This is a genomic window from Nocardia arthritidis NBRC 100137 (genome assembly GCF_001612765.1).
GTDB lineage: Bacteria > Actinomycetota > Actinomycetes > Mycobacteriales > Mycobacteriaceae > Nocardia > Nocardia arthritidis.
Window position 1 is genome coordinate 57,672 of record NZ_BDBB01000034.1, and the last position, 44,943, is coordinate 102,614.

Here is a 44,943-nt window from a genome sequence, read left to right on the forward strand (position 1 = left end):
GCCGAGGTCGACGGAAAGCCGAACGCGGTCACGCCCGCGCACACCAACCTCGGCCTTGCCATCGACCTGCCCGGCAAGGACGGCAGCCGGTCGCTGGTCGTCGCGGCCATCAAGGGCTGCGAGGCGATGACCTTCGGGCAGTTCCACACCGCCTACGAGGACATCGTGCGCCGCGCCCGCGACGGCAAGCTCACCGCCGAGGACTTCTCCGGCGTCACCATCTCGCTGACCAACCCGGGCACCATCGGCACCGTGCACTCGGTGCCCCGCCTGATGAACGGGCAGGGCGCGATCATCGGCGCGGGCGCGATGGAGTACCCCGCCGAGTTCCAGGGCATGAGCGACGAGCGGATCGCCGATCTGGGCGTCGGCAAGCTGATGACGCTCACCTCCACCTACGACCACCGCATCATCCAGGGTGCCGAGTCCGGCGACTTCCTGCGCACCATTCACCGGCTGCTGATCGCCGACGAGTTCTACGATGAGATCTTCCACGGTCTCGGCGTGCCATACGAGCCGATCCGCTGGCGCAAGGACATCCGCGAACGCGGCGTCGACAAGAGCGCGCGCGTGCTGGAGATGATCGCGGCCTACCGCAACCGCGGCCATCTGATGGCCGACACCGATCCGCTGCGGCTGGTCAAGGAGAAGTTCCGCAGTCACCCGGACCTGGACGTCACCCAGCACGGCCTCACGCTGTGGGACCTGGACCGCACGTTCAATGTGGCGGGCTTCCACGGCCAGGACCAGATGAAGCTGCGCGACGTGCTGTCCGTCCTGCGCGACGCCTACGTCCGCCACGTCGGTGTGGAGTACACCCATATCCTCGAACCCGAGCAGTTGCAGTGGATCCAGGAGCGGGTCGAGCAGAAGCACGCGAAGCCGACGGTTGCGCAACAGAAGTACATCCTGAACCGGCTGAACGCCGCGGAGGCCTTCGAGACCTTCCTGCAGACCAAGTACGTCGGGCAGAAGCGCTTCTCGCTGGAGGGCGCCGAGGCCGTCATCCCGATGATGGACGCGGTGATCGACCAGTGCGCCGAGCACAGCCTCGACGAGGTCATCATCGGCATGCCGCACCGCGGACGGCTCAACGTGCTGGCCAACATCGTCGGCAAGCCCTACTCGAAGATCTTCACCGAGTTCGAGGGCAACATGAACCCGGCCGCCACGCACGGCTCCGGCGACGTGAAGTACCACCTCGGCGCGCAGGGCACCTACCTGCAGATGTTCGGCGACAACGAGATCGAGGTCTCGCTCACCGCGAACCCCTCGCACCTCGAGGCGGTCGACCCGGTCCTGGAGGGCCTGGTCCGCGCCAAGCAGGACCTGCTGGACAAGGGTGACGGGGCCGAGGGCTTCTCGGTCGTGCCGCTGATGCTGCACGGTGACGCCGCGTTCGCCGGTCAAGGCGTGGTCGCCGAGACGCTGAACCTGTCGGGCCTGCGCGGCTACCGGGTCGGCGGCACCATCCACATCGTGGTGAACAACCAGATCGGCTTCACCACCGCGCCGGAGAACAGCCGCTCCACCGAGTACTCCACCGACATCGCGAAGTTCATCGGCGCGCCGATCTTCCACGTCAACGGCGACGACCCGGAGGCGTGCGACTGGGTGGCGCGCCTGGCGGTCGACTTCCGGCAGAAGTTCCGCAAGGACGTCGTCATCGACATGATCTGCTACCGCCGGCGCGGGCACAACGAGGGCGACGACCCGTCGATGACCCAGCCGTGGATGTACGACGTCATCGACACCAAGCGCTCGGTCCGCAAGGCGTACACCGAGAGCCTGATCGGCCGCGGCGACATCTCGCTGAAAGAGGCCGAGGACGCGCTGCGCGACTACCAGGGCCAGCTGGAGCGGGTGTTCAACGAGGTCCGCGAGCTGGAGAAATACTCCCCCGGGCCGAGCGAGTCGGTCGAAGGCGACCAGCCGGTGCCCGCGAGCGTCGTGACGGCCGTGGACAAATCCATCCTGCAGCGCATCGGCGACGCGTTCCTCAACGTGCCCGACGGCTTCAACGTGCACCCGCGCGTCAAGCCGGTGCTGGAGAAGCGCCGCGAGATGGCCTACGAGGGCAAGGTCGACTGGGCCTTCGCCGAGCTGCTCGCCTTCGGCACTCTGATCGACGAGGGCCGCGCGGTCCGCCTGACCGGTCAGGACTCCCGCCGCGGCACGTTCACCCAGCGGCACGCGGTGATCATCGACCGCAAGACCGCCGAGGAGTACACCCCGCTGCACAACATCGGCAGCGAGAATCCGGGCTGGTTCGCCGTGCACGACTCGGCGCTGAGCGAATTCGCCGCCGTCGGCTTCGAATACGGCTACTCCCTGGGCAACCCCAACGCACTGGTGTTGTGGGAGGCGCAGTTCGGTGACTTCGTCAACGGCGCGCAGTCGATCATCGACGAGTTCATCTCCTCGGGCGAGGCCAAGTGGGGCCAGCTCTCCGATGTCGTGCTGTTGCTGCCGCACGGCCACGAGGGCCAGGGCCCGGACCACACCTCCGGCCGCATCGAGCGCTTCCTGCAGTTGTGCGCGGAAGGCTCGATGACCGTCGCGGTGCCGTCTACTCCGGCGAACTACTTCCACCTGCTGCGCCGCCACGCCCTGGACGGCATCCGCCGCCCGCTGATCGTCTTCACCCCGAAGTCGATGCTGCGCAACAAGGCCGTGGTCTCGGACCTGAAGGACTTCACCGAGAGCAAGTTCCGCTCGGTCTTCGACGAACCCGCCTACGAGCAGGGCATCGGCGACCGCAGCAAGGTCAAGCGCGTCCTGCTCACCAGCGGCAAGCTCTACTACGAGCTGGCCGCCGAAAAGGCCAAGCAGAAGCGCGAAGACGTGGCGATCGTGCGCATCGAGCAGCTCTACCCGCTGCCCGTCCGCCGCCTGAACGAAGCCCTGGAGGGCTACCCCAACGCCACCGATCTGGCATGGGTCCAGGAAGAACCGGCCAACCAGGGCGCCTGGCCCTTCTTCGGCCTCAACCTCCCCGAAACCCTCCCCGCCCGCTTCGCCAACACCAAGCTGCGCCGCATCTCCCGCCGGGCGATGTCGGCCCCCTCCTCGGGGTCGAGCAAGGTGCACGCGGTGGAACAGGCGGAGATCATCGCGGAGTCGTTCGAACCGACCGCGTAATCCCTGACCCGAAGACCGGGCCGGAACGCTCTGTGCCCAGAGTGATTCGGCCCGGTTTCGCGTTTCCGGAGCCTGACCCCTACCACGTCGGCAAACCCTCCCGAAGTCAGCGTCTCAGCGCTTCCCGGGCTTCGACGGTTCCTGGCTTGCTGTTGTACGAATGTGACGGCGGATCAAGGTCGGCTTCCGGGCGGAGCGTGGTCGCCCAAAGTCTGACGAAGAAATTCCATCGCGGCAGCTGCCTCGGGAGCCTCTCTGTACGGACGTGACGTGGCCTCTGCCTGCCGCTGCGCATCCGATTGTGCGCGCTGGATGGTCTCTAGTAGCACTCGCGCGAGCTGGGCTTCGCCGAGCCGGAGCGCCTGAGATGTGAGCCGCAGATCGGTTACCTTGCCGTGCGCGTCCACAGTGACGCCCAACTCACCGTTACGGGAACCGGAGTGGACCGCTATCTGCGCGAGGGCCTGCCGCAAGTCGCGATTCTTACGCCGCCATTCCGCTACAGCACGACGCTGTTCTTCGTTCCATCGGGCCAAGTAATCCACGAAGACTCCTGAAGGTCGGATTGCTCGAGTGCACTGACTGGGCTACTCGCGGTGAAAGCCGACCTGGTAGTCGCATGCGTCGTCTATCGTGAACGGTTCGCTAATATATTGAGCGAGTTCGCCTACCTGTCCGCGGGAAAGGTCGCAGCCATATATCTCGGTATCTTCATCGATATTCAGCAACTGCTTCAGGTCTTCGAGATCGATCGCGCGAAGCGGATACTCGCCAACCAGGAACCCGAACTGGATGTCATAGGCTTCTAGATAGTTCAATCGTCCTCCAAAGTTTTCGTGGCTGATTCTGTGACCCCAGCGGCCCCGGCTCCTCAGTCGGCGTGAAATCCCACGAAATACAACCGGGATTCATCAATACGAAACGACTCTCCGATGAACCTCGCCAACTCGGCCATTTCCGCCGGCTGGACCGGATGCTCGGCCGCCTCGATCGGATACGCGCTGTCATCGAAATCAAGTATTTCCTTCAGCGTTGGAGCATCCATTCCTTTCAACGGATAATCTTGGATGAACTCCTGCGATTCTTTTTCATACTCCTCGAGGTACCACATTCTCTACCGTCCTGGTTTGCGTGCGGGGTCAGGCGGTTTCGTCTGCGCCCCGGTGTCGGGATCGTACTCCCCTAGATGTTTACCATTCTTGCTGTACTTCTCAACTGCACCGTGCTGGTAGTCCCACTCGTACGTATTGCCATCGGGATCTTTCCATCGCTTCCGCCACCTCGGCGCCTGCGGCGGTATCTTCTTCGCGTTGGGAAATCCTGGCAACCCACCTTTTGGTGGTGGGACGTAGTTATGACTTTCTCCACCTGCATGCGTGCTGGCGTTGAACTGGGTCGGGTTGGCATCGAGAAGGGGCTGCAGTTCGGTAGCCACTCCGATGACTGCCGCACCCGCCGCGACGGTCACACCGGTGGCCAGGGCGGCGGCTGCGTCGAACGCGATCAGTACGGTGACGATGGCAGCGCCAGCGGAGCTGCCTGCCGCGGCTGTCGTCCCTACTGCGCCTGTACCCGCTGTGAAGATGCCGACCAGCACCCCGGCAATGATTCCGACGCCGAGCGCGCCCGCGAGGATGGCAAGGATTTTCTGGTGCGCGTCCTCGATCCGCTGCGCCCAGTCGCCACATGCGCTGGCCAGACTCTCGTATTGCGTAGCGACCGTCTCGACGCTCGTGAACACTGCGTCCATCTGAGCAAGCGCCTGTGGCAATTCATCTGAGGCGATCTCCTCCAGGTTCAGCCACGCCTGCCCGGTTCCATCGCTGGCGTTGCGTAACCCTTTGGCCGCGTCTCTCCACGCTTTTCCGAGTCTCCTCAGCTTGTCGGGGTTTCCGTTCGGCCAGGTGTGCCCCTGCAGCCAGCTGCTGACCAGTTCCCACCCGAACGGTGGGTCGGTGTCACCGCCGAATGCGCCCTTGAATGTCGGTGCCGTCGTAGTTTCGAGGACTGCGGGCGATGGGTCCGGCGTCTCAGGAGGCGTCTTGTTGAGCTTTTCGGTATTGACATGGTTGACAGCGGTGAACGCGAGCAGGTCATGGAGCTTGCCGAATGCGTTGACGATATTTGTTCCGGCTGCCACGGCGTTGAATGCGGCCGGGTCGTAACTGCTGGCCCAGGTGCGGCCCGCGCTGTCGCTGCCCGCACAGCCCCAATCTTTGTCCAGTGCCCCAGCGAGCGTTCGCATGACACCGTCGGCGTCGTTACGGGCCGCTTCGTACAGTGACGCTGCGCTGTACAGGACGCTTGGATCCATGGTGATGGGCGCCATCAGGGCCACATTCCCCGGTTGTGAGCAACATTGGCCAGGTATCGGTCCCGGGCGGAGCGGGCGGCGTCTTCGAGTTCCGTGAGAGCCGTCTTCATGTCATTCATCTCGCGGTGCCAGGTGTCATGTTTCGATCGGTGCGCCTCCGCCGCCTTGCCTTCCCATTCGATGTGCAGCGCGGCGACTTCGCGCTCGACATCGGCGATACGTTGCTCGATCTGCTCGCCGATTCGTCGAGCCTTCTCGACTAGGGCCAGAATCCGGTCGGTGTCGGCAGTGTAAGCGGACATCACTGATTGCCCAGATTGAACTGAACGTACGTAAGGTCGCCGGCGTTGCTGGTATCGGTCTTCACGTACCTGTCAGCGGCCTAATGTATCAACGCCGCATCCTCGCTGAGAGCGGCAGCAACCTTCCGTGCCGAATCCACCCACTCAGTCCACAGCGCGGCGTGCGAATCGGCCGCCTCGCCGGTCCAATCGGCGGACATCAGAGCGTCGGCCTCCTTGCGCAACGCCTCGACGTCGTCCCAGAACTCGTTCGCCCTCGCCGATATCCGGTCGGCTGCGGCATGCATCTGTTCGGGATTGCTATGCACCTTGCGACGCTACCACGGAGTCGAGGGAGAACAGCGAAGGGAATTTCGAAGCAGGAGTGAGCCTTCCGCAGTCGATGGAGAGATACCAGTGGATCTCGCCATCAGACTCCTCGCGCTCTGGTGGCCTGTCCCCGGTGAATGAGACCACCTGATCCGGCCCCCAGAGGGGAGACCACCCTTGAGAGAGTTGAGGCAGACTGACCGCCAGGAGGTCATGATGCCGAAATCATATCCGCAGTCCGTGCGCCGGCAGGTGTGTGCGCGACTGCGTGCCGGGGAACGAGTCGCCGAGATCGCCACTGAGACAGTGGATTTCCGCCGCGACTCTGTTCAAGTGGAAAGCACAGGCGTTGGTTGATGCGGGAGTCCGTGAGGGCGTGCCGAGCGTTGAGGCCGACGAGTTGGCCTCAACGCATCGCCGGATTGCCCAGTTGGAGGCCGAGCTGAAACTCACCCGGGATGCGTGTGAATTGTTCGACGAGCAGGTGGTGATCTCCCCAAAAGGAAATATGCGATCGTCGAAAGACTGATCGCGCGTGGGCATTCGGGCCGAGCAGCCTGCCGTATCACCGAATTAAACCGGGCCACCTTTCATCGCTTGCGCAAGCCAGCGGTATCGATTCGGTTCCTGCGGCGAACGATCGTGGCCGACGAGATCGGCAAGATTCACCTGCGTTCTCGCGGAACATACGGGCGGCGGCGAATTCAGGCCGCATTGCTAAGCGAGTGCGACATGGTGGTTAATCATAAGCTGATCCACTCGATCATGGGTGAGTTGCAGCTCTCGGGTCTGCCGCTCCAGAAGGGACGGAAACCGAACCTGCTGGGTGTTCATACGCCATCAGACCTGGTGAACCGCGTGTTCGTCGCGAACCAGCCGAACGAACTCTGGTGCACGGACATCACCGAGCACCCCACTCGTGATGGGAAAGTCTATTGCTGCGCGATTCTCGATTGCTTCAGCAAGAAGGTTGTCGGGAGGTCGTTTTCGATAGTCCCGGACACGGCGTTGGTCAACAACGCGGTGAATATGGCTGTCCGGGAACGGAAAAGATCCCACGGCGCTATACTACATGTCGACCACGGCACTCAGTTCACATCCTGGTCGTTCGGAGAAAATCTCCGCCGACACAGTCTGATTCCCTCGTTCGGAACCGTGTGCGACTGCTTCGACAACGCCGCCATCGAAGCGTTCTGGGGACGAATGCAAACCGAGTTACTGAACACCAGGAAGTGGCCTACAAACCTGGAGCTGACCATAGCCATGGCCGACTGGATCGATAATTTTACAACGCCGAACGCCTCCACAGCTATCTCGGCCACGTCAGCCCCGACGAGTATGAGATGCTGTGGCACGCCACCCAACCAGAGTCTCAACTCTCGTAAGAGCGGCTCGCTCTCCGGGGGCCGGATCAGGTGGTCGCATTCACTGGGGACGGCTCACTTGCCCGAGCATGCCAGGAGAGTGATAGCCACCGAAGGACTTGAGATCATTCGTCAACTGCCAGTTCGCGACTTTCTCCTGGTCGCGAACCTTCTCGATGAAGCCGAGGTAGACACCTTCCACGGCCGAGAAATGATCAGGACCTGTGGATGACGGGAAGGACGCACCTTCCCGAATGATCTATCAGTCCGAAGTCTTGATCATGCCGGCGCGCCAACGCCGGTCGGGAAGGTACGTCCGTGCTTACGGTAGTTCAGAACATCTCCTCCGGCGACGAGCAGGCCGGGTCGGCTCGGTCACTGCTTGATGAGATCGTCCGCGACGGCGCCCGCCAGATGCTCGCCGCCGCGTTGCGGGCTGAGGTTGCTGCCTATGTGGCCCGGTTCGCCGACCAGCTCGACGAGAACGGTCACCGTCTGGTGGTCCGCAACGGCTACCACGCCGAGCGGGAAGTCCTCACCGCGGCGGGCGCGGTGCGGGTCACAGCGCCCCGGGTGAACGACAAGCGGGTGAATCCGGAAACCGATGCCCGGCAGCGGTTTTTCTCCGCGATCCTGCCCGCCTCGGCGCGGAAATCGCCGCAGGTCACCGAAGTGCTGCCGCTGCTGTATCTGCACGGGCTGTCCACCGGCGATTTCGGTCCGGCCCTGGAGCAATTCCTGGGTTCCGGTGCCGGGTTGTCGGCGGCGTCGATCACCCGGCTCACCGCGTCGTGGCAGGACGAGGCGAAAGCCTTCGCTGCCCGCGACCTGTCGGGCACCGACTACGTCTACCTGTGGGTCGATGGCATCCACACCAAAAGCGCCTGGAGCAGGAGAAGTTGTGCCTGCTGGTGATGATCGGCGTCCGGACCGACGGCCGCAAGGAACTGGTCGCGATCAGCGACGGCTACCGCGAGTCCACCGAATCGTGGGCCGATCTGCTGCGCGGCTGCCGCCGCCGCGGCCTGACCGCCCCGGTGCTGGCTGTCGGTGACGGCGCACTCGGATTCTGGCGGGCGTTGCGGGAGGTGTTCCCCGAAACACGGGAGCAACGCTGCTGGTTTCACAGATCGGCGAATGTTCCTTCCGCACTACCGAAATCGGCGCATCCCGGCGCGGTCGCGGCGATGAAGGAATCTACAACGCCGAGGACATCGACCGCGCGCAGCTGGCGGTGAAGGCGCTCGAAATCGATTACGGCGCAAAGTATCCCAAAGCGGTCAAGAAGATCACCGACGATCTCGACGTGCTGCTCGAATTCTACAGGTATCCGGCCCAGCATTGGATCCACCTGCGCACCACCAACCCGATCGAGTCGACCTTCGCCTCGGTGCGGTTACGGACGAAAGTCACCAAGGGGCCGGGTTCCCGCGCCGCGGGAATCGCCATGGCCTACAAGTTGATCGAGTCCGCCCAAACTCGCTGGCGCAAGGTCAACGCCCCCGAGTTGGTCGTGCTCGTCCGAAACGGCGCCCTGTTCCACAAGGGAAAGCTGCTCGAACGACCCCGCGAGATCATTCCACCGCCCTCCACCGACCCCGCCGACACCACCAGAACGGAGGTCGCCTGAAACTCACTCACGCGCAGGCATGAATTCGCCGTCCACGCGTTCAAACGCAGACCCCGGAGGATGGTTGAACAATGGCTCCAATGCCGCTTCAGCGCCGATAAGCTCACGCAACGGGGTAAGCACCGTGTTATCCGCCTCGTCGAGGTACTCCTGCGCCCCGTCCCCGGCGAAGACTCGCCAGCCGCTGTCCCGCTCTCGATCCGCATCCTCCCGGTACAGCCGTCCGACAGGCGCACCATCGCGCACCACCCGCGCGGTCACGATCGCCAACGTCGCGAGATCACCGAACCACAGCTGTTCGAGACGCCGCTGCTGCACGAATGATCTCCGGAGCACCGAGCTGCACCCGCACCCGCAGCACCGTGCCATCCGCCGCGACATCGCGGTACACCGGAAACGCGCCGTCACCCCAACTGATAAAGCAGCCGGTCATCCGCGCACCACCGACGTCGATCGACCCCGACTCGGTCGATGAACTGCGCATCTGCCCAAGCACTCGAAAATGGTCGTCGTGCGGACGCAGATCGACCGCGAAGCGCAACCCTTCCGCCCGCAGCGACTCCAGCTCCCCGTAGCGCGCCCGCAGCTCGTCCAAGGTGAGGTCGGTCCAGGTGAATTCGCTGTCCACGGTGGCCGGTGCGGGCGCGATACGGTCGGCGACGATATTCGCATCACGGCCCCAGAACGCGAGATCGCAGAGACCGTCGATCGGATCGTCGTTGCGCCAGCTATTCAACGCGGCGGCGTCGGCGAACAGCAGACGCGCTTCGTCGACCAGCACATACCCGCACTCGACCGACTCGACCGGGGTTCCCTCAGCGCATTCCACCCACACCGACCGCCACTTGCCCTGGTCCGGCCCTTCCGGATCCATCCGTTCACCCAGCACCCGCAATGGACCGGCAGGCACACCTCGCACCGCCACGCCCCAACAGCCCTGGAACGGAACCTCGACCCCACCTGGCAGGACGTCGAGCAGATTCAACACCCGCTGATAATGCGGCATCCGCGGCACCTGACGGACGGTCGCGTTGAGCCCAGCGTGCTCGACCGCATCGACAAAAGAATGTCCGTCCGGCACGTCGAACGCGTACCTGCCCTTGACTACGGCAAGGTCCAACCGTGCGGCTACGGCATCGGCGTCCGGGCCGACGATTTCGAAGTCCGCCGCAGCGTTGGCCAGCGCCACGATGTCGGGCGGCGCGATCGCCTCATCCAACAGCGGCGGCTGATCACCGGACCACATCCTGAGTAGTCCGAAGTCGATGAGCAACAGATCACCCGACGGGAACGAAGCGGTACCCAGCAGCTCCAGCATTGCGCCATCTTGCCAGCCGCATCGATCCATGGTCTCAACATGGCCGGCATCCCGACGCCGATCACGCCACCCGATCCAGCGAACAGCATTCAGCGCTCACGAGCTCGCGCGACCACCAGCTGGTCAGGGCCACAACTCACACAGATCGCCCCACCAGCAGCGGCGGGCCTGGCGGGTCGCCTGACACTCACCCAATCCACAGGTCTTGACAATTCCCCTCCACGGCCTCGCCATTTCCGACAGCGGACTTATCAACAACATCGCTCACGAAGCGCTGTTCCTGGCACCTCAACCAGATCGGCGACAGCTTCTTACAGCCTTCGGACATGCCTGCTATGACGCGATCTTTTGGTGCGTCCCTACGGATGTTCCTCTAGTGGATGATGGCAATCGGGTCTTAGATAAAACTCTCCGTTGGCGGCTTCACGACGAAGTGGGTAGGATCCTCAGTTCACTCGGATCCGACGATCATGAAGGGCTCCCGAGCCGAGAGACTCTCGCTCGCAAGCAGTCCCGCTGCAAGTCTGCTTAAATCATCTTCGATCCGCGACATCACGCACACAACTCAGGAACATCATGACTCGTATCATCGACAAGCTCGCCTGGATCCAAATCGTTGACGGGCGCATCCTGAGCACCCGGACGCGAGGTAAAGACACCTACTACATTCCGGGCGGGAAGCGGGAAGCAGGGGAGTCCGATTGGGAGGCGCTTCGCCGAGAGATCGAAGAAGAACTCTCGGTCGAACTGATCGGGTCCACCGTGAAGCCGGCTGGTGTCTACGAAGCGCAGGCGCACGGCCAGACCGAAGGCATTGTGGTGCGAATGACCTGTTACACAGCGGAGTACGAGGGCGAGCTTACGCCAGCCAGCGAAATTGAGGAGCTCGTGTGGCTGGATCACTCTGGTCGTGAGCTCTCCTCTCCCGTTGACAAGATCATCTTCGATGCGCTGCACGATCAAGGCCTCCTGAAGTCTGCTATCTCGGATGCCTCCGGTTCGCCCGCCTGACCCCAATTATCTCCGGTACGTCGGAGAGCATCGCCTACCGTTTCCATCTGCTGTCTTTGCGCGGTTCCACTTCACCGCTTCATCCGCAGGTGATCAGGTGGGAGCTCTGTTGGCCTCCGTGTCCTCAGTGTCCGTTCTCGGCCCTCACCAGGCCAAAAGAACTCTAAAACCACGTGGTCGTATTCACGGGGGACGGCTCAACTCCGCTACCGACGCCTTGTCGGAAGAACAATTCGCCGCGGTCACCGGGCTCTTGCAACTGCTTCGTACAGCCGAGCCGAACCCATAGCAGTCGGCATCGGAGCATGGACGACTACCTCCCGAAGGACGACGGCGGTGAATCGAGAAGGGGTGTCGCTGAACCAGCAGGTAGCAAACACGCCTTTCCTCTCTCCCGCGACTGTCGAGTCGCACCGTCGCCATGTTCGGCGTGCCGACGGAGCGTCATCGAGCGGGCATGGCCGCGGAGATCGTGGCCATACCGGCCGTTCTACCGGGCAACCGTATGCGCGAATTCGCCGCCGCGCGCCGCGCGCGGGACCGGCTACAGCAGTGGCGGAAACGTGCACGAATTCAGTCTCCACTGAACCAAAGATACCCATTCCTACGGATAGCGGTTTCGGCAGCATCGCGCAATACGACGAGCATCTGCGCTTCTTTGTCGTTGCTCGGCGACAGATTCGCCAGTTCGTCCAGGAGTATGGCCAGTTGGGTCGTGTTGAACATTGTGTCCGCGTGCGCGTGAAGACCCCGAAGTATCGAGCCTGCCGGAACATTCTCTCGATACTTGACCAGCGTGTCTTCCGCGTCTCCATATACCAGTTCGATCCGCTCGTGGATTCGATTTTGAATAATTATGTCGATTCCCAATTCAACTCCTGGCATCTACGGGATCGGATACATGGTGATAATGCCGCCGAATCGGTCGGTAATGATTTTGTATCGGCTGGTGGCGTGGCCGCCCAACTGCTCCGACACGCTGCCGATGACTTCACCGGCGTCGACCTCGCGTTCGAAGTTGCCGTCGTGGTTGGGTCCTCGTGCCGGTGAGCTTTCGGCTGCCTCGGCCAATTCGTCGAGGTCCTCGCCGGTGATCGTGTCGGGCCAGGTGCCCTTCGAAGGATTATAGTTGGGAGCGCCTTTGACATGCTTGCCGAGGATGTATTTTTCAACTTCATCGGTCATACCGGGGGCCGGGTTGCCCGGAGCCGGCGGCAAGTTCTCGAACTTGTCCTCATCATCGATGTAGACCTTCATGGCGATGATGGCAGCGAGTTTGAGCGCGATATCGGTGAGGCTGGGGACTTTGTCGAACGCAGTGACGGTGAAGGCTGCGGCACCCGCCACCGCGGAGGCAGTGCCGATTATTTTGATGAGTTTGCTGGCGTCGTAGGTGCTTTTGAGCACTCTGGCGGTGTTGCCCGCGATCGCTACGACGCCGACACCGGCGGCGACGTCGCTGAGTGCGGCGGTGATCCAGGACGCGGCGACGCCGATGACGACAGTGGTTCCGGCTGCTATCAAAGCGTTGGTGACCGCGTCCCGGAATTTGTCGCGGGTTTCGGAGGTGGCGGTGCTGTACTCCGCGACAGGTGTGGCGAGGTTGAGGGACGCGGAGGCAAGCTGGGTGGCGCCGCCGTTGAGGGTGGTGAGGTGACCGAGGAGGGGGTCGAGGCCTTTTTTGTCCTGGATGTCGCTGAAGAGATTGCTGATCTCGGTGATCCGGGATGCGGCACCGGTGATGGTCTTATGTTCGGCGAAAGTCTTCCAGGTCGATGCGGCCATGGCGAGCTTGTCTTTGTTGCCGTTGGGCAGCTTGCTTCCGAACTCTTCCTGGACCTTCCCGACCAGGGCGTCGTAGAAGCCCGGGACACTGCCCTCTCCCTCGGTGACACCGTCGCCGTTGTTGCCGACCGAAGTCGGGATGGTCACCTTGTACTCCGACATCGCCGTCACGGCGGGCCGGTCGGGCATCGGGTTGGACTTGTTGGCCAGTGCCCAGTTGTACCCGGCGGCGTAGAGCATGTTGCCGAAGTTGGTGAGGGCGTCGGCCAGGTTCGTGCAGGTCTGCATCGTTTCCCGGGCGACGCGGTCGTAGGTGCTCCCCCATTGTTCGCAGCCCGCGGTGTTCCCGGCCATGCCCGCGCATTCACCCTTGACCACGTCGTGGACCGGTTTGTCGGCGGCACGGAGGTCGGTTGCCAGGGCGTGGCATTTCTTGCCGGCGTCGTAGTAGGTCTGCCAGTCGATTACCAGTACACCCATGTGTCTTACCCCTGGGAGAACATCTTGTAGTTCGTGTCGTGGGCCGTGGTGTAGCGCGCATGGGACGCCCTCGCCGCGTCGCTGACATCCTTCACACCTTCGACGAACTCCCGTGCCCCGGCGATCCATTGAGTGTGGGCATCGGCATACGCCTGGGCCGCAACCCCTTCCCACCCAGTACCGGCCAGGGTCGCGACCCGGTGATCGATCTCATCGAGATGCTCGCCGACGAACCCGGCCAGACCCGACAGACGAACCACGATCTCATCGAGATGGTCCAGGTCGACCGAAAACCGAGTGTTCATGGCAGATCCAAACTCGAAGTGCTCAGGGCAGCGTTGCTTTCATCGCGTGCTCGATAGGTTTCCGCAGTGACGCCGAGCTTTTCCGCCATACCAGTCAGAGCGGTCATGATTCTGGCGCCGCCATCGCGGACCTCGGTCCAGCCCTCGGAGAATTCGTTGGCCGCGTCCCCGGACCAGCCGCCATCGGTCAGCGAAGCGACCTCCTGCGCGGTGGAGTCCAACGCCGCGCGCAGCGCCTCCGCCAACTCGTAGACGTACTTGCCGACCTCGCGCACCTTCTCGGGCACCACCGCGAGGTTCTGGCCAGAGCCTGGTGTCCCCCCATCACTCATGTGCGAATCCTAACCGATACGCGCTTGGGTACCGGTAGAGCGAGGTGGGAGATCTTGGTCGGTTGGCGAGTATGGATTCCGGCGCCGGGGACGGCAGTGGAAGCATCGGCCGACCCGAGCGCACAGTCACCGCCGCTCTGATTGCTGTCGCGCCCGCCCTCACAGTCTGGCGTCGGGTACCGCATCAACAAGAACCCACGGTCCCCTACTCGGGATATGGAGCCAATCCGCTTGCGACGCGGACAAGGTGACGCTCCACGGGCAAGTCATCCGAAGACGATGCGACGCCTTATCGACAGTCCTATGAATCGGACGTCTTCATCCTGTCCAATATCCTGGGCTGCCATTGGTAGAACCAACTGAACTTATAGGACTCCCCATCGGGCGATGAGGTTGCGGCATAGGTGAATCGACGGTCGGTCGTACGGAACGGGACTTTGTCGACGAGTTGCTCGAAGCGCGGATCGATCCGAACCGGTAGCGTTGTCGGATCCGGTGTTATCACCGGGAAACAGAGACGCTCGATCCGGGGCGATTCCCAGCTGATCGTGGCGTAGATATCGAATGCTTTCTCGGTGAGCGAGAGAAATTCATCGCTCGGGTCCGGGAGTCCGGCATCCCGGTGCAGCGACACGATGGCGCGTGGTTCGAAGCACTCGGCCGGCAGTCCGGGGAAGTACACGTTCATCGTCTTGTCGTGGTAGTCGATGCCGAGCAAGCCGACTTTATCCTCCAAGCCGTGACGTGCGAACATGCCGACGTGGTCGGCAAGACCGGGCGGCATGGACGGTAGTTCGGCGAGCTCCGACACCTTCTGCATGCCATCGGCAGGGAAGAACGGCCAGATTTTCTTGAAGCCGCCGACTACACCGATGTCGATCCCGTAGCTGTGGATGGGGCACCGTTCCCGGACCTGGTCCAGCAGTACGCCGACCGGATGATCGGTCTCGGAAATGAGTTCGTTGGAAAGGGCGATGTCGTAAGGGTCGATGCCGCTCGGCAGCGTCAAGAAGCGGTAGTCGAGGTCTCCCGAGCGGCGGGCGTCGGTGACCACTCGGAGGGAGATCACGGAACCCGTGAGCATCGCGCCGTACGCGGTCAGAGTGGGCCGGACAGCTTCTGGAGTGCAGGGCACGTTCCATAGCCGCGCGGATTCCTCGATGGCCGTGTAAAGATCTTCCAGCTCTGATTCGGTAGTGGTGAACACGCGTCCTTCCTGAGATCGGTGCTACGAGCAACATCACGGTTCCGCCAATTCCATTCAACCAGAATGAAACTCAGAGCCGGGTGCCATGTGTGGGAATGCAGGCACCGCATCCTTACCAGGATCACGCGGTTGAGGAACGGAGGTAGCGGGGTGAGGGCATGACCTAGATGCGGGCAACAAGCGGACCGCCCGCCGCAGCAGTTCCGCCGCCCGGCCCGGCTGCGCCGTCGCGGTGAGCTCGGCGGCGCGAGTGTCATGGTGATCCCGCCTGCGTCGTCAGCACTTCGGCGTGCGCGGAGTGCACAAAGGCAGCAGGTTCATGCGGGCCGGGGTTTCCGTGACGGGCGGCGGCGGGGGAACCGCCTCGGTGGTGAGCACAGGAGCTCGGGGAGGTTGCACAGCGCCGCCGGTGGGCGTCGAGCAGGAGGCGGCCAGTATCCAGATCGTGCCGATGACCAGCACGATCAGCGCCACCGCGCCGATCTGTTGCGAGCGGTGGCCGCGTGACTTCGATTTCTCGGAGGTGCGACCGGGGATCCGCGCGGACAGGGCGGTTATCTGCTCGCGAACCGGGACCCGTGGACGGCGCTCGAGCACAGCCGTCGGCGTGGGTCGGCGCAGTGGCTCGGGTGCGGGGGTGGGCGTTGACCATGATGTGGGCCGGCTCGGCGGAGGCGCCTGCACCGGACGTGGGCGCCGGGGCCGGTCGGCGACGGGCTCGATCCACGACGACCAGTTGTCCGTGAAGGACGACGGTGCGGGCGCCGATCGCGCGTCAGGAGCGAATTCCTCATCGTCGGGCGGGAACTCGGAGTCGGTTCGTTCCATCGTGTTGGACTCGGCAGTGGCGGGCCGTGTCGACGGCCCGAATCCGGTGGTGAAACGTCCCGGCGCATCGGCGTACGGCTCGGCGAGTTCCTCCCGCGCGGGCTTCGCCGCGAGTCGGCCTTCGAACCGAGGCGGCTGCGCGTGCTCGTCCGAAAGCACATTGGAATCGAGCGGCGGCGCATCCGAAAGAGACGATGCGGACCGGTGATCGTCTTTCCGAGCGTACAGATCGGCATGAGTTGTCGGGTCCGACGGCGCGGGATGCGATTCGGGCTCCGGCGCGAGGTATTCCGGCGCGAAGGGATCCACTTGGGCGGATTGCGCCTGCGCAGCTATGGGGACAGGTGCCTGCGGGGAATGCGACTCTGACGCGGTCACCTTCTGGCTGCCGCCTGGCACATCCATGTACTCGAGTGACTGCCGAGCCGTCGACGACGCCCCTTGGGCTCGCTGTGCGCTTTCGGCACTGGCCCGCGTCGACGGCACGAACTCCGAGCTCTCGCGCTCCTCGACATCCTGGGCGGGGCGCGCCTGCGCGGCCACGGTTCCCGAGGCGTCGGTCTGCTCCAGCGCAGGCATCGCGGACTGCGACGCAGGCGACTGATCTGCCTCCGGGACTTGCTGATAGACCTCATCTGCCTCGTCACCGTTTTCGGTGGTTCGCGTCGAGCCGGATTCGCTGAGTCGCGCAGTATCCGGATCGACGGCGTGCGGCTCGGGCACGGCATCAACCTGTGGCGCGTTCGAACCAGCCGACACGTCGTCGGTGTCGGAATCTTCGCTGGACGTCCTACCCTCGAGCTCAGGAGTCTTCCGCGTGACGCTCTCCAGCGCCGCCAGCGTCCCGGCCCGCAACTTCTGCTCCGGCGGGAAGCCGTCCGCCGCCAAGTCGTCGACGGTGACTTGGTCGCCCAGATTCAAGTCGGTGAGCAGGGCGTGCGTGCGTTCGGCGGTCCAGATGAGCTTGCGGCTCGCGGTGCGGTGGAACCAGGCGCGCAGGTCGGCCTGCCCGGCTCCGAGCACCACTGCGCACCCGCGCCTGCGTGACTCGATGTTCAGCGTGAGGTTCGAGTCCTTCGGCGGCACCACGACGATCAGGCCGTCGACGAAGGCTTCCGCGTTGTGCTTGCGCACCAGTGCCTTCAAGTTGAAGACGTTGTTCGTCACCTGGTCGAACGGGCTGCTGTCGCGGTCGCGCACGTGGATCGGGTCGCCCGCGTAGCCGGACAGCCGCCAGCGGCCGTTGGCCTGCACCGACAGGACACCGCTCGTCGCCTCCGGGACGGTGCCCTTGACCTCGACGACGACCGCGGCTCTGGGGGTGATCACCACCAGATCGGCTTCTTGCGTTTCGTCTCTGCGCTCGCGGTCGGGTAGGTAACACCCCGAGATCGCGAGTCCCACAATGACGTACTGGCCGGTCCAACTCCGCATCCAGTCGAGCACGCGCTGTTCGGATCGCGGCGCCGTCGTTCGTTCATTGATGACCAACATCGGCGGCCTCCATCGCCGTCCCACACCATCGACCACCCAACGGTATGCGCCGGGCCTTCCGGCACAAAATCGAAAGGCACTGGAACAGCACGGTATTGGCAGCACAAGGGCATGCGGACTGCGGCGTGTGGGCAGCACCACACTCGTGGGCCGTCCGCCGATCTACTCAGGCGCCGATCTACTCGGGCGGCACACGTTCAGACCCCGACCGCCTCTTCGATCTCTTCCTCAGCCGCGCGTTCCGTGACGGGCACCGCCTCCGTGCGGGCCGACGTGCGGAGCCTGCGCTCGTAGCCGCCCGCCACCAGGACCAGTCCCGCGCCGGCCGCCAGCCACAGCACCAAGCTCAACACCCGGTTACCGAACCCCGCACCGCCGTCGAAGTACAGCAGGGTGCGCGCGCCCTCGACGAAACCCGCTCCATTCCAGAAGGAATGCAGCGCGCCGAAGAAATCGTTCTGCAGCCACGGTCCGTACACGCCGCCCGATGTCGTGAAGTTGAGCATCACGAAAAGCACCATCATCGTCAGCGTGGTCCAGCGCCGTAAGAAGGTGTGCAACCCGATGCCCACCGCGAGAATCCCTGCTGAATACAGCCATGACATCGCCCAGACGGCGGCGTAGTCGTGGTCGACCACATGGAAGACCGGCCCGGCGACACCGAGGCCGATAACGCTCACCGCCAGCGATGTGACCAGGCCCAGCAGTGCGCGCAGGCCCATGCTCAGTCCCGCCCCGGCCGCGCCGATCGCCGCGACGCTGCCGTAGGAGCCGATGCTCAATGCCACCAGCAGGAAGAACAGGCCCTGCGCGGTCGGATCGCCGGTACCCGGCGGAGCGATATCGGTGACCTCGACCGGCGCCCCTTGCTGGGCGGCGATTCGGCCGAAGACAGCCTCGGCCGCCATCGCGGTGGTGTCGGAACCGGCTTTCGCGACCAGCGCTTCGTGCGATTCCGGCACATAGGCACCGGCCAGCGTCCGCTCGCGCAACTGCCCTACCGCCTCGACGCGGCCGGGCAGGGTGACAACCTCGAGTGCGTCTCCAGCGCGGTCCTTCAGTGTCTGCGCCAGCACCTTGACCTGCGGCGTATCACCCACGATGGCCACCTTCAGGTGATTGGGCTCGGGCTGGTGGAACGCGCCCAGATACGCCAGTGCCATGCCGAGGCACATCAGCAGTGGGGTGAGCAGATGCGCGGCGACATGTCGAAGTTGATGCATGCGAAGACTTCCCAGAAGGTTGGTAAATACAACTATCGTAGTTGTACTATACAACCATGCGGCAGACTTCAGCATCCCCCACTCGCTCGACCGCGATCCGAACGATCCAGCGCGAACTCACCGCATTCGCCCGCCGGGCCCGCGGCCGGGCCGCCGAGCTACATCCGGAACTGCCGCTGGTGGCGTCGAGCATTCTGGACCTGGTCATCGAGCGTGAGGGCTGCCTGGCCACAGAACTGGCCGGACACTTCCTGCTGGACAAATCCACGGTGAGCCGACAGGTGGCGGCGCTGGAACGGCTCGGTTATCTCACCCGGGAGGTCGATCCAGCCAACCGCCGCAACCACATCCTGCGCGCTACCCCCGCTGGGCAGCGAATCGCACGGGAGGCCGAACAGCGCCGCCGGGAGGCGTTCGCCGAACGGTTCCGCGACTGGGACGACGAGGACCTCGCCGAGCTCGCCGGGTACCTGGTCCGCTACAACGCGGCGGACGACTGATCGTCATACCACCGACGCAGCAGCGGCCGTGGACCGAACGGGCCGAGATCCGGCAAACGCGAGCAAGACCTCCTCACCCTCGCAGCGCCGAAGCCAGAGCCGGATCCACCGAGAACGCTATGGCGATCAACGATTCGACCAGCAGGTCGATCAACTCGGCACGGGAGATGGGTTCGGAGCGCAGCCAGGTGAGCGTGGACTCCTCGACGAACGCGATCCACCCGCGCATGGCGAGCATGAGGCGGGGGTGGTCGGACTCGGAGACGGGCACCGGCGTTTCGGCGAGGATGATGCCGATGATGGCGTCGCGGGTCTGGTCGACCAGCGGAGCCAGCTCGGGGCTGACGCTGGTGGGCCCGCGCAGAAGCGCGAGGTAGGACGTGCGGTTCTCGGTGACGTACTCGATGTAGCGCTCGATGGAGTCGCGCAGCATCTCGAACAGACCGAGCGAGCGGTCCGGGATTACGCGCTCGAGCAGTTCGGCGTTGGCGTGTCGCACGATCGCCAGCTGGAAATCCTGCTTGGTCGGGAAGTAGTGGAACAGCAGCCCGCGGGAGATGCCGGCCTGGGCGGCGATCTCGCTGACGGAGATGTCGTCGATGGAACGCTCGCCGAGCATCTTGGCGCCCAGGGTGATCAGCTGCTCGCGGCGCTCGTCGGGGCTGAGCCGCGTGCGCTTGGGGGCATCTCCCTGAGTTCTGGTCACCCGGGACATCCTACTGAACGGAAGTCAATACACTGTTGACTCGTGCTCAATAGCACCGTAGGCTCGATTACATGAGTCGCAAGGTTACAGACAAAGCTGTCGCCGGCCGACCCACGCGCCACGCCAGGACGATCATCATCGGCAGCGGGTTCGCGGGTCTGGGTCTGGCCATCCGGCTGACCCAGCAGGGTCGCAACGACTTTCTCGTGCTCGAACGCGGCAGCGATGTCGGCGGCACCTGGCGCGACAACACCTACCCCGGCGCGGCCTGCGACGTTCCTTCGCACCTGTACTCGTACTCGTTCGCGCTGAACCCGGACTGGTCGCGGTCGTTCTCCAAGCAGGGCGAGATCCAGCAGTACATCCAGGACGTGTCCGAGCGCTACGACGTGCGCGACAAGCACATCTTCGACTGCGACGTGACCAGCGCCCGCTGGAACACCGAGACCGCGGTGTGGGAGATCGAGTCGAGCAAGGGCAGCTTCACGGCCGATACGGTGGTCTCGGCGGTCGGCGCGCTGTGTGAGCCCGCGCTGCCGGACATCAAAGGCATCAACGAGTTCGAAGGCGAGATCTTCCACTCCGCCCGCTGGAATCACGACGCCGATCTCACCGGTAAGCGGGTCGCCATCATCGGCACCGGCGCCTCGGCCATCCAGATCGTGCCCGCCATCGCTCCGAAGGTCGGCCACCTGGATGTCTACCAGCGCACCGCGCCCTGGCTGCTGCCGCGCCTGGACCGCCCGTACACGAAGGCCGAGCGACTCGCCTTCAAGCACGTGCCGGGCCTGCAGCGACTATCCCGCGCGGCCATCTACGCCGCGCGCGAGACCCAGGTGGTCGGCCTGGCCAAGCTTCCGGCCCTGATGCAGCTGTTCGAGGCGATCGCGAAGGCGAAACTGCGCTACGAGATTCGTGATCCGCAGTTGCGCGCCAAGGTCACGCCGAACTTCCGGATCGGCTGCAAGCGCATGCTGATCTCCAACGACTACTACCCCGCGCTGACGCGCCCCGACGTCGACGTGGTCACCGACGGCATCGCCGAGGTGCGCGCGAACTCGATCGTCACCGAGGACGGCACCGAGCGCGAGATCGACGCGCTGATCGTGGCGACCGGCTTCCACGTCACCGACTCGCCGACCTACGAGACGATCTTCGGCCGCGACGGGCGCACGCTGTCGGAGGTGTTCGACGAGATCGGCCAGCAGGGCTACAAGGGCTGCACGATCGCGAACTTCCCCAATATGTTCTTCCTGCTCGGCCCGAACGTCGGCCTCGGGCACACCTCGATGGTGTACATGATCGAATCGCAGATCAACTACGTTGCCGACGCGCTGGCTACCATCGACCGCCTCGACCTGCGTACCGTGGAAGTGCGCCGCGACGTGCAGGATGCCTACAACAAGGACTTGCAGGCGAAGCTGGCAGGCAGTGTCTGGCTGACCGGCGGGTGCTCGAGCTGGTACCTGGACAAGCACGGCAACAACACCACGTTGTGGCCGGACTTCACCTTCGAATTCCGTCGCCTGACCAAGACATTCGACGTGTCGGCGTACGACATCTCCATTTCCCGAACCGATGTGAAAGCAGTGGCATCGTGAGCAATGACGCTTACTTCAAGAACAAGGTCTGTGTGATCACCGGAGCGGGCTCCGGGATCGGCCGTGCGCTGGCGGAGAACCTGGCCCGGCGCGGCGCCCATCTGGCGCTGTCGGATATCGACGTCGACGGCCTCGCCGAGACCACGCGCCGCTGCGAGCAGCTCGGCGCGCGGGTCAAGTCCGACCGGCTGAACGTGGTCGAACGCGAAGCGGTGATCCTCTACGCCGACGCGGTGAAAGCGCACTTCGGCACCGTGCACCAGGTCTACAACAACGCGGGCATCGCCCACCACGGCGAGATCATCCGCTCGGAGTACAAGGACTTCGAGCGCGTGATGGACGTCGACTTCTGGGGCGTCGTCAACGGCACCAAGGCGTTCCTGCCGATGGTGATCGAGTCCGGCGACGGCCACATCGTCAACGTGTCCAGCCTCTTCGGACTCATCGCGATCCCCGGCCAGAGCGCCTACAACGCGGCGAAGTTCGCGGTGCGCGGTTTCACCGAGTCGCTGCGCCAGGAGATGCTGGTGGCCCGGCATCCGGTCAAGGTCACCTGCGTGCATCCCGGCGGCATCAAGACCGCGGTCGCGCGCAACGCCACCTACGCCGAGGGCATCGACAGCAAGTCGGCCGCCTCGATGTTCGACAAGAAGCTGGCCATCCACACCCCCGAGATGGCGGCGCAGACCATCACCGAGGGCGTGCGCAAAGGACACGGCCGCGTGCTGATCGGCTGGGAGGCCAAGCTGCTGGATCTGTTCGTCCGGGTGACCGCCTCGGGCTACCAGCGGATCGCGGCCAACGTCGAACGCCGTTTCCTGCCCTGAGCCGGGATTCGAGGAACGACGAATGCGCGACATCGACCTTCCGCTGCCCCTGGCCCGAGCGGTACTGAATCCGATCTTCCGAGTGACGCTGAACAAGCGATTGCCGTTCACGATGCAGCGCAGGCTGCTCGACGTGAGTTCGCGGGCGCAGTTGTTGCCCGCCGGCGCCGTCGTGCAGCCCCTGCGCCTGGGCGGCAGGCCCGCCGAGCGGATCGGCTTCGCGGACACCTCCGAGCACGGCGCGGTCCTCTACCTGCACGGAGGCGGATACGCGGTCGGCTCGCCTGCGACACACCGCTCGCTGGCGGCCCGGCTGGCGCGCGACACCGGCTGCGCGGTCTACGTGCTGGACTACCGGCTGGCGCCGGAGCACCCCTTCCCCGCGGCACTCGAGGACGCCGAAGCGGCGTTCCTGGAACTCGTGGCGAGTTCGGGCCTGCGGCCGGATCAGATCGCCGTCTCCGGTGATTCCGCGGGCGGCGGACTGTCGCTCGCGCTCGCGCAGCGCCTGATCGCCCGGCACGGGCAGACCCCCGCCGCGCTCGGCTTGATCGCCCCCTGGGCCGACCCCAACGAGATCCCGGAGCGGGAACGCGATCTGGTGATCAACAAGCCCTGGTCCCGAGCCTGCGCGGCCGCCTACCTGGGCGACGGCGACGGGGCCGACCCGGCCTACGCCCCGCTGACCGGTGAACTGCGCGGCCTGCCGCCCACCTATGTGCAGGTGGACGTCAGCGAGTTGCTGCACCGCCAGTGCGTCGCGCTGGTCGCCGCCCTGCGCGATGCGGGCGTACACGTCCGCTTCACCGAGAGCAAGGGCTTGTGGCACGTCGCTCAGCTGCAGGCCGCGCTGGCCGGGCCGGCGGCGGCCGCGCTGCGCGAACTCGCGGAGTTCCTGCGCGAAGCCATTCAACCAGCGGACCTGCGCGAACTAGGATGAAACCCGAGCGGGTCCCCAGCCTGCGGTGATGTACGGAGGCGATTCCGGTGGTCGACCTCACGGCCTTGGCGCGCGTGTCGTAGATTACTGGCGAGTAAACCCACGTGGAAGGGCACTGATGCGAGAGTTCGAAGTCCCGGCTTCCTACACCATTCCGGATGACGCGAACAATTCCGACAACGTCTTCCGCCACGCTGAGCAGTCACCGAACACGGTGCTGTTCAACGTGCCGAACGGCAGTGGCGGCTGGCGGGATGTCACCGCCGCGGAGTTCGCGAAAACCGTCACCGGGGTGGCGAAAGGCCTGATCGCTTCGGGGCTCGAACTCGGCGATCGCGTCGCCATCATGGCCCCCACCCGCTACGAGTGGGCCGTCCTCGATTTCGCCATCTGGGCCGCGGGCGGCTGCACCGTCGCGATCTACGACAGTTCCGCCGCCGAGCAGGCCAAGTGGATCCTGCAGGACTCGGCGACCAAGCTGCTGATCCTGGACAGCGACAAGCACCGCAAGGTGATCGACGAGATCGAATCCGGGTCGCTGCCGGACCTGCGGGAGACCCTGCAGATCGACAAGGGCGCGCTGGACGAGCTGACCCTACGCGGCGCCGAGCTGGACGACCAGGCCGTGCACGAGCGGCGCGCCCAGGTCGGCGCACAGTCGCCCGCCACCCTGATCTACACCTCGGGCACCACGGGCCGCCCCAAGGGCGTCATGCTGACCCACGCGAACCTGTACGCGGAGTCCAAGTCCGACCGGATCGCGCTGAACAAGTACGTCACCGAGGGCAAGAAGACCCTCATGTTCCTGCCGCTGGCGCACGTCTTCGCCCGTGCCGTCGCGCTGGCCGCGTTCGACGCGAAGGTGATCGTCGCGCACACCGCCGACTGGTCCACCCTGGTCGAGCAGTTCGGCAGCTACCAGCCGCACTTCATCCTCTCGGTGCCGCGGGTGTTCGAGAAGGTGTTCAACAGCGCCAAGCAGAAGGCGCACGACGGCGGCAAGGGCAAGATCTTCGACGCCGCCGCCGACACCGCGATCGCGTGGAGCGAGGCGCTCGACAACGGCGGACCGGGCATCGCGCTGAAGCTGAAGCACGCGCTGTTCGACAAACTGGTCTACAGCAAGCTGCGCGCGGCCCTCGGCGGCCATTGCGAGGCGGCCGTCTCCGGCGGCGGTCCGCTCGGCGCGCGGCTGGGTCACTTCTTCCGCGGCGTCGGCGTGACCATCTATGAGGGCTACGGTCTCACCGAGACCACCGCGGCCATCGCGGTGAACACCCCGGAACACATCCGGGTCGGCTCGGTCGGCCGCCCGATCGAGGGTCACGCCGCGAAGATCGCCGAGGACGGCGAGTTGCTGCTGCGCGGCTCGGTCGTGTTCAGCGGCTACTGGGGCAACGCGGAGGCCACCGAGGACGCCTTCGACGACGGCTGGTTCAAGACCGGTGACCTCGGCGCCATCGACGGCGACGGCTTCGTCACCATCACCGGCCGCAAGAAGGAGATCATCGTCACCGCCGGTGGCAAGAACGTCTCCCCCGCGCTGCTGGAGGACTCGCTGCGGGCGCACCCGCTGATCAGCCAGGTGATGGTGGTCGGCGACGGCCAGCCGTTCATCGGCGCGCTGATCACGCTGGACCCGGAGTCGCTGCCCGGCTGGAAGGAACGCAACAACCTGCCCGCCGACACCCCGATCGAGAAGCTGATCGAGAACCCGGATCTGATCGCCGAGGTGGACGCGGCGGTGGCCGAGACCAACAAGAAGGTCTCGCACGCCGAGCAGATCAAGAAGATCCGTCTGCTGACCATCGACTGGACCCAGGAGACCGGCGAGCTCACCCCGAAGATGTCGCTCAAGCGCGCGGTCGTGATGAAGCAGCACGCCGACGACGTGGCGAGCATCTACAACTGAGCTGATCGCTGCGAGGCGCTGTCCGCTGTTCGCGGACAGCGCCTTTCGCGTATCCCGGCTCGTCCACGACTACCAGCGCCCGGCCACCCCACCGGACCACGCGCCGCAAGCGCGACCGAATGCGCCGCGAGCGAGATCGGCCGGGCCGGAGTTGTCGGCGATCGAACATCGACGACGGTGGCCGACCGGGTCAGCGGTTGCGGCGGCCCACCCGCAGTAGTCTCGATGCCATGGCCGATCTGCGACTGCGCCTGCCGGCCGGGATGGTCTCGGCGGGCCTGACGCTGGGCGTGGCCGAACTCCTCGCGACTGTCGTCGACCCCGGCAGCGCGCCGCTGCACGTCCTCGGATCGGCCGTGGTCGACCACACGCCCGACGGAGTGCGGGAATGGGCCATCACGACCTTCGCCACCAACGACAAGGCCGCGCTGTTCCTGATCATGGGCGTGATCACCGTGCTGGTCGCCGGACTGGCCGGTGCGATCGAACGGACCGGCCGGGCCGCCGGTTCGTGGTTGTTCGTGGTGTTCGGGGTGGTCACGGCATGGGTGGCGATGACGCGTACCGGTCTGTCCGGCGCGTTGCCGACGGTCGTCGGCGTTGCCGCGGGTATCTACGCGTTGCGCGCGCTGACCCGTCGCATCGATGCGGCCGTCGAGAAGTCCTCTGGCGACAGCCGGACCGGCGCGACGCTGCCGACCGGCGATTCCGAGGCGCCGACCGCGACCGATGGGTCGGCGTTTACCACGGGCCGCGGAAATCGGTGGAGCTCCGGACCTGCGTCCGATGTCGGCGAGACGTCCGACGCCGCAGCCCAGGCCGGCGCGGGCACCGGTTCGCCCCGGGATGTGCCGGGAACTCCTGCGAGCACGAAAGCTCTTGACGCACAACAGCACAAAGCAAATCCGGCTGGAGTGACAAACGCGACCGCACCGGTAGAGGGGGCATCGAGCGCTACCGGGTCGTCCTCGCCGGTGGCCGACACCAAACGGTCCCGCGCTGCGGAGCGCAGGCAAGTCTTGCGGGGACTTCTGGTGGTCGGCGGATCAGCCGTGGTCACCGGGGTCGGCGGTCGCGTGCTCGGTGCTCGCCGCAGCGACGTATCCGGCGAGCGCGCCGCGGTGCGGCTGCCGGAGCCCTCCGCCCCTGCCGAGCCGGTCGCGCCCGGCGTCGATCTCCGCGTACCCGGGCTCACGCCCTATCTGACCCCGAACGACGACTTCTACCGGATCGACACCGCGTTGATCGTGCCGCAGGTGTCCAAGGACAGCTGGTCGCTGCGCATCCACGGCATGGTCGAGCGCGAGATCCGGCTCGACTGGGCGGATCTGGCGAATCGTCCGGTGGAGGAACACCTGGTCACGCTGACCTGCGTGTCGAATCCGATCGGCGGCGACCTGATCGGCAACGCGCGCTGGCTCGGCTACCGCGTGGATCGGCTGCTGGCCGAGGCGGGCCCGCACCCCGACGCGGACATGGTGCTCTCGCGCAGCGCCGACGGCTGGACCGCGGGCACTCCGCTGGCGGTGCTCACCGACGGACGCGACGCCCTGCTCGCGATCGGCATGAACGGCGAACCCCTTCCGGTGCAGCACGGTTATCCCGCCCGGTTGGTCGTGCCCGGGCTCTACGGCTACGTCTCGGCCACCAAGTGGGTGACCGAATTGGAAGTCACCCGCTTCGACCGCGCCACCGCGTATTGGACGCGCCGCGGCTGGTCGGCACTCGGCCCGATCAAGACCGGCACCCGCATCGACACCCCCCGCGCCCGCGGCCGCCTCCAGTCCGGCCGCGTCCCCATCGCCGGTGTCGCGTGGGCCCAGCACCGCGGCATCCGCGCGGTGGAAGTCCAGATCGACAACGGTCCCTGGCAGCAGGCCCGCCTTTCCGAAGAGCAGTCCATCGACACCTGGCGCCAGTGGGTCTTCGACTGGGACGCCACCTCCGGCCCGCACACCGTCCGCGCCCGTGCCACCGACGGCTCCGGCGAAACCCAAACCGCCGACCGCCGCGACGTGATCCCCGACGGCGCCACCGGATACCCCTCCGTCACCCTCAACGTAGGTTGACTTGTCTTTCGGACGGGCGCGAAAAGCAGGCGCTTGGTGGAAGTGGTGAACGGCGAAGCCATTCGGGCAGAGTCGCCTACGAGGACTGGGGTGTCGAATAATCGCGTGGATTCTATCGAGGTCCACGTACTCGACCATGTGCTCGGCCGATATCGACCACATATGAAGCTGGAGCCCACCGATTCGCCGACCGTGATCGATGTGCCGTTCGAGATCGAAATCGACTGGAGCAGACTCGACGTGCTGGCACGCTGATGCCCGCCCGGAAACGTTATCCGGACGGGCATCACACCGAGGGTCAACTGCTGAGATCGGCCTTGGCGCGTTCTTGCTCGGATTGCGCCGGGGCGGATTTGCCGTGCCGGATGAACAGCACCGAGGCGGCGACGCCGATGAGCAGGATGGCGGAGGGGAGCAGGGTGGACTGGCTCAGCGCGGTGCTGAAGGAATCCTTGACGAACTCCGGGATCGGGCCTTGGCCCGCGCCGCCTTCGGCGACCTTTCCGCCGCCCAGTCCGTTCGCCGTCATCCGGGCCGCCACCAGCGCGCTGATCGCCGCGCTGCCGAGCACCGAGCCCACCTGGCGGGTGGTGTTGTAGACGCCCGCGCCCGCACCGGCCTGCTGGACGGGCAGGTTGTGGGTGGCGGTGGATGCCAGCGGGGCCCAGATGCAGGCGTTGGCGAAGCCGGCCAGCGCCGCGGCCACCAGGAACCAGGCCAGCGACGAGTGCGGTTCCATCAGGGCCGCGAACCAGAACACCGACAGCGCGAACAAGCCGAAGCCGACGGTGGGCACGATCCGCGGGTGCAAGCGGTCGGCGAACTTGCCGATCAGCGGGGCCGAGAAACCGGTCACGATCGCCATAGGCGCGAAGACCAGCGCCGACTTGGTCGGCGACAGCTCCCGCACCGCCTGCAGATAGAAGTACGTCGGCACCATCAGGGAGGTCACCGCCGCGCCCATCGCGGCGATCGCGGCATTGGACAGCGCGAAGTTGCGGTCACGGAACAGGCTCAGCGGCAGCAACGGCTCACTCTTGGTCCTGGCCTGGTTGACCAGGAATACCGCGAGCACCACAAGGCCCGCGCCGATCAGCAACCAGATGCGCAACGACCAGTCGTAGCTGTTGCCCTCCTGGATGCCGAACACCAGCAGGAACATGCCGACGCCGCTGAGCAGCACGCCGGGGATGTCGAACTTGTGCTCGTGGGTCGGCAGTGCGGGCACCAGCCAGACCGCCAGCGCGAAGGCGACGACGCCGACCGGGACGTTCACGATGAAGATCCACTCCCAGCCGAGACCGTCCACCAACACACCGCCGAGGATCGGGCCGACCAGCGTCGCCAATCCCGCGACGCCACCCCACAGGCCCATGGCGGCACCGCGCCGGTCCGGCGGAAAGGTCCGGGTGATCACGGCCATGGTCTGCGGCGTCATCAGTGCGGCGCCGATGCCCTGCGCGGCGCGGGCCGCGATCAGCATGCCGATGCTGCCGGACAGACCGCACCACAGCGACGCCGCGGTGAACACCGCCAAGCCGATCAGATAGATGTTCTTCGGGCCGAATCGGTCGCCCAGCCGTCCGGTGACCAGCAGCGGCACCGCGTAGGTGAGCAGGTAAGCGCTGGTCACCCAGATCACCTGCGAGATGTCGGCGTGCAGGCTGGTCATGATCGCGGGATTGGCGACCGCGACGATCGTCATGTCCAGCAGGAGCATGAAGAAGCCGACGACCAGCGCCAGCAGCGCCGGCCACGGATTGCGTTGTGTGGACATCTGTTTCGTTCCTAACTCGGATTATCCGAAAAACTCGAGACGGGGTTCGCCACGGCACCGGGGGGCGGCGGCGACACCTCGGAATCGGCGGCCGACTCGGCGCCGTCGTAGGCGGAGCGTGCGCCGGTCACAGGGTCGAAGTTCTCCCATTCGAGTGCGCCGCTGGCCAATTCGGCGGTGAACTCCTTGACCCAGGCGAGTTCGGCGGCGAGCAGAGCCCGCAGATAGGGCAGGGCGATCCAGTAGCGGCGAGGGACGACATGCTCTTCGGCCCAGGCGCTCAGCATGTCGGCGTCGGCCAATTCGGTTTCCAGTACGCCGATTCGTTCGCGCAGCAGCGTGAGCGCCTCCGGCTTGGGCAGATTGTGCAACTCCCCCAGCGCCACCGGGAAGATCGGATACTCCGGGACGGGACGTCGCACGATCTCGGCGATCCGGTTGCGCAGCGCGTCCCGGCCGCGGCCGGTGATCCGGTAGGTGGTGCGTTCGGGCCGGTTGCCCGCCCGGTCGACGCCCTCGGCACGGACCAGTTCCTGGTCGGCCAGCCGGGACACGGTGTGGTACAGCGAACCGGGCCGCACCTTGACCAGCTTGTCCTCCCGCCGGGCGATCAGCGTCTGAAACATCTCGTACGGATGCATGGGCCGCTCCTCGAGCAGCGCGAGCACGGCGATGGCCAGCGGCGTCACCGATGGATGCGCCTGCCCTTGCCCCATACCGGGTCACCTCCGTTGCTGATTCGTCTCGGCCCTCGGCCGCCGCGGGGCTGTCGCCGTCCGACACGCTATCGCCGGACACCGACATGCTCCACGCTAAATATTCCACGTGGAATATACGGCTCGGAACAGTCTGCGGACAAGACCGATCCACCCGTGATGAGCCACACAATCCTCGGCCTCGCGTATCGCTTTCGCGATTACTGGCGGATACACGACGAGAGGCCACCGAGACGTCAGGTTCTCGATGGCCTCTCGATTTCAGCTCCGGCCGAAGATCGACACCGTCGGCGACCTGTCCAGCGCCGTTGCTGTTGCGAGACCGGAAATGAAGCGTGTTCGTCCGGACCGATAGAAGGCCCGGTCGCAACACTATGCCGCGGCCCGCAGCAGCGGCAGTGTCGGATACGACATCTATCGCTCGATTTCCGACAGCACCGGTCGGACGATTTCATCAGAGAGCGGATAGCCGCGCACGCCAGGCCGGAGACCCTCGCGACTACAGCGAATGCTGGTCCAACCATGCACGCGCGACGTCGCCCGGCGCGGCCCCGTCGTCGCGGACGCTGCGGATCATGGCCGCCAGCTCGTCGGTCATCAGTTCGCCCGCGACGTAGTTCAGCTTCTTGATCTGCCGCTGGTCGAGCAGGCCTTTGCGGAACAGCGGCAGCACGTTCTCGGCCCGCACGGCGTAGGCGTCGTCGGCCAGCACGGCCAATCCGTCGGTCGCGCCGGGCGTCAGCTCAGGGGGACCACCGAGAAGACCGACGTGAACCCGTCCGTCCAGCAACGCCTTCCGCAACGCGGCCGGATCCGGGAAGGCCACGGTGGCCGCGAAGTCGCACCCGTCGACGCGCTCCCGCCCGGCGGAAGGCAGCAGGCCCGGCATGGTCGCCACACCGGCGGTCAGCCCGCCGCAGCGCGGCGCGAGATCGCCCACCCTCCGCACCTTGTCCTGGGCCGCCGCCTGCGCGGTGAGCAGCACCCGCGGCCGCAGATCGGCGCCCTCGGCGCGGTCGGAGACCACCAGCCCTTCGGGCAGCGCGGCGCTCACCGCCTCCGCCACCTTCTCCGGGAGCCGAACCGTCGCGTGCTCATCGAGGTGGGCCAGCAACGCCCCGGTGTGCTCGCCGACCACTTGAACCCGGCCGGCGTCGAGCGCCGCGAGGTAGTCCGCGCGGCTGCCCAGGCCCGAGGCGATCGCGGTGCGCGCGCCGGTCCGCGCCAATGCGCCCGCGTAGATCTCGGCGAGCACCGAGGACTCGATCGAATCACCCGCGGCGACGGTGATCGACGGCGTCGGCTCGTTCCCGCAGGATACGGCCAAGGCGACCGAAGCGACGACCAGCAACCGAGCCAGCACCCGCTGTGACGCGGCCAACACCATCCGGCGACACCAACCCTCCGACGAATCGACACAGCCAACGGGAAAACCCGGAAGCGGGCAGTATGGACACCCAGAATGTACCGGCGGCCGTTCGGTGCCCAGCCCGCGCCCGCCGTCCTGTCGGAAGGACTCTCGTGAAATCCACCCGCACGCCCGACGCCGCCGCGCGTCGGCGGCCCGCCGTGCGCGGCACACTACGCGCCGCGCGCGTCCTCGCCGCCGCAGCCGTCCTCGCCGCCGCGATGATCCTGTCGGCTTGTGGCGAGTCCGATCCACTCGCCGGCGGCGGCAGCTGTTCTGGAGACGGATTGATCGTCGGTTCGGCGAATTTCCCGGAGTCCGAGACCGTCGCCAACGTGTACGCGGAGGCGTTGCGCGTCAACGGCTTCACTGTGGAGACCAAGCTGAATATCGGCAGCCGCGAAGCCTATATTCCGGCGTTGCGGCAGTGCGCCATCTCGGTGATCCCGGAGTACACCGGCAATCTGCTGCAATACCTGGACAAGAACGCCACCGCCACCAGCGCGGCCGACGTGGAGAGCGCCCTCGGCCAGGCCCTCGGTTCCGATCTCGTCATCGGCGCGCCCGCGCCGGGAGAGAATTCGGACGCCGTCGTAGTCACCCGCGCCACCGCGCAGCGCTGGAACCTGAGCACCATCGCGGACTTGGCCGCGCACTCCGCGGAAGTGAAATTCGGCGCCCCCGCCGAATTCCAGGAGCGAGCGGGCGGATTACCCGGTCTGAAGAAGAACTACAACCTCGATATCGCGGCCGACAACTTCGTGCCGATCGCCGACGGCGGCGGTCCGGCCACGGTGCGCGCGCTGGTCGAGGGCAAGGTGACCGCGGCCGATATCTTCACCACCTCACCGGCCATCGCGCAGAACGATCTCGTGGCGCTGCGCGACCCGAAGCACAACTTCCCCGCGCAGAACGTGGTGCCGCTGCTCAACGCGAGCAAGAAGTCCGACAAGGCGCTCGCGGTGCTGAACGCGGTGTCGGCGCAGCTGACCACCGACGAACTGCTCCAGCTGAACGAGGCCGTCTCCGGGGCGGGCAAGACCGAGCCCAAAGCCGCCGCCGCGGCCTGGGTCGCCGCCAAGGGGCTGAACAAGCCGGTGGGCTAGGGAGGGGAATCCGTTGTCCGATATCGAATTCTCCGGTATCAGCAAGACCTATCCGGACGGCACCCACGCCGTCACCGACTTGGATCTGCGCATCGAATCCGGGTCGTTCACCGTGTTCGTCGGCCCTTCCGGCTGCGGGAAGACGACCTCGATGCGAATGATCAACCGCATGATCGTCCCGAGTTCGGGGACGATCACCATCGCGGGACAGGATGTCTCGACAGTCGATCCGGTCCGGCTGCGCCTCGGAATCGGGTACGTCATCCAGAGCGGCGGCCTGCTGCCGCACCGAACGGTCGTCGACAACGTCGCGACCGTTCCGGTGCTGCGCGGCGACTCCCGGCGCGCAGCCCGCGCCGCGGCGCTCGAGGTGCTCGACCGAGTCGGCTTGGATCGCTCACTGGCCCAGCGGTATCCGGCGCAGCTGTCGGGCGGCCAGCAGCAACGCGTCGGCGTGGCCCGCGCGTTGGCCGCGGACCCGCCGGTCCTGTTGATGGACGAGCCGTTCAGCGCCGTCGACCCGGTGGTGCGCGCCGAATTGCAGATCGAAATGCAGAGGCTGCAGGCCGAATTGCACAAGACGATCGTGTTCGTCACGCATGACATCGACGAGGCGATCACGCTCGGCGATCGGGTGGCGGTGTTCGGTCCCGGCGGAGTGCTCCAGCAGTACGACCCGCCGCAGCGCCTGCTCGCTCAACCCGCCACCGATTTCGTCGCCGATTTCGTCGGCCGCGACCGCGGTTATCGCGGGTTGTCCTTCCGCGCCGCGGACGACGTTCCATTGCACGAGATCCGCACGGCCGTGGCGGACGAGGTGAAGGAGCTGCGGCTGGACGCGGGCGAATGGGTGCTGGTGGTGGACGCGGCGAACAAGCCGGTCGGCTGGATGGACGTCACCGGGGTCGAGGGGTTGCGCGCGGGCCGCGCACTGGCCGACAGCATGTCGGCGGGTGGCTCGCTGTTCACCCCGTCCGGTGACCTGCGCCAAGCGCTGGACGCCGCGATCTCCTCGCCCTCCGGCACAGGCGTGGCCGTGGACGACTCCGGCGCCGTACGCGGCGGCGTGCTGGCCACCGAAGTGCTCGAGCAGCTGGCCGGCCAGCGCGCACGGGAGGACGCCGAACGCAACCGCCACTTCTTCGAAGAACAGGTGCGATAGGCGGCCATGAGATACCTCGTCGAGAATTTCTCGGAGATCATGGGTTTCACCGCGACCCATCTCTATCTCGCGTTGGTGCCGTTGCTGCTGGCCTTGGTGATCGCGATTCCGGCAGGTGCGCTGGTGCGGCGGGTGTCGTGGCTGCGCCGGGTCACGGTGACCGCCGCGAGCCTGGCCTACACCATCCCCTCCCTGGCGCTGCTGGTGATCATTCCTCCGCTGGTCGGCATCTCGGCCATCGATCCGCTGAACGTGGTCATCGCGCTCACCATCTATTCCACGGCGCTGCTGGTGATCGCGGTCCCCACCGCCCTGGATTCGGTGCCCGCCACCGTGCTCGACGCGGCCGACGCCGTCGGCTACGGCCCGCTGCGCCGCACGCTCACCGTCGACATGCCGCTGGCCGTGCCGGTCTTCGTATCCAGCCTTCGGGTGGTGCTGGTGACCAATATCGCGATGGTGTCGGTCGGGGCGCTGATCGGCGTGGGCGGGCTCGGCAAGCTGTTCACCCAGGGCTACCAGCGCGACTACCCCGACGAGATCATCGCGGGCGTCATCGTGACGCTCGCGCTGGCGCTGATCGCCGACCGGGCGGTGTACGCGCTGGGCCGCTGGGCGACGCCGTGGGTGCGCGCGGATGCCAAGACGGCGAAGGCGAAAGGCCCTGCCACATGAATCTGTTCCTCGACGCCTGGAACTACTTCACCGACGGCGCCAACTGGAGCGGTCCGTCCGGTATCGGGACCCGGATCGTCCAGCACCTGTGGTATAGCTTCCTGACCATCGCCGCCTCGGCGGTGATCGCGGTGCCCCTCGGCCTGATCATCGGCCACACCCGGCGCGGGGCGGCGGTGCTGGTCGGGTTCGCCAACGCCATGCGCGCGCTGCCGACCCTCGGCCTGCTGACGTTCCTTGTGCTGCTGCTCGGCCTCGGCCTGATCCCGCCGCTGCTCGCCCTGGTCACAGTCGGCATTCCCCCGCTGCTCGCGGGCGCGTACGCCGGAATCGCGAACGTTCCCGCCGACGTCGTGGACGCCTCACGCGCCATGGGCATGACCGAACGGCAGATCCTGTTCCGGGTGGAGGTGCCCAACGCGCTGCCCATCCTGCTCACCGGGCTGCGCGGCGCGACGCTGCAGGTGGTGGCCACCGCGACGATCGCCGCCTACGTCAACCTCGGCGGGCTGGGCCGGTACATCTTCGACGGCATCAGCCTCTACCGCTACGACCGGGTGCTGGTGGGCGCGCTGCTGGTGGCTGTGCTGGCGATGGTGCTGGACGGCCTGCTCGCGTTCGCGGTGTGGGCAAGCGCGCCGGGTGTGGACCGATTGCGCCGCGCGCCACGCCCTGTGGCCGCACCCGCAGCCGAGTTGACGACCACCGGCTGAGTTCGGTCAACACAGTTCCTACGACGAGGACGCCCCGTTCGATATGAACGGGGCGTCCTTGTCGGTCGTCGGAATGCGCGTTACGCGACGCCCTCGGCGCGGGCAGCCGCGGCGACCGCTTCGGCGACGGCCGGGGCGACCCGCGGGTCCAGCGGGCTGGGCACGATCTTGTCCGGACCGAGTTCGTCGGCGACGACGCTGAGGATCGCATCGGCGGCGGCGATCTTCATGCCCTCGGTGATCCGACGGGCGCCCGCGTCCAGCGCGCCCTTGAACACACCGGGGAACGCCAGCACGTTGTTGATCTGGTTCGGGAAATCACTGCGGCCGGTGGCCACGATCGCGGCGTACTTGCGCGCCACCTCGGGGTGGATCTCCGGGTCCGGGTTGGACATGGCGAACACGATCGACTCCGGCGCCATCGACGCGATGAGCTCTTCGGCGATCAGGCCGGCGGACAGGCCGAGGAACACGTCGGCGCCCGCCAGCGCCTCGGCCGCGCCGCCGGTGAGGCCGCGCGGGTTGGTGCGGGTGGCCAGTTCGGCCTTCACCTCGTTGAGGTCGCCGCGCTCCCGGTTGACGATGCCCTTCGAGTCGAGCACGGTGACATCGCGGACCCCGGCGGCGAGCAAGATGTTCGTGCACGCGACGCCGGCAGCGCCCGCGCCGGACACCACGACCTTCAGCCCTTCGATGCCGCGCCCCTGCACCTTGGCCGCGCCGTTGAGCGCCGCGAGCACCACGATGGCGGTGCCGTGCTGGTCGTCGTGCATCACCGGGCAATCCAGCGCCTCGATGACGCGCTTCTCGATCTCGAAGCAGCGCGGCGCGGAGATGTCCTCCAGGTTCACCGCACCGAAGCTCGGGCGCAGCAGGATCAGCGTCTGGACGATCGCGTCGACGTCCTTGGTGTCCAAGACGATCGGGATCGAATCCAGTCCGGCGAACTTCTTGAACAGCGCCGCCTTGCCCTCCATGACCGGCAGCGAGGCGCGCGGGCCGATGTCGCCCAGGCCGAGCACGGCGGTGCCGTCGCTGACCACGACCACGAGCCGATCGGTCCAGGTGTAGCGCTTCGCCAGCGCCTCGTCCTCCGCGATCGCGCGGCTGACCTGGGCGACGCCGGGGGTGTAGGCGATCGACAGATCACGCTGCGTCTCCAGCGGCGCACTGAGTTCGACCGAGAGCTTGCCGCCGAGATGTCCCGCGAAGATTTCGTCGTTTGTGATTTCGGACAGGCTTGCGGTGGAATTCGGTGCATCAGTCACAGGTGACACGATTTCACTCCTGCTCAGGTCGGGCTAAACCGGGGGACGGTTACCACTGGGTAATGGGTATAAGTCGTTTCACTACGCTCATCGAGTGCGCTGACCGGTATGTTTCGAGACGGATGCGAGCGAGCGAACACGACTTGCCGGTATCTCGATGGCGGGCGCGGCACTGATCCGCGAAACAGAAACCGGACGGGTGGGCCCGGACAGAACATGCGGTGTGATCTCGCGGGTCGCGACGGTACGTCGGCGAGGCGGAGACCTCCGTGATTCCCTCACCCGGCGGTGGCGGAGGTAAGGAATCCGACACATTCTGCCAGTCCGATGGGCAAGTTGCCAAACCGGTTACCCCCTGGGCCGTGTCGCGCTCCATCACCCAACGGTAGGAGGCGGGAATTACCTTCAGGTAAGCGGAAACTCCCCGTTCACAAGCCCGGCTCGGTGAGTGATCGCACCGCTGGCGGCATCGCCGGTGTGAGTCCCGGGGGCGTGGTCACGGCGCCGCGGGCGAGATCATGCGACGATATCGCGGGTCTGCTCCGGCAGGCTCGGCGGCGCGTCCGGGCGCACCCAGACGCCGCGCACGCCACCCGAGATCAGCCGCATCCGCCAGGTGTCGGACGTGCCGGGATGATCGGTCCGGCGGTGCATGCCGCGGCTCTCGGCGCGCATGAGCGCGCTGTATTTCGTCCAGCGCGCCACCGCGAGCAGTGCGGCGGCCTGCCGGGCGCGCAGCAGGTCCACACCGCTACCGCCGAGGTCGAATTCCGCGCCGGGCCACATCTCGTCGAGTTCGCCGATGCTGTCGCGCAGGCTGCCCGCGCTGCGCCAGTAGCTGCGCCGCAACGGCAAGGTGTGCTCCTGGACGAGGCCGACCACCGCTCGCGGGTCGATCCGCGCCACAGCGTTCAGCCCGGCTCCCGGCACGTCGCGCGCCGGGGCGCGGCGATCCGATGTCCGCGCGAACGTCGCCGCGGCGGTGCCCGCCCACGCGCCCGACGCGATCGCCCACGTCCCGCTCAGTCCGCCGGATCCGCTCACCGCGCCCGTGATCGCCTCCCGGCTGACCACGTCGCCCGCGGCGAACAGGCCCGCGACGGTCGTCGCGCAATCCGGCCCGGTGACGCGCAGTCCCCCGGCGCCGCGCACGGTGCCCTCCAGCACGGCCCGCAGCGGCACCCGCGCGGCGCGGTCGACGTGGTCCTGGTGCGCCGGCCGGGACCGGAAGGCGACCGGCACGTCGTCCAAGACGGCGAATACCCGCTGACCATCAGCGATGGCCGCGAGCGCCGCCGAGCGATGGCCGGGCAACTCGGCGCCGGATTCGTCGTAGAGGGGGGTGAACGGCGAGACGGAACCGCGGAGCGCGCCCGGCTCGGCCTTCCCCGGCGGGATCAGGCCGTAGCCGCAGGAGAATTCCATTCCGGACAGCTCGGCGCCCGCTTCCGCGGCGAACAACAGACCGTCGCCGGTGTCGACGTCGGTACCCGCGGCGCCGGACAGGAACGCACAGCCTCCCGTCGCCACCACGACCGCGCCCGCACGCACGGTCCAGCGCCGGAACCCGTCCTGTCCGCTCAGTCCGCCCGCGCCCGCCACCACCCCTTCGCGATCGACCAGCAATTGCAACGCGGGATGATGGTCGAGTACGCGCACCCCGGCTTCCCGCAGCACCCGGCGCATCCGCCGCAGATACCGGGCGCCGTCGAGATGCATCCGCCGTCGCGCCGGGTCACCGGCGATGCGACAACCCCACCTGGCCAATTGCTCGACCCGCTGATGGGCCTCCTCGAGCACGCGGTGCATCAGGTCCGGATCTCCCAACCCGCCGCCGTGCGCGTGCGCGCGCCGCACCGCCTCCTCCCGCGCCGGACCGGGTGGGATGTGCCACAAAGAGAGCGCACCGCGGGCGGTCGGCCCGCTCGCGCCGCAGTGCGCCTTGTCGACGAGCACGACGGTGGCGCCCACCGCCGCGGCCGAGACGGCGGCCCAGGCACCCGCGGGACCACCGCCGATTACCAGTACATCCGTCTCGAGTTCAGTCACAGAGAAAAATGTTCCGGCACAATTCACCCGCCCGCAACCAATACCCGGATATCAGCTCCACCATTGTGTCCACAGCAATAGTCCAGCAGCCAGGAAAACCATCATGGATGCGGCGCAGGCGGCCACACCACGGTGCCGGTCGGAATATATCTGCGCCGCGAGGGCGACCACCGCGGCCGCGACATGCCAGCTGACCGATTCACCGCCGGGACCGGGGAATCCGCGCCGATCCGCGAGCACAGCGGCGCCCACCACGACCAGCATGCCCACCACGGTGCCCCCGGCGACGATGCCGCTGAGGCCGCGCAGGAGTCTCACGGGGCGACCACCGGCACACCGGAGGCCTTGCCGACCAGCTTCTCGAACTGCGTGGGATCGGTGGTGTATTCACCGAGCCGGATGGTCTTGTTCGCGCCGTGGTAGTCCGACGAACCGGTGGTGAGCAGGCCGAGTTCGGCGGCGAGATCGGTGAGCAGCGCGCGGTCGGCCACGGAGTGGTCGGGGTGCGCGATCTCCAGGCCGCCGAGCCCGAGCGCGGCCAGCTCGCGGATGTCGTCGAGCGCGAGCAACCTGCCCCGCTTGCGTGCCCTGGTGTGCGCCAGCACGCTGACCCCGCCCGCGGCGGCGATCATCTGCACCGCCCGACGCAGCGGGGTGTCGGCCTTCTCGGCGTAGTAGCGGCCGTGCGGTGCGAGCAATTCGTCGAACGCCGCGTCCACGCTCGGCACCACACCGGCGGCGACCAGCGCGCGGGCCAGGTGCGGTCGCCCCGCCGATGGACCGGCCGAGGCCAGCACGGCATCGGGATCGATCGGCAGTCCGTCGGCGGCCATCCGTTCGGCCATGGCGCGCAGCCGCTCCACCCGCTCCGCGCGCAGCCGCTCGCGTTCCTCGGCGAAGCCGCGATGGGCCGGGTCGAACAGGTAGGCCAGCAGATGCACGGGCACCGGCCAGCCGTCCTCGCCGAGGCCGACACACGACATCTCCATGCCGCGGACCAGCGTCATGCCCGCCGGTAGCGCGTCGACCGCTTCCGCCCAGCCTGCCGTGGTGTCGTGATCGGTGATCGCGACGACGTCCAGGCCCGCGGCGGCCGCGTTCCGCACGAGTTCGGCCGGGGTGTCGGTGCCGTCGGACGCGGTCGAATGGGTATGGAGGTCGATGCGCACGCCTTCAAGTCTTACAGTGCGGCGGCGTCTTGCCGCACGCGCAGGCGACCTTGCGGCAGCCTGCGGCGACGTAGCATCGTCAGCGTGCCGTCCTTTTCTCCGCTCTCCTCACTCCGTGGATCCGGCCGAACCCCCGCGCACCGTTTCATCCCGGTTCCGACGGCGCAGGCGATCGTCGACTGCGCGGTGTATGTGGACGGCGAGCGCCTGTCCGGGCGCTTCACGCATGAAGCGGCCCTCGCGCGAGCCCGCGAGGAACACGGATTCGTCTGGGTCGGGCTGCACGATCCGGACCGCACGCAGATGGCCGACATCGCCGAGACCTTCGGGCTGCATCCGCTGGCCGTGGAGTACGCCTTGGAGAAGCACCAGCGGCCGAAGCTGGAACGTTACGACGACGCGCTGCTGCTGTTGCTGCGGACGGTCAGCTACGTCGAGCACGAATTGAACAGTGTCAGCGAGATCGTTGAGACCGGCGAGATCATCGTGTTCACCGGGCCTGACTTCGTGGTGGCCGTCCGGCACGGTGAGCATTCCGGGCTGGCCGAGGTGCGCAAGGCGTTGGAGGAGGACCCCGCGCAATTGGCGCTCGGCCCCGGCGCGGTGCTACACGCGATCGCCGACCGGGTGGTGGACTCCTACATCGAGGTGGCCCAGTCGGTCGAGGATGATATCGACGCGATGGAGGAGGAGATCTTCACTCCGCGCAGCAGGGTCACCGTGGAATCCATCTACCAGCTCAAGCGCGAGGTGGTCGAGTTGCGGCGCGCGGTGAATCCGCTCGCCGCACCGCTCGACCAGCTCAGTCACAAACCGGATCTGCCGGTGCCCAAGGAGGTCCGGCGCTATCTGCGCGACGTCGCGGAACAGCACGCCGCCGTCGCGGAACGGATCAACGATTTCGACGAGGCGCTCAGCGCGCTGATCAGCGCCGCGCTGGCCCGGATCGGCGTGCAGCAGAACACCGACATGCGCAAGATCTCGGCATGGGTCGCGATCGCGGCGGTGCCGACGATGATCGCCGGCATCTACGGGATGAACTTCGATCACATGCCCGAACTGCACCAGGTCTGGGGTTATCCGATGGTGTGGGTGCTCATCCTCGCCATCTGCACGGGCTTGTTCTTCACCTTCCGCCGCAACAAGTGGCTGTAGCCGGGCGACGGATCACAAGCTGGCGGCGCCGCGCCTCGGGTCGCGCACGTCGATCCCCGCCTCCTGCCACGCCTCCCGCAACGCCTGCGCGCCGCGAACGCGTACCCACGCCGCCTCCGTCGCGGTCACCGGCGTCACCGCGAAGTACCGCACCGGCTCGGCCGGGTCGGGCAGCGACACGGCCGGAATCTCACTGTCGCCGAGCAGAACCGCGGTGAACGGCGCGTCGCGCCACATCGGCTCACCCAGATCCAGCAGCGCGTCCGCTTGCAGCACAACGCCTTCCACCACCGGAGCCGCGGCGAGCACGCCGAGCGATTTGGCCAGTCCGGAGCTGGCGCCGACCCCCGACCGCAACGTCAGCACCAGCTCCGCGCGCGGCCCGCGCACCGGGTCGGCGTGCACCACGGCGGGATCGCCCATCGGATGCCTGCTGGCGCCGAGCGTCACGTAGTGCACCAGATCGCCCTCGGCGATGCGCAGGATCTCGATCGGCTCCAAGCCCAGGAAGGTGACCGACGCGGCGTCGACGTGCGCGGCCTCCACCCCGAAATGGCCCAGCACCTCGGTGCGGACCGTCTCCAGTACTTCCATGCCTCAGATCGCCAGCCGCGCGAGCATGTCCCGCGCCTGTTCGGCCGACTTCGGATCGCACAGCACGTCGTAGCGGCCTGCCACCAACTGCATGGTGGAGGCGAAATCGCGCTGACCCTTGGTGGCCGCGTACGGGATCGAGGTCGAGATGACGCCGAAGATGACGCCGCCGATCAAGCCGACCACCAGCGGCCCCAGCGCGCCGCTGGTGGTGAACAGGCTCAGCAGCAGACCGAGGAACAGGCCGAGCCAGGCGCCCGACACCACGCCGCCGCCGATCACCTTGCCCCAGGTCAGCCGATAGAGGACCCGTTCGACCTGCATCAAGTCGACGCCCACGATGGTCACGTCCTGCACCGGGAACTGGTTGTCGGCCAGGTAGTCGACCGCTTTCTGCGCCTCGACATAGGTCGGATACGAGCCGACCGGCCAGCCCGACGGGGGTGTCGGGAGGCCCTGCCGCGCGCGGCTCGAGTTCCCCAAGGGATTCGTCATGGTTCCATTCTGCTATTCCGACGCAGCCCGCGGTGGTGTGAAACGCGTGGTGCGCGTCATTCCGGCGGCGCGGCCCTTCTCCGCGATCACGTGCGCCATCTTGGCGCTGGCCTCGTCGATCATCTCGTCACCGAGCATCACCGCGCCGCGCGCGCCGCCCGCCGCCGAGGTGTGAAAGGCATAGGCGTCGAGGATCTCCTCGGCACGGTCGTAGTCCGACTGGCGCGGGCTGAAGATCTCGTTGGCCGCATCGATCTGGCCGGGGTGCAGCACCCATTTGCCGTCGAAGCCGAGCGCGGCCGTGCGCGCCGCGGCCCGCCGGAAGCCCTCCACATCGCGGATCTGCAGGTACGGGCCGTCGATCGCCTGCAAGCCGTGCGCGCGGGCCGCGAGCAGGATGGTCATCAGGATGTGGTGGTAAGCGTCGCCGGTGTCGTAGCCCTCCGGTTGTTCGCCGACCACCAAGGTGCGCATGTTGATGCTGGCCATGAAGTCCGCCGGGCCGAAGACCAGCGTCTGCACCCGGGGGCTCGCGGTGGCGATCGCGTCGATGTTGCGCAGCCCCGGCGCGTTCTCGATCTGCGGCTCGATACCGATCCGCCCGACGTCGAGGCCGCAGACCTTCTCCAGCTGAGTAAGCAGCAGGTCCAGCGCGCGCACCTGGCCGGCGTCGGTCACCTTGGGCAGCAGGATCGCGTCCAGCGCCGCGCCCGCGCCCTCGACCACGGAAATGACGTCCGCGTAGGTCCATTCGGTGCTCCAGTCGTTGACCCGCACCACGCGCAGTTGCGTTCCCCACCCGGAGTCGTTCAGCGCCGCGACGATGTTCGCCCGCGCCTCGGCCTTCGCGACCGGGGCGACCGCGTCCTCCAGATCGAGAAACACCTCGTCGACGGGCAAGGTCTTGGCCTTCTCGATCATCTTCGTATTGCTGCCCGGGCAGGCGAGCACCGAACGGCGCGGCTTCATGATCACTCCCGTCGATCGTGGCGGGGTGCGAACACCCGCCCGCGAACATCTAGCCTGACAGCATGGCAGCTACCAGGGTGTACGTCGCCAGGCTGGCCGGTTTGGCGGTGCTGGGACCGGACGGCGAGTCTATCGGCCGGATTCGTGACGTCGTCGTGGCCATCCGCTCCGACCGCCAGCAACCACGGGTGCACGGCTTGGTCGTCGAATTGCCCACCCGGCGGCGTATCTTCGTGCCGATCCTGCGGATCACCGCGATCGAACCCGGCGTGGTCACGCTGAACACCGGAACGGTGAGCCTGCGCCGTTTCACCCAGCGACCTGGCGAGATGCTCGCCCTGGCGCAGATCGTCGACTCGGTGGTGCGGGTCGAGGACCCGGACCTGCCCGATCTGGCGGAGGTGGACGTCCACGTGGTCGATCTCGGCATCGAGCAGACCCGTTCCAGGGACTGGCTGGTCAGCAGGGTCGCGGTGCGCGGGCACCGCAGGCTGGGCCGCAGGCGCACGGTGCATGTGGTGGACTGGACCATGGTGTCCGGCCTGACGCCCTACGAGATCGGCAGGCCGGGGCAGGACGTCACGCAACTGCTCGAACAGTTCGAAGGCATGCGCGCGGCCGACGTGGCGCAGCAGTTGCGCGAGCTGCCGGAGAAGCGGCGCATCGAGGTGGCAGTCGCACTGGACGACGAACGTCTGGCCGACGTGGTGCAGGAACTCCCCGACGACGAGCAGGTCGCGTTGCTCGGTCACCTGGAGGTGCGCAGGGCCGCCGACGTGCTGGAGGCGATGGACCCCGACGACGCCGCCGACCTACTGGGCGAGCTGCCCGAGGGCGAGGCCGAATCGCTGCTCGCCCTGATGGACCCCCAGGAGTCCGAACCGGTGCGCAGGTTGCTCGAGCACTCCCCCTACAGTGCGGGCGGTCTCATGACGCCGAAACCGATCATCCTGACGCCGTCGACGACGGTGGCCGAAGCGCTGGCGCGGGTGCGCAACCCGGACCTCACCCCCGCGCTGGCCTCCATGGTGTTCGTGGTGCGTCCGCCCACCGCGACGCCGACCGGCCGCTACCTCGGTTCGGTGCACATCCAGCAATTGCTGCGCGAACCCCCTGCCCACCTGGTGGGCGGCATTCTCGACACCGACCTGTCGCCGCTGCGCCCCGATCTCCCCTTGGGCGCGGTGACCCGGTATTTCGCGACCTACAACCTGGTCTGCGGACCGGTGGTGGACGAGGAGAACCATCTGCTCGGCGCGGTCAGCGTCGACGACGTCCTCGACCACCTGCTGCCCGAGGACTGGCGCGACCAGGAAGAGACCGACGAGGGGGGCGGGGCATGACTGCGCGGGGCCCCGCTCACGCCCGAAAGGACACACCGTGAGCGAGAACGACCCGACCGTGCGGCTCGGTCCGAGCAGGGCCCGCCAACGTTTGGAAACGCCGATGGAAAGCCGGTTCCGGTTCGAGTGGGACGCCGAGGCTCTGGCCCGTACGAGCGAACGGGTGGCGCGATTCCTAGGGACCGGACGGTATCTGGCGGTCCAGACGATCCTCGTGCTGGTCTGGATTCTGCTGAACATCTTCGTGGTCGCCCTGCGCTGGGATCCGTACCCGTTCATCCTGCTGAATCTGGCGTTCTCCACCCAAGCCGCCTACGCGGCGCCGTTGATCCTGCTGGCGCAGAACCGGCAGGACAACCGGGACCGAGTCGCCCTGGAGGAGGACCGGCTACGGGCCGCGCAGACCAAGGCGGACACCGAGTTCCTGGCCCGGGAACTCGCGGCGTTGCGCATCGCCGTGGGCGAAGTGGCCACCCGCGATTACCTGCGCCGGGAATTGGAAGAGCTGAAAGGGATTCTGGACCGAATGGAGTACGGGGAATCCCCTGATCACGAGACCCGGACGGAAAGCGGCGGAAAGGTCGGCCGCAAGAAAAGCTCCGGCCGAAAGCCCGCTCCAGCAGCGGTTTCACCGTCGGCAACCAGTGATCAACCGAAAATACCGAATAACGACCTGACTGGTGGGTAACCTGGACAACGTTGTCCAGAGTGGCCGGCGCAGGGGTTGTCGTGACGGTTGCTCCCAC

44 protein-coding genes and 1 pseudogene (1 of these 45 cut by a window edge) are annotated in these 44,943 nt (G+C 66.5%); 19 read left to right on the plus strand and 26 right to left on the minus strand.

The window, feature by feature from the left end; genetic code table 11:
• On the plus strand, positions 1-3,141 hold the 3' portion of the coding sequence (locus NA8_RS22895) for a multifunctional oxoglutarate decarboxylase/oxoglutarate dehydrogenase thiamine pyrophosphate-binding subunit/dihydrolipoyllysine-residue succinyltransferase subunit (RefSeq protein ID WP_084467021.1). The gene continues 666 nt to the left of window position 1, outside the view; 3,141 of the gene's 3,807 nt are visible here — the last part of the coding sequence; its start codon lies beyond the left edge, outside the window; it ends in the stop codon at positions 3,139-3,141.
• Between the two features lie 173 nt (positions 3,142-3,314).
• On the opposite strand, the gene NA8_RS35800 is transcribed toward NA8_RS22895, so the two are convergent.
• The 6 genes from NA8_RS35800 to NA8_RS22920 all read right to left on the minus strand — a co-directional run bounded on the left by NA8_RS35800 (position 3,315) and on the right by NA8_RS22920 (position 6,065).
• Positions 3,315-3,686, minus strand: coding sequence for a YbaB/EbfC family nucleoid-associated protein (locus NA8_RS35800; RefSeq protein ID WP_169810547.1), 372 nt, complete (start codon positions 3,684-3,686; stop codon positions 3,315-3,317).
• A 42-nt stretch (positions 3,687-3,728) separates the two neighbouring features.
• Positions 3,729-3,959, minus strand: coding sequence for a DUF7683 domain-containing protein (locus tag NA8_RS33965; protein WP_157106856.1), 231 nt, complete (start codon positions 3,957-3,959; stop codon positions 3,729-3,731).
• A gap of 53 nt (positions 3,960-4,012) precedes the next feature.
• A complete protein-coding gene (locus NA8_RS22905; RefSeq protein WP_063052406.1) occupies positions 4,013-4,252 on the minus strand; it encodes a DUF7683 domain-containing protein in 240 nt (79 codons plus the stop codon).
• Between the two features lie 3 nt (positions 4,253-4,255).
• A complete protein-coding gene (locus tag NA8_RS34730) occupies positions 4,256-5,470 on the minus strand; it encodes a colicin E3/pyocin S6 family cytotoxin (RefSeq protein WP_218019494.1) in 1,215 nt (404 codons plus the stop codon).
• Positions 5,470-5,757 carry a WXG100 family type VII secretion target gene (locus tag NA8_RS35805; protein ID WP_063052408.1) on the minus strand — a complete coding sequence of 96 codons (288 nt, stop codon included), beginning with the start codon at positions 5,755-5,757 and terminating at the stop codon, positions 5,470-5,472. Before NA8_RS35805 ends, NA8_RS34730 begins: the two co-directional genes overlap by 1 nt.
• An 80-nt stretch (positions 5,758-5,837) precedes the next feature.
• Complete coding sequence (locus NA8_RS22920; RefSeq protein ID WP_157106857.1) at positions 5,838-6,065, minus strand: WXG100 family type VII secretion target; 228 nt, start codon at positions 6,063-6,065, stop codon at positions 5,838-5,840.
• Between the two features lie 269 nt (positions 6,066-6,334).
• Here NA8_RS22920 and NA8_RS34735 point away from each other — a divergent pair, with 269 nt between their 5' ends.
• The 3 genes and pseudogenes from NA8_RS34735 (at position 6,335) to NA8_RS22935 (ending at position 9,060) form a co-directional block, all read left to right on the plus strand.
• Positions 6,335-6,595, plus strand: a complete 261-nt coding sequence (locus NA8_RS34735) for a hypothetical protein (protein WP_245663955.1) — start codon at positions 6,335-6,337, stop codon at positions 6,593-6,595.
• Positions 6,595-7,662 (plus strand): IS3 family transposase, encoded by a 1,068-nt coding sequence (locus NA8_RS22930; RefSeq protein WP_245663958.1) that lies wholly within the window; start codon positions 6,595-6,597, stop codon positions 7,660-7,662. The genes NA8_RS34735 and NA8_RS22930 overlap by 1 nt, the downstream gene beginning before the upstream one ends.
• Positions 7,663-7,748: 86 nt before the next feature.
• A pseudogene (locus tag NA8_RS22935) lies at positions 7,749-9,060 on the plus strand (IS256 family transposase).
• A 3-nt stretch (positions 9,061-9,063) separates the two neighbouring features.
• On the opposite strand, the gene NA8_RS22940 reads toward NA8_RS22935, so the two are convergent.
• Both NA8_RS22940 and NA8_RS22945 read right to left on the minus strand, forming a co-directional pair.
• On the minus strand, positions 9,064-9,378 hold the full coding sequence (locus tag NA8_RS22940; protein WP_063052410.1) for a DUF2185 domain-containing protein: 315 nt from the start codon (positions 9,376-9,378) through the stop codon (positions 9,064-9,066).
• Positions 9,341-10,378, minus strand: coding sequence for a hypothetical protein (locus NA8_RS22945; RefSeq protein WP_063052411.1), 1,038 nt, complete (start codon positions 10,376-10,378; stop codon positions 9,341-9,343). Before NA8_RS22945 ends, NA8_RS22940 begins: the two co-directional genes overlap by 38 nt.
• A gap of 576 nt (positions 10,379-10,954) precedes the next feature.
• Here NA8_RS22945 and NA8_RS22950 point away from each other — a divergent pair.
• Entirely contained in the window at positions 10,955-11,389 is a 435-nt protein-coding gene (locus NA8_RS22950; protein WP_063052412.1) for an NUDIX hydrolase, read from the plus strand.
• A 573-nt stretch (positions 11,390-11,962) separates the two neighbouring features.
• Here NA8_RS22950 and NA8_RS22955 read toward each other — a convergent pair.
• The 7 genes from NA8_RS22955 to NA8_RS22985 form a co-directional block, all read right to left on the minus strand.
• Complete coding sequence (locus NA8_RS22955; protein ID WP_063052413.1) at positions 11,963-12,274, minus strand: hypothetical protein; 312 nt, start codon at positions 12,272-12,274, stop codon at positions 11,963-11,965.
• Positions 12,275-13,654 carry a hypothetical protein gene (locus NA8_RS22960; protein WP_245663956.1) on the minus strand — a complete coding sequence of 460 codons (1,380 nt, stop codon included), beginning with the start codon at positions 13,652-13,654 and terminating at the stop codon, positions 12,275-12,277.
• A 5-nt stretch (positions 13,655-13,659) separates the two neighbouring features.
• Complete coding sequence (locus NA8_RS22965; protein WP_063052414.1) at positions 13,660-13,959, minus strand: WXG100 family type VII secretion target; 300 nt, start codon at positions 13,957-13,959, stop codon at positions 13,660-13,662.
• The gene (locus tag NA8_RS22970) at positions 13,956-14,291 is read right to left on the minus strand and encodes a WXG100 family type VII secretion target (protein WP_063052415.1); all 336 of its coding nucleotides are present in this window, start codon (positions 14,289-14,291) and stop codon (positions 13,956-13,958) included. Before NA8_RS22970 ends, NA8_RS22965 begins: the two co-directional genes overlap by 4 nt.
• A gap of 301 nt (positions 14,292-14,592) precedes the next feature.
• A complete protein-coding gene (locus NA8_RS22975; protein WP_218019495.1) occupies positions 14,593-15,498 on the minus strand; it encodes an aromatic prenyltransferase in 906 nt (301 codons plus the stop codon).
• A gap of 276 nt (positions 15,499-15,774) precedes the next feature.
• Positions 15,775-17,925 (minus strand): nuclease-related domain-containing protein, encoded by a 2,151-nt coding sequence (locus NA8_RS22980; RefSeq protein WP_157106859.1) that lies wholly within the window; start codon positions 17,923-17,925, stop codon positions 15,775-15,777.
• A gap of 92 nt (positions 17,926-18,017) precedes the next feature.
• Positions 18,018-19,043, minus strand: coding sequence for a hypothetical protein (locus NA8_RS22985; RefSeq protein ID WP_063052417.1), 1,026 nt, complete (start codon positions 19,041-19,043; stop codon positions 18,018-18,020).
• Between the two features lie 56 nt (positions 19,044-19,099).
• Here NA8_RS22985 and NA8_RS22990 point away from each other — a divergent pair, with 56 nt between their 5' ends.
• Entirely contained in the window at positions 19,100-19,543 is a 444-nt protein-coding gene (locus tag NA8_RS22990; protein WP_063052418.1) for a MarR family winged helix-turn-helix transcriptional regulator, read from the plus strand.
• 73 nt (positions 19,544-19,616) lie between these two features.
• Here NA8_RS22990 and NA8_RS22995 read toward each other — a convergent pair whose 3' ends face one another.
• On the minus strand, positions 19,617-20,258 hold the full coding sequence (locus NA8_RS22995; protein ID WP_063052419.1) for a TetR/AcrR family transcriptional regulator: 642 nt from the start codon (positions 20,256-20,258) through the stop codon (positions 19,617-19,619).
• A 62-nt stretch (positions 20,259-20,320) separates the two neighbouring features.
• Here NA8_RS22995 and NA8_RS23000 point away from each other — a divergent pair, with 62 nt between their 5' ends.
• The 6 genes from NA8_RS23000 to NA8_RS33975 all read left to right on the plus strand — a co-directional run bounded on the left by NA8_RS23000 (position 20,321) and on the right by NA8_RS33975 (position 27,853).
• A complete protein-coding gene (locus tag NA8_RS23000) occupies positions 20,321-21,850 on the plus strand; it encodes a flavin-containing monooxygenase (RefSeq protein ID WP_063052420.1) in 1,530 nt (509 codons plus the stop codon).
• The gene (locus NA8_RS23005; RefSeq protein WP_063052421.1) at positions 21,847-22,677 is read left to right on the plus strand and encodes an SDR family NAD(P)-dependent oxidoreductase; all 831 of its coding nucleotides are present in this window, start codon (positions 21,847-21,849) and stop codon (positions 22,675-22,677) included. Before NA8_RS23000 ends, NA8_RS23005 begins: the two co-directional genes overlap by 4 nt.
• A gap of 22 nt (positions 22,678-22,699) precedes the next feature.
• The gene (locus tag NA8_RS23010; RefSeq protein WP_063052422.1) at positions 22,700-23,617 is read left to right on the plus strand and encodes an alpha/beta hydrolase; all 918 of its coding nucleotides are present in this window, start codon (positions 22,700-22,702) and stop codon (positions 23,615-23,617) included.
• 118 nt (positions 23,618-23,735) lie between these two features.
• The gene (locus NA8_RS23015; protein WP_063052423.1) at positions 23,736-25,529 is read left to right on the plus strand and encodes an AMP-dependent synthetase/ligase; all 1,794 of its coding nucleotides are present in this window, start codon (positions 23,736-23,738) and stop codon (positions 25,527-25,529) included.
• Positions 25,530-25,759: 230 nt separating this feature from the next.
• Positions 25,760-27,598, plus strand: a complete 1,839-nt coding sequence (locus tag NA8_RS23020) for a molybdopterin-dependent oxidoreductase (RefSeq protein WP_063052424.1) — start codon at positions 25,760-25,762, stop codon at positions 27,596-27,598.
• A 105-nt stretch (positions 27,599-27,703) separates the two neighbouring features.
• A complete protein-coding gene (locus tag NA8_RS33975; RefSeq protein ID WP_157106860.1) occupies positions 27,704-27,853 on the plus strand; it encodes a hypothetical protein in 150 nt (49 codons plus the stop codon).
• Between the two features lie 43 nt (positions 27,854-27,896).
• Here NA8_RS33975 and NA8_RS23025 read toward each other — a convergent pair whose 3' ends face one another.
• The 3 genes from NA8_RS23025 to NA8_RS23035 all read right to left on the minus strand — a co-directional run bounded on the left by NA8_RS23025 (position 27,897) and on the right by NA8_RS23035 (position 31,478).
• A complete protein-coding gene (locus tag NA8_RS23025; protein WP_063052425.1) occupies positions 27,897-29,375 on the minus strand; it encodes a DHA2 family efflux MFS transporter permease subunit in 1,479 nt (492 codons plus the stop codon).
• An 11-nt stretch (positions 29,376-29,386) separates the two neighbouring features.
• Positions 29,387-30,091 carry a PadR family transcriptional regulator gene (locus NA8_RS23030; protein ID WP_063052426.1) on the minus strand — a complete coding sequence of 235 codons (705 nt, stop codon included), beginning with the start codon at positions 30,089-30,091 and terminating at the stop codon, positions 29,387-29,389.
• A 499-nt stretch (positions 30,092-30,590) separates the two neighbouring features.
• Positions 30,591-31,478, minus strand: a complete 888-nt coding sequence (locus tag NA8_RS23035; protein ID WP_063052427.1) for a glycine betaine ABC transporter substrate-binding protein — start codon at positions 31,476-31,478, stop codon at positions 30,591-30,593.
• Positions 31,479-31,720: 242 nt separating this feature from the next.
• Between NA8_RS23035 and NA8_RS23040 the strand changes: the two genes are divergently transcribed.
• Genes NA8_RS23040 through NA8_RS23055 form a run of 4 tightly spaced genes read left to right on the plus strand, consistent with a single transcriptional unit; the run spans position 31,721 to position 35,155 of the window.
• Positions 31,721-32,605: an ABC transporter substrate-binding protein gene (locus tag NA8_RS23040; RefSeq protein WP_439957412.1), complete on the plus strand. Its 885-nt coding sequence runs from the start codon at positions 31,721-31,723 to the stop codon at positions 32,603-32,605.
• A 13-nt stretch (positions 32,606-32,618) separates the two neighbouring features.
• Positions 32,619-33,767 (plus strand): ABC transporter ATP-binding protein, encoded by a 1,149-nt coding sequence (locus tag NA8_RS23045; RefSeq protein WP_063052428.1) that lies wholly within the window; start codon positions 32,619-32,621, stop codon positions 33,765-33,767.
• 6 nt (positions 33,768-33,773) lie between these two features.
• Positions 33,774-34,442 carry an ABC transporter permease gene (locus NA8_RS23050; RefSeq protein ID WP_063052429.1) on the plus strand — a complete coding sequence of 223 codons (669 nt, stop codon included), beginning with the start codon at positions 33,774-33,776 and terminating at the stop codon, positions 34,440-34,442.
• On the plus strand, positions 34,439-35,155 hold the full coding sequence (locus NA8_RS23055) for an ABC transporter permease (protein WP_063052430.1): 717 nt from the start codon (positions 34,439-34,441) through the stop codon (positions 35,153-35,155). Before NA8_RS23050 ends, NA8_RS23055 begins: the two co-directional genes overlap by 4 nt.
• A gap of 80 nt (positions 35,156-35,235) precedes the next feature.
• Here NA8_RS23055 and NA8_RS23060 read toward each other — a convergent pair whose 3' ends face one another.
• The 4 genes from NA8_RS23060 to NA8_RS23075 form a co-directional block, all read right to left on the minus strand.
• On the minus strand, positions 35,236-36,432 hold the full coding sequence (locus NA8_RS23060; protein ID WP_063052431.1) for an NAD(P)-dependent malic enzyme: 1,197 nt from the start codon (positions 36,430-36,432) through the stop codon (positions 35,236-35,238).
• A gap of 507 nt (positions 36,433-36,939) precedes the next feature.
• A complete protein-coding gene (locus NA8_RS23065) occupies positions 36,940-38,472 on the minus strand; it encodes an FAD-dependent oxidoreductase (RefSeq protein WP_063052432.1) in 1,533 nt (510 codons plus the stop codon).
• A gap of 51 nt (positions 38,473-38,523) precedes the next feature.
• Positions 38,524-38,790: a hypothetical protein gene (locus tag NA8_RS23070; protein WP_063052433.1), complete on the minus strand. Its 267-nt coding sequence runs from the start codon at positions 38,788-38,790 to the stop codon at positions 38,524-38,526.
• Complete coding sequence (locus tag NA8_RS23075; protein ID WP_084467025.1) at positions 38,787-39,641, minus strand: PHP domain-containing protein; 855 nt, start codon at positions 39,639-39,641, stop codon at positions 38,787-38,789. The genes NA8_RS23070 and NA8_RS23075 overlap by 4 nt, the downstream gene beginning before the upstream one ends.
• Before the next feature lie 75 nt (positions 39,642-39,716).
• Between NA8_RS23075 and NA8_RS23080 the strand changes: the two genes are divergently transcribed.
• A complete protein-coding gene (locus NA8_RS23080; protein ID WP_218019496.1) occupies positions 39,717-40,796 on the plus strand; it encodes a magnesium and cobalt transport protein CorA in 1,080 nt (359 codons plus the stop codon).
• 12 nt (positions 40,797-40,808) lie between these two features.
• On the opposite strand, the gene NA8_RS23085 is transcribed toward NA8_RS23080, so the two are convergent.
• Genes NA8_RS23085 through NA8_RS23095 form a run of 3 tightly spaced genes read right to left on the minus strand, consistent with a single transcriptional unit; the run spans position 40,809 to position 42,854 of the window.
• A complete protein-coding gene (locus NA8_RS23085; RefSeq protein ID WP_084467027.1) occupies positions 40,809-41,390 on the minus strand; it encodes a suppressor of fused domain protein in 582 nt (193 codons plus the stop codon).
• 3 nt (positions 41,391-41,393) lie between these two features.
• A complete protein-coding gene (locus NA8_RS23090) occupies positions 41,394-41,885 on the minus strand; it encodes a YflT domain-containing protein (protein WP_063052436.1) in 492 nt (163 codons plus the stop codon).
• 12 nt (positions 41,886-41,897) lie between these two features.
• Complete coding sequence (locus NA8_RS23095) at positions 41,898-42,854, minus strand: HpcH/HpaI aldolase/citrate lyase family protein (protein WP_063052447.1); 957 nt, start codon at positions 42,852-42,854, stop codon at positions 41,898-41,900.
• Positions 42,855-42,916: 62 nt separating this feature from the next.
• On the opposite strand from NA8_RS23095, the gene NA8_RS23100 reads away from it, so the two are divergent.
• Positions 42,917-44,197, plus strand: coding sequence for a magnesium transporter MgtE N-terminal domain-containing protein (locus NA8_RS23100; RefSeq protein ID WP_063052437.1), 1,281 nt, complete (start codon positions 42,917-42,919; stop codon positions 44,195-44,197).
• Positions 44,198-44,300: 103 nt separating this feature from the next.
• The gene (locus tag NA8_RS23105) at positions 44,301-44,885 is read left to right on the plus strand and encodes a DUF1003 domain-containing protein (protein ID WP_063052438.1); all 585 of its coding nucleotides are present in this window, start codon (positions 44,301-44,303) and stop codon (positions 44,883-44,885) included.
• Positions 44,886-44,943 lie beyond the last annotated feature (58 nt).

Coding starts and splice junctions, on each gene's coding strand:
- NA8_RS23095 (WP_063052447.1), bottom strand. CDS start 42,854: ATGAAGCCGCGCCGTTCGGTGCTCGCCTGCCCGGGCAGCAATACGAAG.
- NA8_RS23030 (WP_063052426.1), bottom strand. CDS start 30,091: ATGGGGCAAGGGCAGGCGCATCCATCGGTGACGCCGCTGGCCATCGCC.
- NA8_RS23020 (WP_063052424.1), top strand. CDS start 25,760: ATGGCCGATCTGCGACTGCGCCTGCCGGCCGGGATGGTCTCGGCGGGC.
- NA8_RS34730 (WP_218019494.1), bottom strand. CDS start 5,470: ATGGCGCCCATCACCATGGATCCAAGCGTCCTGTACAGCGCAGCGTCA.
- NA8_RS23085 (WP_084467027.1), bottom strand. CDS start 41,390: ATGGAAGTACTGGAGACGGTCCGCACCGAGGTGCTGGGCCATTTCGGG.
- NA8_RS23025 (WP_063052425.1), bottom strand. CDS start 29,375: ATGTCCACACAACGCAATCCGTGGCCGGCGCTGCTGGCGCTGGTCGTC.
- NA8_RS22960 (WP_245663956.1), bottom strand. CDS start 13,654: ATGGGTGTACTGGTAATCGACTGGCAGACCTACTACGACGCCGGCAAG.
- NA8_RS22905 (WP_063052406.1), bottom strand. CDS start 4,252: ATGTGGTACCTCGAGGAGTATGAAAAAGAATCGCAGGAGTTCATCCAA.
- NA8_RS22985 (WP_063052417.1), bottom strand. CDS start 19,043: ATGCATCAACTTCGACATGTCGCCGCGCATCTGCTCACCCCACTGCTG.
- NA8_RS23000 (WP_063052420.1), top strand. CDS start 20,321: ATGAGTCGCAAGGTTACAGACAAAGCTGTCGCCGGCCGACCCACGCGC.
- NA8_RS23035 (WP_063052427.1), bottom strand. CDS start 31,478: ATGGTGTTGGCCGCGTCACAGCGGGTGCTGGCTCGGTTGCTGGTCGTC.
- NA8_RS22970 (WP_063052415.1), bottom strand. CDS start 14,291: ATGAGTGATGGGGGGACACCAGGCTCTGGCCAGAACCTCGCGGTGGTG.
- NA8_RS23015 (WP_063052423.1), top strand. CDS start 23,736: ATGCGAGAGTTCGAAGTCCCGGCTTCCTACACCATTCCGGATGACGCG.
- NA8_RS35805 (WP_063052408.1), bottom strand. CDS start 5,757: ATGTCCGCTTACACTGCCGACACCGACCGGATTCTGGCCCTAGTCGAG.
- NA8_RS22990 (WP_063052418.1), top strand. CDS start 19,100: ATGCGGCAGACTTCAGCATCCCCCACTCGCTCGACCGCGATCCGAACG.
- NA8_RS23100 (WP_063052437.1), top strand. CDS start 42,917: ATGGCAGCTACCAGGGTGTACGTCGCCAGGCTGGCCGGTTTGGCGGTG.
- NA8_RS22955 (WP_063052413.1), bottom strand. CDS start 12,274: ATGCCAGGAGTTGAATTGGGAATCGACATAATTATTCAAAATCGAATC.
- NA8_RS22950 (WP_063052412.1), top strand. CDS start 10,955: ATGACTCGTATCATCGACAAGCTCGCCTGGATCCAAATCGTTGACGGG.
- NA8_RS22995 (WP_063052419.1), bottom strand. CDS start 20,258: ATGTCCCGGGTGACCAGAACTCAGGGAGATGCCCCCAAGCGCACGCGG.
- NA8_RS23040 (WP_439957412.1), top strand. CDS start 31,721: ATGATCCTGTCGGCTTGTGGCGAGTCCGATCCACTCGCCGGCGGCGGC.
- NA8_RS23010 (WP_063052422.1), top strand. CDS start 22,700: ATGCGCGACATCGACCTTCCGCTGCCCCTGGCCCGAGCGGTACTGAAT.
- NA8_RS23105 (WP_063052438.1), top strand. CDS start 44,301: ATGGAAAGCCGGTTCCGGTTCGAGTGGGACGCCGAGGCTCTGGCCCGT.
- NA8_RS22945 (WP_063052411.1), bottom strand. CDS start 10,378: ATGCTGGAGCTGCTGGGTACCGCTTCGTTCCCGTCGGGTGATCTGTTG.
- NA8_RS23090 (WP_063052436.1), bottom strand. CDS start 41,885: ATGACGAATCCCTTGGGGAACTCGAGCCGCGCGCGGCAGGGCCTCCCG.
- NA8_RS22965 (WP_063052414.1), bottom strand. CDS start 13,959: ATGAACACTCGGTTTTCGGTCGACCTGGACCATCTCGATGAGATCGTG.
- NA8_RS23050 (WP_063052429.1), top strand. CDS start 33,774: ATGAGATACCTCGTCGAGAATTTCTCGGAGATCATGGGTTTCACCGCG.
- NA8_RS23055 (WP_063052430.1), top strand. CDS start 34,439: ATGAATCTGTTCCTCGACGCCTGGAACTACTTCACCGACGGCGCCAAC.